Raw genomic sequence first — 57,671 nt, forward strand, 5'->3', positions numbered from 1 at the left:
ATCTAATAAATGTTAGGACGTCATAACATTATTTTTATAACAGAATTTCATTATAACTATTGTTAGATGTCTAGTAGTATATCGGCCTAACAACATGAAAGATTTAATAGGTCCATATAAACCCATGATTTTTAATGGATTTATAATAGTAGTTACCATCCCAACTCTGGTGTACAAAATAGGGTATCTCTGAAAAGCAAAACCTCTTATTCATGTTTTCTTATTTTACAACCACTATATCAATGTAATAGTATATTAAAAATGACAATTATTTAATTTAAGTCTAATTCAATATAAGAGGTGTATACTTTGTCCGGAGAAGTGTATAAATATAAACGACCAGGTACCAAAAAACATTTTCACTTAAAAGAAGCAGACGTTTTTATGTTAACAGTTTTATATTACAAAAGAGCTCTTACAACACGACAAATCACAATGTTATATAGTGCATTTGAGGGAAGAGAATGTTCTGAAGCTAGCATATTTACAAAACTTGACCGATACTCACAATACGGGGCTATGCTAACTAAAAAAATAGATAAAAGGGATGACAGCATTACGAAACGTGCCTTATTTTCCTTAAAAGAAAAAGCAATTGAATTTTTAATGGGGATAGGGAGAATTCCCATTAAAAGTTCCAAAAGAAGGTACTCACGAGCAACTTCTTTTCACACAGTATGTTCACGCGAAGTCATTATGCGTACTCTTCTAGCGACTACAAAGAAAACTCAAACCAATGAATTATTATATAAAATGGATATTCGTTCTTTTTACCAGAAACAAAATATGAAAATTGAGGATGACCAGTTGCCTTTGATTCCAGATGAACATATTTCATATCAAGGTAAAAATATCTATATCGAGATGGATATGTGTAAAGAAACAAATGCTACCTTAGTTGAAAAAGTAGGTAAGTACATAGAATTCTCACAAAAAACGACTGAGAATATAACCGTTGTTTTTGTTATGTACGACAAAACTATGTTTCTTGCAGAAGATGCTGAACCACCATACGTGCGGATGAAAAATCTATTATTTTCTATGCGGAAATATCATGAAATTTTAATGAATCAAACCAATCTACATCTACACGTCTGCTCACTTAAAAATGCTGGAGATGTTATTTCAGATATCATCCTTGGAAAAGATGATAATCAAAACTTCGAACAAGATATTCTTTTATCTTTATCTCAACGTACAGTAGGAGATGCCGATTGGCGTTACGCATTTGTTGAAAAGGTTCAAACGTTCAAAGAATCAATAGATGGAGGACTTCGACGAACGTATAGGAGAGATAAAGATGTGATCCAAGATTTCTTTTTTATTTTCGGAAATGAAAATGATTACAGGATGATTGCTAGACTAGACGATGTCGTATTTTCAAGAAAAGAAGGGGACGAAGGCGTTCCACTTGTTGTTATTTATCCGAAACGTGAGAAACCTAGAGATATTCTTTTAATGAACACTTATAACAACGTACTACTACTATCCTTACAAAATGAGAGTGTCACTATGGACGCGAATGAACAGATCATGGCACGTACTGCAAATAACATTCATCCAAAAAGACGTAAACTTGTAGAATTATATTAATCTATTGTTTTTTATATACTTATATACAATTTTATTGATTTCTATTTTTTAAGGTGTTAGAATAGCGATTGAACATATAATAAAAACTACAATCAAATCAGAACATATGAAATTAAGGCAAGCGACACACGCTGTTTTTACAGTGGGTGTCGCTTGTCTTTTTTTATATGGAGAAAGGTGGAAAATGATAATGAATTTACAATTTGTATCAACAACGAATGGAGGAGTGCTCTCTGCAAGAGAAGCATTTAAGAATCCAGAACTTGTCCTAAAACATATGACAGAAGAGGGGGCAACGTTTAGTGTTTCTCTACAAGATATCCAAATCCCAGGAAAACCGAATTACTTTTGGTATGATGTAATAATTGAAACGGCAACGAATAAAAAAATAGAAGTAAATATTGCGGTACTTTCACAAGAAGAATACGAGCAACTATGCGAAAGAAATAGCATTGATTTATATTTAAAACAAACCGAAGATGCAGCGAAATTCTTTTTAGAAAAATCAAAAGAACAATTTAAACAAGAATTCAATAATCGATTTACACTCCATCATAAAGCTCAATTATATCTGTAAAAGGTAGGTGAGCCTATATGGAGACATTTAAACAACGATTATCTCTATTTACTACAATTGGTTTAATTAGCGGGTTTATTCTTTCATTTGGATTCGGTTTAGTAAACTACATAAAACTACTTTACTATGCATTTGAACCACCGTCTTCTCCTATAGAAATCACATATGTACCGCTCATTTTAATGTTCTTTTCTTTACTATTAGGAGAGTTCAGCTTTAGGTTTTACAGCCGTATTCCTGCTTTGCATGTAAAAAATGGGAAATTAATAATTTTGATTGCTTCTCATATTGCAGTTGATATTCAATTTTTATGGTTTGCAACTGCTCCGATCCATGCAAAGGTTATTCCATATCTTACGGATAAATCAAATCATTTAAATTTTGGTGAATATGAGGCCTTAGGTCATGTTTTAACAGGGAATTTTCACACACTCACTATGATTTTTGTGTTTTTACCTTCAGTATTTATGATTTTATTTACACTTTGGTATAGTGGCCATATTGTTCGTTACCGAGTGGAGATATTAAAGTGGGTACAAAAATACGAATATAAAAATCACAAGTTACAAAAATGGTTTAATAGCCAAGAAGAACAAATATATCCTGATGTAGAAATTGGGCCTCATATTGAGCATAAAGAAATGGTTCGGATTAAGGGGAAAGATAGAACGCTAAATGCAATTATTATTGGTCCAATTGGTTCTGGTAAAACATCAAGTTTAATTATTCCTATGATAAATCAAGATTTACACTGGATGGTACGTTTCATAAATAAGTTTGAAACAGCGTATAAAAAGAATGATTATGATACAGAAGAAGTAAAATGAAGCATTAATCATTATTAAATGAGAATGTTAATACTACTTCTTTTAAAAAGAATATCCAAAAACAATTACCACAAAGTAGCGTAATAGATGTTCAGGATAAAGAACTAGAGAGACAAAAAGATTTACGGATGTTGTTACCATTTCTTCAACTTTTCAGTGTATTAGTCCTTGGAAGTGCTGCTATCACTACTTCTAACACAATGAAAGTCATTATTGCTTCACGTACACATGATATCGCTGTTATGAAGTCAGTAGGAATGAAAACTAAATATATTATTCAATATTTTCTATTAGAAGCATTTTGGTTAGCAATTCTCGGAACTGTTGGTGGGATTGTACTTGGCTTATTAGCTAGCATTTGGCTAACTTCATATCTAGCAGACGTGCTTTCACTACCCCTACATTGGGGAATTTCATGGTCTGTAATTTTCACAACCATTATTGTGGGATTAATTGTAACCTTCGTAGCTTCTTGGATACCTGTAAAAAGTGGCATGCGTGTATCACCACTTCAAATGTTACGTGATACTGAGAATACAAGTGTGAATTATACTTTACCATTTAAAAAGAAATTTCAACTCTTTATATTTATTTGTGGCATTGTTTCTATTTATGTTTATAATATAGCTTTTACAACAAATACAAATGGCAACGCCATCTTTAAGTGGTTTCTTGCTTTTTTACTTACAAATGCAGTTCTATTATTTATTTTTGCTTTTATCCGTTTTATAGGATTTATATATTCTTTATTATTTAAATTAATTGGTGCTATGAAAAACATAATGCCACAAACTCAATTCCTTGCTTTACACAACATGGCTACTACAAGTAAACGAAGTGGTTTATTGGCAGTTACTTTAACTATTGGTGTTGTTTCTGTTGTCTCTAGCCATGTATTTGCAGACAATTTAATTGAATCAGTTCAAGGCCAATTGGAAAAAGAAGCAATGGGAAATCTTCTTATTACTAGTTTCATTCATGATGAAGAGAAAGTTGAAAAACAACTAAACTCTATTAAAGACATAAAAGGATGGAAAAAAGGGTATCAATTAGATGGAAGACTCCAAAATATTAACGGGGTAGAAGCGGCATCTATATTCATGAAGAATATAAAAGATGATAAATTTTTTAGCTCAACTAAAATTTCGATAGAAGGGGTAGATACATCCCTTAATTCGAGAGCCTATACGATAGCTGAAGGGCGTGACTTAGCTTTATCGGATGCAAAAGGGAAAAAGGCAGTGCTTTTGGACAGCTATAAGAAATTAGGTATGAAAATTGGCGATACAGTTGACATTCAAATTGGAAATGAATCAGTAAACTGCAAAATTATAGGTTTCTTTAAATCTGGTGTAGTTAAAACCGTTGGCATACGTATCCCAACTGAAACATTAGCTACATATGGGAAACCAAGCCGAATTACTTATTCCTTAGATAGTGATCCTCAAAAAACCAATGCTATATTAAAAAAATTAAATGAAAAACTTCCTAGTTCAGCAATGGCATATTCAATTGCTGCTACAGCAATCGATAGTCTTCAGTATATTATTCAAATGTAAAGTGCTTTCTTCTCAATTGTAGCGCTGTTCGCATTTTTAACGGCTGTTCTCACAATTGGAAATCCAGTTGTCATTCGCTTAATGCAACAGACACGAGATGTTGCTATTCTGAAAACAGTTGGTATGTCTTCTAGTAATTTGATGAAATCCATTTTATTAGAAGATACAATTATCTCCCTATCAGCTGGATTAGTTGGTGCTGGAATTGCATTAGCCTTTTCAGGTATCATTTTGCGCTTCTTGTTCCAAATGCCCATGAAAATAGATATGACTTGGTCTATTTTAGGCATACTTTTATCTGTTATAACAACAATCATTGTGGTTTGGATAGCAGCAAAACAATCATTATCAGCTAGACCTATACACCTTTTACAAAATAAATAAATAAAAAAGCGTATTTTGATCCTTAGTCAAAATACGCTTTTTTTCCATTCCTAACATATTAAAAATCATAATTATCTCAATCAACTTAGATTCCTTAATTACAACTTTTTAAATATAAAAAATAATAAATAGTAATATTTTTTGTAAATAAGTTTTAAAAATCAGAAAATACCTTACTACAATAATCTCAATTATGGAATATATGGAGATATTTTTATTTTATTTGATTCCGTTTATTCCCACACCTCTTGCATTGTGGTTAAGTTATAGAAGCCCTTTTTGTGTTAGTTTGGATGTATTATATAATTAAACGTCTATTTAATTCCATTATCCGAGGGAGGGATTTGAATTAACGAAGAAGTACAAAGTAAACTGAACCTATTATTACAAAAAATTCGTGAAACCGTGTCTGCTGTCGCTAGAAAATCGTAATTAGGCGTTGCATCACTATAAAGTTTTTAATAAATTTAAGTTATTTGATAATTACCATTATATAGTTCCACTGCAGGGCATATTTTTAAGAAGAAGTGGTACAATAGATGTGATAATATGTTCGGAGATTTATACGCTTAGTAACTAATAAGGAGGACGTATGGAAATATTAAATACATCTAAATCGGATTTAGAAGAAGTATCACAACTTACCGGTCAAGCTTTAAATGAAGGGTCTGTAAACAGTTATACTGTTGATAATGTAAAAGCAACCAGCCTAATGGAAAAAGTATTAGCAAATAACGGTAAGCTCTTAGTAGTAAAAGAGTCGGAACAACTGGCGGGATGGGTGCTATTTGGCTCTCAAAAAGATAGTATCACTGATGAAGAAATTGGATTTATTTATGAGATTTATATTTTGAAGAATTATAGGAAAAAGGGCTTCGCTAAAAGATTACTTGAAAAATGTATTACTGACCTAAAAACACAAGGTCTAAAAAATGTTCGTCTTGTTGTATATAAAGGGAATAAAGCAATTCAAATTTATGAGGAATTTGGGTTTATTGAGAATCGAATTGTCATGAATAAGGAGATTTAAGATGAGTGTCCTTGTTGTACTGACGGAGGGCATTATGGAATAACTCATAGAATTAAATGATCTTATTGTTATATTTTTAAGTTTAGTGAAATATTTTACATCGAAAACTTAATAACTTTTAACCTCATTAACCAAATTTAAAATCCTTGCTACACTTCATAGGCAGCAAGGATTTATTTTTCCACATCAAAATTAAGCAAATTTGTTATTTCTCTATACGACGAGAATATTGTAATTTCATAGTTTCCCCCTAAAAATGTAATTATTTAAACATCAGAATAATTACTTTTATTTTCGGTTGTATAGCTTTTAGAGTTCACCCTAAAGTCAATGATAATAGCGGAAACTAGAGTAAGGGTACATATACCTAACAAAACCATTAAACTACTATACCCTATTTGATCTAGCAAAAACCCAATTAACACTAAACATAATTGCATAATTGTTCGATCTAACATTGTTTTAAATGAAAAAAATCTTCCATGAATACTTGAAGGGACTTTTTGTTGCGCATATGTATATAAAAGAGGATTAAACATGCCGTATGCCAAACCAAATACACTAAAAGCGAAAATAGTTAGATAAAGGTTTGTCAATGATAATAAAATTTGAGCTATCCCCATCAAACAGCAAGCAAATAAAAGGATATTCACTTGTTTATGATATCGTTTTATTACTCTTTTGATGAGTAGGCCTGCAATTAATATACTTGTCCCTTCTATAAAATAGAGTATCCCCATGATTGAACTGGGTTGTCCCTTTCCAATCTCAATAACAAATAAATTAAAGCCAGAAATAAAGATTAGAGGGATAATGGATAATGTAAGAACTACTTTTATAGGATGATTATTTATAATAATGGGAAAAATATCCTTAAAATTAGTCTTTAGTTTTTTAGGAAGCAATTGTATATCGTTTGGAATAACTAATAAAAAATTAATAAAGTATAAAATTGCATAGGCGATGAGAGCAATGATAAATAATGTATATAAAGGAGCGACGGTTAATAAAAGGCCAGCTAATACAGCTCCAAAAATTCTTGACAAAGTGATTATATTTATATTAATAGCATTAACCGTAATCAAGTCATCTTCTTTAACTAAAGTTGGCAATATTGTTTGTATAGTAGGGTTAAAAAATGAAGCAGAACAGCCAATTCCTATGCTATAGATAACCATCCAATAAATTGACCCCGTATATATAGCAACTAACATTGATAAAACAGATGCAATTCTCATCAATCCAACTAATTGTAATACCTTTAATTTAGAAGTAGAATCTATATAACGCCCTGCATAAGGGCCTATTATAACCCCAAGGACACCACCAATAACAAGAAAAAAAGCCTGAAGAACATGAGATTTTATATGTATTTGTAAAAATTGCAAATTCCCAATTGTGCCAAACCATATACCTAATTGAAAGACTAGTTGACTTCCTAATACAATACATAAATTTTTGTTATGAATGATGGCTTTAAAGGATTTCATTTCAAGTCCTCACCTCTAAACCTAAAATCTCTCCCATAATTTTTAGCTCCATCACTAATATGTCCTATTCCAGATAGTCCGCAAACAATTTCTTTTTCCTTATCTATAAATAGTCTTTCTTCTACTAATTCGTCTTTAAGATGGCCAGTGAAAAAGGCTCCTAATTTTAACCATGAAGCAACTAAATAGAAAGTCTGACTTAGATGACCTACATCCATCATAATAATACGATATATCCTTGGACTCTTGTATTTCCACATAGGTCGTTCTAAACATGCTGTATAAAAAAAGAGGACCGATGCATTTTTTACATATTCTTGACCTGCGGCCATATCTATAATATCTGTAATTTTTTCTTTTTTAATCACATTCAATGAATGATTTTGAACATTGTAGTGATATAACCCTTCTTTTATCCCTGTTACATTAGTTATATAAGGATATACCTCAATAGGATGTCTAGCACCCCCAGAAGGACTTGTTTTAAAAAGATTGGCACCCACTCCAAAATCCCTTTTACAAGACTGTGCCCCCCAAACAAAATAAAGAATTGTAGATAATTCAATTAGGGTAATAGGTTTTTCTGAGAAAGAACGTATAGTTTGTCTTTCTAAGAGAGTCTCTAGGAATTTTCCTTCTTTTTTAAAATCAGGAGTAGGTAATGGTATTTCTTCTACATTGTCATATATTTTATATATAGATGGTGCTTTTATATTTTGTTTCTTATTAACCAATCTTTCATAGTCTTGATTTACATCTAAATAATTATCTTTATGGAGTAACCTTGTATTAAAATGAAAATATTTAGCTGGAGTTCCCCATTCTCTCCAATTTTCAAGCTTCATATCTTCTAGATTTTCTTTTTCTATTAATATATGAACTTCTTGAAGGCTTTTAATTATTTCCATCATTTCGTTTCTTGTTAAAGATGAAGCTCGATCTTTCTGTAGCTGTAGATACGCACTATCAGGATCATTCCATTCTTTAAATAATCCTAAAATAGGGAAAACCGAAAGCTCTAAGCTATATTGTTCGTGTCTAATAAAATCATCTATCATAAGATGACCATTTTTCCAAAAATAAATCATATTTTCGGATATTTTTAACTGCATATCAATGTCTCCTAACTTAAAAAATATGTATCTCTTTTTTTAACGATAAATGACTGCCCCTAGTAGGACAGTCATTTAAGCATTTTTAATTATTTTGATGGAGAAGTCTCACCATGTTCTAAATCAACGCGATTTGTGTACTCATTTTCACAAGGTTTAAAAATTTTCATTTCTCTCAACTCCTTTCTATAATTAGAAGATTATTACAATGTATATTTTTCCATAAAAGATTACTTTTGTCAATTAATAGTCTGAAAGTATTTTTTCTTCTGAATATTTAAACCGTAAAAAAACAACTAGGTTATTAGAAAATATGATTTACGAGCCTTGGGGAAAGAGGGTTAAATAGCATAAAGAGATACTTATTCAACTGTTCATTCAATCTATGAAGAATAATCACATGTTTAAAAAAGAAGAACCAATTTTATCAACGTTAGTATAGCTCTTTTATTAAACAAACATCTAGTTGCTCACATTTGACAAGTAATCTTAAATTTAATCAACTTTTTTCACAATAGGTGAGTTTTTTCTATTAAGTACTTCTAGCAAACTGTATATGGCTCATATTAAGCGATACAAGCTCTTTCAAAGATAAAGCATAGTTTACTATTAAATTGATTATACAAGCGTTTCTATCCATAATTGGAGCTCGATATTTAGCCTGTCTTTCAGTTAACCTCTTTGTCTTCATTCAAATAAGCAGAAAAGGCTTCTAAGATTTTCTCTAAACTAATTGTCACTTTCATTATAATCACCTAGTTTCTTTAGGTGTATTATAACAGAAAGTAGGGTGAAGACCTGCTATCGTCTTTTGCTGCGCATAGTTGCTGACATATTAAAAAGCAAACGGACAAACAAGTTTTTGCTTTTTGATATGTTGATTATTATTTACAGAGCCAAATGAATAAGGCTATCATCATACTCCAAAAAGGAACTACAAAGACTATTCCCCAAAATATCCCTTTGAAAAATCTAATCTCGTTATGCGTATTCATTTCTATATAAGTTGTATCTTTTAGTACAGCCATATTTAATCCTCCCAATAAGAATTGTTTACTACAATAAAAAAAGGACAAACCTGGCCCTGATAGGGATACGTAGGTTTGTCCTTTTGTATGTGGGTAATGATATGTTTAATTACCCTTATTATAACGGAATTTACAAATATTTTCAATTAGGTCAGACATCTTATTAACAAGCATACTAGTAATAATAAAATCTATTATAAATATATATCTTATATATTAAAAAGAAATAAAGATAAAACTATTATAGGTCATCAAAAATAGAGGAAAGATCTACTCCCACAAGAGAAAATTTGATGTTAGAACCTAAAAAATCATAAATAGTAAAAAATGTATCCGTAGATTCAATGATTATCAGACTTTCAATTCTACAAAAAAGCAGAAAGAAAATCATATGTTTCTACATGAAATCGGAAAGAAATAAATACAAATCACTTTATATTTATTCAACTATGGGAATAAGCTTTATTTTCTTTAGTTTGGTAAATAAGGCAGTATCTAACGTTCAATTATCCACATTTTTTTCAGAAAATGTGGATAATTGTTAACATAACTCAGTATTTACACATAACTCACATTATTATTGATGATTTTTATTAGATGAAATAAACGACACTAGTATTATCAAGGATATTGAGAAAATATTATTCACATTTAATCATAATTGTCCTCATATCCACTGTTTTTATAAATATCCTTCTGATTTTTTGTAGGTATAATAGGATAGGTTTTATTACAGAAGAAGAATACCCATTAGTATTATGTGGAGAGTTATAGACAGAAAGAAGAGAACTTGTATAGAAATGCATAAAAAAAGACTCCATTTTACATGAAGTCTTTTTGATTTGATATGTATTAATAGAGAAGTGGAAAAGAGGTATTAATGAAACAAACACGAATAGCCCCCCACTTTTGATTTTTTCAAAAATAGAGAGCTTGTAGCTTTTTATTTTATTTCCATTGCGGTTAGCACCTGATCCGGATCTGTTATTGTTACACCAGAACGTACTAAACGTTCGAAGGTACGCATAAACTCTAGTAAATTAAACTGCTTTGGTAGCTCAATAACACGAAGTTTTTCTTGTGGCAGCTTATCAATAGCTTCGATAAACCATTCACGCACATCACTTGGAATCGTACGTTCTTTATGACCACGAACTTTTAGTTTTTCACGCATTTCAATTTCTAAAGCGATATATGCATGGAGATTTACTCCCTGATCATATGCATATTTTCTAAATAACGTTTCTTCCTGGTATTTTAGATAATTACGGTGATAAGATTCTTCCGTCACTGGTACCGCAAACTTCTGCTTCAGTAGTGCATGTACATTTTTAAACATCTTCTTAATGTTATGAAGAGAGTACATAGAATAATGTAGACCAAAATTAAAGACAGCTTGTTCACGGTCACTATTTCTCTCTTTAGGTATATGCTGGGCAATAAGAGGGTAGATGCCTTCTTTAGCCGCTGTATCAAGAATTTGATATTGAGATGTTTGATGCAATAGTTTTTTCAATGTATATACAATTTTCGTTGGATATCCTTCTTTTCGATCAACCATGTCACGAAGACCACGAATGACACTGCGAATTTGACGATGACAAGTATGCTTTAAAACATGAATGAATTTATTCATATCTGCAGACAGTTCACTAATGTTCATTTCTTGTAGGACTGACTCGATGAACTTCGCTTTACGAGCATAAGTAGCTTTGGGTGTAAATGGATCCCTATGTTGTTCTTCTCCAGCTTCTTTCGAACATAAGAAATCTGAATGGATAGACAGATATAATGTCGTATATCGTTTTGTATGCTTTACACCTTTTTGCATTTTACAAATTTTGAATAGGGGATTCCCCGTACATGGTAATGCAGTTGTTAATTCCTCGATAACCGCGCGGATCTGATGCGGATATTTTTTATGTAAGAAACGATACATCCCACCGAAATGAGTTTTGTTGCCTCTTTCATCCCGCTTGTCTAAAGAACGTTTTAAAGTTGTTTCTGTATGTTGTTGCATTGAGATGTCTAAGAATAGTTTCTTAGCCGCTACAGATAGCTTAAAGAAATCCTTTGTAAATATAACAGGACTAATATATACGTACGGATTTGCTTTTTCTGTTTCCTCATTCATAAAATGAGTGAGTTTGATTGTATAACGGCCATCTACTCCATTTTCTATGGAGATAATGTTATGTAAGTTTAATTTCTTTAATGCAATATAGAATTGAGAGTGTTGGATATAAGCAAATTCTTCTTTATATTGCTTGTAATCTTCCCACATCATATGTATTGTTACATTTGGAATGACACCATTAGTAAAGCATTTCTTATGTAGATATAAGAAAACTTCGAGATCAGCATTCGTAATGCCGTATAATTTATGCTTTCTGCCCGTTTTTTCTGCAATTGCAGACATTGCGCGACGTGAAAAAGATGGCTTGGCTTTTTCGACAAAGCCTTCTACGTCAGCAATACGTTCTTCGTATGTCATGTGCTGCAGAATATCTTCTAAATATGTATCTTTATAGCTGTAGTACTTCTCCTCAAATGTTTCCACAAATTTTTGCCAAGATTTTAGTGTGACTAAAACTGCGTTTGTTTTTTCTCCATTTAAGCTACGTTGATTTTGAATAATAAATGATTTCCCCATCTTTTTCACCTCCGTTCTGCAAAATTCGAAATGAATGCCAGAATACTATAAAATATACCAATTTTGATTATAGCAAATCGAAAATTGACGAAAGGTGCTCCTTTAAGAAGAAAAATATCAACTTGCAACAGCCTCTAAAGCCAAGTGTGTCAAGGGATTGGAGAATTTCATTTATTTTTTTTGTGTTAAGGATACCGCAAACGTGTTGCAAGTTGTGTGATATGTATAAAAGTAAGTGGAAAAGTACCTAAACCCTTGGTATATAAAGGGTTAGAGTGAAAATGGTAGGAAAATTAGGGAAAGGATACCGCAAACGTGTTGCAAGTTGGTGAACGCAATTATTAAAAATGGATTACAATGATTAACCTTGATATAAAAGGATTTGTTCGCACTTATAGATTAAAAGTAGGTAGAGGATACCGCAAACAGTGTTGCATCTTGTGAGAAAAATAAGGGTATGCATACCGCAAACGTGTTGCAAGTTGTGTGATATGTATAAAAGTAAGTGGAAAAGCACCTAAACCCTTGGTATGTAAAGGATTAGAGGGAAAATGGTAGGAAAGTTAGGGAAAGGATACCGCAAACATGTTGCATTTTATGTATGTAACTTATTCAAAATATGAGAAAAATAGCTTAATAACCTTAAAATCACATGATTTTTTTAAAATTACTTGGTTGAGAAATAAATTATACTGTTGCAAGTTGAAAGAAATAGGGAAAGGATACCGCAAACGTGTTGCAAGTTGAGTAGAAATAAGGAAGAGAAAGAGCAAATGTGTTGCAAGTTAAAGAGTTAGGGAAAGCAAAGCGCAAAAAGTGTGCAAGTTGAAAGAAATAGGGAAGAGAAAGAGCAAACGTGTTGCAAGTTAAAGAGTTAAGGAAAGCAAAGTGCAAAAAGTGTGCAAGTTGAAAGAGATAGGAAAAAGAAAGAGCAAATGTGTTGCAAGTTAAAGAGTTAAGGAAAGCAAAGCGCAAAAAGTGTGCAAGTTGAAAGAAATAGGAAAAAGAAAGAGCAAACGTGTTGCAAGATGAGGAGTTAAGGAAAGCAAAGCGCAAAAGGAATGCAAGTAAAGAAGAATAGGAAAAAGAAAGAGCAAATGTGTTGCAAGTTAAAGAGTTAAGGAAAGCAAAGTGCAAAAAGTGTGCAAGTTGAAAGAGATAGGAAAAAGAAAGAGCAAATGTGTTGCAAGTTAAAGAGTTAAGGAAAGCAAAGCGTAAAAAGTGTGCAAGTTGAAAGAAATAGGAAAAAGAAAGAGCAAACGTGTTGCAAGTTGAAGAGTAAAGGAAAGCAAAGCGCAAAAGGAATGCAAGTAAAGAAGAGTAGGAAAAAGAAAGAACAAACATGTTGCAAAATGAGGAGTTATGGAAAGAAAGACGCAAAATCTTATAAATATCTGTTACAATGTATTAAATAAAATAGTAGTAAAGAATTTATGTTAAAAACTACTTTGTTGTGATCCATGGTTTAGGGAGGAATATAAAGTGGATAACTTATTACAAATGTTTCGAGATGCCTTGCTAATCTCTGAGCCAATTTATAAAACGAATGAGCTAGTATGGAATAAGTGGAATGCATACTTTAAAGATGTTGAAAACAATAATAATAAAGTATTAACCTCACCTCATGCTTCCCCATCATTTACTGCATTAGTGTCTTGGCTAGAAAAAAAGGAAGAATCCGGTACTACATTAGTACAAATTTATGCCAAAATTGATTCCTATAAGGAAGAAATATATAAAGAAATTGAAGGATTTATAGACAAAGAATTTCAAAATGTAGCATCTTCAAGTTCCATAATATTAGAAAGAGATCAAAATATAGAAGAGACCAACATAGTAAACCACGAGGATTATTATGAGGTAAATAACTCTGCTGTTTATTATAAATTAAGAGACGGAATTGCAAAGAATCAATTTGAAGAGGATGACAATACCAAAGTTTTACAATATCCTATTGAAACGAAGTCTTCTAATGGGATGGCTCAACTTTCTTCACATAAAGACGAGGATTTAAGACTTACAAATATTGAAGAAGCTGCCCGATGGAATACCCTTGTTGATGATGTAATGAGTAATATGGATGATTTAACGGCAGATTGTTTAGATGCAATTACAATACAGTGGATCAACGAAGCAAAATCTCCAGATGAGTTTATTGATTTTTCATATGAACAAGTTTTAGAAATGTGCAACATTCCAAAGACAGTCGTTAAAAATAAAGAATATTATCGAGCTGAAGATAAAATTAAAATAGCAAAGAGAATTGCTGCTTTAGCGAGTATTTTTATCTATTTAAATGATGAAAATGAGGTTGTAGTATTAAATGACCGCGATGATGAAGGAGAACGACTAGAATTAAAGCGTGAGGTTGTTAAGAGATTATTCGTATTAGATTCGGTTGTATTGTGGAGACATAGTGTTACAAATGAGTATATGGGTATTGAGTCTTGTCGTATTAAGCCAGGCAGCTTTTTAACTAATTACTTATATGGATCAAATAATACAACGGCGTTATTGTCTAAAAAAGCACTTGAATATAATAGTTATAGACATAAATATCATAAAAGGTTAATTCGATATTTAACGTGGCAATGGAGAATTAGGCAAATGTATTCATCATTGAAAAAGCCTTATTCTATAGGAGGGGACAAGGGATTACTAGCAGTAATGGATATTCCAAAAGATTGGAAGCCAAATCGTATTAAGGAACAGCTAGAAAATGTTCTAATGGATTTGGAAAATGAGAAAGTAATCTCTCATTGGGAGTATAGTGATCCGCTGGATGAACAACAAATTGGGAAACGTAACTGGTTTAAAAATTATTACGCTAACTTAGGAATAACTATTTTACCTCCTGAGGAAATGCTGCAATCAATGGATAGGGTAATTGGAAAGAAGAGCATAGAAGAACCTCAAGAACAATTACCTGAAGTAACAGTTGTTAAAGAGATAAAGAAGACTGTAGAATCGGTCGAGCAAATAGAGAAAAAGATTCGTGACCAAATACTGAAAGTACACAATGAAAAAAAGGTAAGCATTCGTGAAATAGCAGATGAAATTAGTATTTCACCGTCTACATTATCGAGATTTTGTAATCATAAAACAAAACGTTTATCTAAAAAAGCATTAGAAAAGCTAACAAAATGGTGTGAAAGACAAGAAATATTAGAAAAGATGTAATATAGACTAAGTATTTATCTTAATAATAGTCAAATTAAAAATACACATACATTATGTATGTGTATTTTACTTATTACCAATTATAATAGTCAGAATTTTCTTTATAAGTAGTGATTTTGGAGGGTAAAGGTCCTACTTGTAACTCGATATAGTTATGCTGTTTAATCCACTACAATTAAATTTCTTGTCTTTTCGATATGGTTCAGTAACATACGATACTCTTCTTCATACATAGTTAAACGTTGTAGAAGGGATTGATTCTCTGCCTCTAAATCTTCAATTTGATTTTGTAAATTTGTCAATTCATTCACATTTTTATAATTTTGTAGAAAGAGAATAATGTCATCTAATGTAATAGACAAAGAGTTTGTTTCTTTTTCTGGTGGGGAGAGGGGAATGTTGGTTCCCACTTTTCGCTCTTGTTTTGCTTGTTGTATTTCTTTTTCGTATTTTTTTCGCACGTATGAATTCCAACGGAATCCGCAAGCAGAAGGTGTTCTAGCTAGTAGTTTTGCGACTTCTTTGAATGCAGCTAATTGTGTTCCCCCGTTATGAATATACTGAAGTACTGTTGATGCGAGAAGTAAATCGTTATCATCAGTCCATGAATCTTGTCTTGAGATTACCACGTTTTAACCCCCTTATATGTTTTATATTACATATATGCAATTACTCAAAATGATAGAATCTCAACTTTTCTTGAAATAATTAGGAGTAAGTTGATAGAAGTATGTATGGTTTTAAATGCAAAATTGCATTTAAGGTTGACTATTTCGTAAAGGTGTAACTATAATGGTTACAGTCATGCGACTTAATTAATAAAATTGTCGGTATGAATTAGTTGTATTAACAAGTATTAAATAATGAATGGAGTTGAAAATATAATCCGATATATAAGAAGTTTGCATAAAAAAGAAGTTAAATAATCTATAGGTTTTATTATTATATATTAATTAAAAGAGGTGCACGTTTTGAAAATTTTTAAGGGAATTCTAGTTTCTTCAATTGCATTAACAGCATTTAATGGAATAGGCGGTATACTTCCAAGTGAAAAATCAGAAGTTGCCTACGCAGCTACTTACAATTATTCAAATAAGCAATTGAATTCTACTGTACATAAGCAAGTTACTAAACAATTAATTTTGAAATTTAAAAATGAAGCGAATTTACCATATCAGGATGGAGTAGAAAAATTCATTACAGAAGAAAAGCAAGATCCTGAATTAATTAGAATTTTAGCTGAATACCCAAATGTAACTATAAATCGACTTTTTAGTTCTTTAAATCCTAAAGAAATTAAAAATCTAGGTAAAGAAATAAAAGATTCCGATCAAATTTCTTCTAATTTGCTAAACTATTATATTGTAGACACTCAAGATAATATAGATGTACAAGCATTACTTACAAAAATTGAAAAATCATCTCTTGTTGAAACGGCGTATTTACAGGAAGAAGAGGCGCCACCAGAAGATCGTTTACCAAATTTATCTGTAAATCCATATGATGAGCCTAGACTTACAAGACAAGGTTACCTTGAACCAGCCCCATTAGGAATTAATGCACCTTATGCCTGGAGCATAAAAGGTGGAGATGGAAAAGGAACTACTTTCGTAGACATGGAGTATGGCTGGTTATTTAGTCATGAGGATTTAGTGAATCAAAAGATTGAATTGATATCCGGACAGAATAAGAGTGAACACCATGATCATGGTACCTCAGTCTTAGGGATTGTTTCGGCAGAAGATAATAACATAGGTGGAATTGGGATTGCACCAAAAGCTAAGGTAAAGGTTGTATCTCAGATTAGAGATAATGGTAGATACAATACAGCTGATGCTATCTTAAGTGCAGTTAACAATATGCAAGCTGGAGATATCCTTTTATTAGAAGCCCAAGCTACTTATGATGGATATGGAGATAAGAACTATCTTCCTGTAGAAGTAAAACCGGATATATTTGATGCAATTCGTATAGGAACAAATAAGGGAATTATTATTATTGAAGCAGGTTCAAACGGTGGAAATGATTTAGATCAATTTAGGGACCGTAATGGTAAACAAGTCTTAAATCGTAATAGTCCTGATTTTAAAGATTCAGGGGCAATTATGGTTGGGGCAGCTTCTGCAAGAGTTCCTCATAAGCGTTCATATTTCTCTAATTATGGTAGTAGAGTAGATGTGTATGGATGGGGTAATGCAGTAGATACAACAGATGCTAAACCAAGTGAATTTACAACAAATCTATATACTTCTAGCTTTAGTGGAACATCTAGCGCATCACCTATTATTGCTGGTGCTGCTGCATCAATTCAAGGAATTGCAAAAAATAATCAGGGAAAAGTATATACACCAAGCCAGCTTAGGGATATTTTAAGTGATTCTAGTACCGGAACGAAATCTAATGATCCAATTAATGATAAAATTGGTGTTTTACCTGACTTAAAAGCCATATTATCTAAACTTGGTTTTTCACCAAACTTAGGTAATGATTCTTCCATTGTATTTCCTGAGGAGCAAGAAATAAATAAAGGGAATCAAGGTTCTACTATTACGTTCCCGAAAGAGGATTCCGATAACAGTGAAGGAAACTCTAACTTCATTTTCCCAGAATAATAGAAATATCTCCTATTTAAAATGAGGCAAAATAGTTTACTCAATAAGAACAAAGGATATGAATTCAATAGAAATATAAATTCATATCCTTTTAATTATGCTATTTTTACTACCTTACAAAAACGTAATGTTAGCGTAATGGAAATGAATTTTGGCAACCAATAGATTAGGATATAATTTTTGTGAGAAAAGATATGAGGTGAATAATATGAAACGAATAGTGCTTATGTGTAGTGTTTTTGTGATGTTTACTGTGTTGTTATCGGGGTGTAATTTAAATCGTCTTGGTACAGATACATATTATGTGCAAATTACCAAGGATGGTGAAAAATTAAAAGAGAAAAATGTAAATGGGGATACGACTTACGAATATAAATTACCTGGATTTGATAAGGATGGTAAAGAGAAAGAAATGGAGTTTACAGCGTTAAAAAACCTTCGTAAAGAAGCGTTTTTACGTATATATTACTCTGAGAAAAAAGGTGTGAAATCTTGGGAAGAGGTTAAGAAAGACGAACTCCCTACAAAGGTGAAAGAAAAATTAAAAGTGGATTAATATATATAAGTCTTTGTTAGAGCAATATATCCTCAAATTATTAGAATGTATATTGAAATAGGCTAAAGTTCTTTAGAGTTGCAAAAGCAAGAGGCTGACAGTTATTGTCAGTCTTTTGCTTTTGTAGGACGAAAATATAAAAGGCATTTAACAGGCGAAGTGTTGGATTATTAACAATTATTTAAGAACCAAAGCTACAATATACCTATTCCTGAATTATAATAATTTTAGGTCAGAAATAAGCTTCTAATTTAGTTTAAGTATTTGTAGTCGTTTAAAGGATTTATGATTGGTTATGATATAATAAAATTCAAGTATAATAAGGGGGATTAATTAGATGATTTTTCAAAGCATGATAACAGCTATTATAGAAAAATTACAAGAGACGGTGAATCCCTATTGGATAATTGTGTTTGGATCAACGGCTGAGAACAGAGAACGAGAAGATAGTGATATTGATATAGCTTATTTAAGTGACACAACTTTAGGGAACTATGAACGTTTTTTATTAGCACAGGAGTTAGCTAACATTGTTCATAGAGATGTTGATTTAGTTGATTTATCCGAAGCTTCTACAGTTTTTCAAGCTCAGATTATACATACAGGAAAGACAATATTTTGTTCGGATGAAAAACGTAAAGTTATTTTTGAAATGAAAACCTTAAAAATGTATTCAAAATTGAATGAAGAACGACAGATAGTATTTGATGATATAAAGAAAAGAGGTTCTATATATGAAGAATGAGGTTATTTTAAATAAAATTTCTACAGTAGAGCGTTGTATAAAAAGAATCCAAGATGTGTATGGAAATGACCCTGAAAATTTAGAGGATTTTACAAAACAAGATTCAATAATATTGAACATACAAAGAGCTTGTGAAGCAAGTATTGATTTAGCAATGCATATTGTTGCAGGAAAAAAATTAGGACTACCCCAATCTAGTCGAGAGGCCTTTGATTTATTGGTTACAGCAGGATTACTTAGCGCGGATTTAGCAAATAAGTTAAAGGCAATGGTTGGATTTCGTAATATTGCTGTTCATGATTATCAAAGTGTAAATTTAGATATTGTTCGTCAAATTATTGAAAAACATTTAACTGATTTTAAACTATTTACGAAAGAAGTAATGGGGATATTGGAATTTTAGGCAAAATAACATAATAATAAGGCTGAGAAAGAAAGTAATTCTATGATTCCCAAACCAGCTATTGAAACAATCACTTAATTTCGTAAGAAGAAACGCGGTCATAAGATGAATTTCTTTATGTTGTAGTGAAGTTTTGCATGAGATGCGTGTAGATAATATTAGGAATAATATCCATGTACAATTTTATCAACAAATAAGTAAATATTTTCAAAATTAATTTTTATACATATAATTTATACCTAAAATAAAAAGTTTCCTTATGGAAACTTTTTTGTTTTTGGGTAAATTTATAAAGGTTAATTAATATACAGTTTTTGGGAATAATGATGAATTATGTCAAATCATCTTCATTTACACGAACATGGACGTAGTATAAAAATGAAGCATATCCAAAATAATTAAAGGGGCTGAAAAAATGATTAAAAAACTTATTATTGGTTCTATTGCTTTAGGCGCAACAATAGGAGTGAGTATACCTACATTTGCTGCTACAATGCATTCTCCATCACAGTTTAAAGAAACTCAAAATTTCTATGTGCAATCCCTACATTCTCCATGGCAGTATCTAGGACAAACTTCAAGGGAACTTCAAATTAAAAGTAAGGATCCAAAAGTACTAGCTTTTGAACTAGCGAAAGAAGCGCCATTTTACGAGGAAGAGTTAGTTGACATATGTTCTGTAATTTTAGATGCAAATGTAGATGTTGTATATTGGACAAGTAAGGAATGGGTTAGATTTGAAGAAGGAAATTATGAGTTTAAACATGAAATTAAAATTTTTAGAGATAAAGAACGTAAGCAATTAATTACTGCACTAGAATCTTAGATCTTTTACAAAAAGAAGCTATACTCCCCTTATAGTAGATAGGATAAAGAAAACACATTAACCTATTTACTATGGAGGGGAGTTTTCTATGAGTAAAATTAGCACCACTGATGAAGTAGAATTTAAGAAAAAAGCAGTCGATTTATATTAAAAGAAGGAATGACATATAAATAATTGAGTCTTTTTTTGTTTAACATGTGTACGTTTATTACTGATGAAAATCGTACTACAATTACATCCATGGCTTATATTTTAGGAGTATGTCCTTTAGTATTTATTAATACATAAGTTTCGTAATAAGAATTTACTGATTGTGCTATTTCAGATGACTTTAAGATAATTGAAGAAATATATTGGATTAGGCTAAAAGGGTTTAGGCTAACTTTGTACAAGTAGATAGTGAACTACTCACCACTTAGCAAAGCTTGAAGTGGGAGCTTCTCAGTTCCGTGACGAAAGTAACCTTTCGTCTCCCTGAGCGTTACTTCGGGGTGTTCCACCCCTAGATGTCCAACGCATGGACGTTCTTTTGGTACGGTTGATATTTTACGCAGGAACCGAATGGCTTGGTTTTCGCACTCTATTTTCTTCCTGCAACCTTTTATATCAAGTTATCAAAGAACTTCATATAGCTAGTTTATCAAAAGTTTTTGGCTATGCCAAACCGAAATTCATCTCCCACCTATCGTTGGGCTACGCCCTTCACACGCTTGAGGAAGGAGAATTCTTTCGGGGAATACGTTAAAATGTTATGGAAAAATAAGGAAAGTAGTTATAAAATAGGAAACTGGAAGGAACTTTCCAGTTTATTTTTGTTGTGCGAGATAAAGATGGCCAAAGATGAGAGCTTAAGAATTCTTTTCTTTGTCTAAAACTAACACTTAACATAATGGATCTAGAAGGTATCAGTACAAATGGAGAAGGTGAAGTAATAGAAGGTAAACGTCTTCCTACTAATAGATTTCCAAAATCAGCTGGATATATAAAAGATGAGATTGCAAATGGGAAAACTGATATTTGTACAATAGATCAGAATTGGCTTCGAAAAATAGAAATTAATCTTTAGCATTATTATTCAAAAGTGTTATAACTATTATTTCTTTAGTGCTGCTATATAAAAGAGTGTTAAAAATTAGCTGCATTTTAATGCTGATTACAATGGTATCATGCTTTGGTATTTGTATACACAAATGCTTAGATTCGTTAAATTATTGCTTTAATTATAGTGAAACTATCAGTATAAAAGGAAAAAAACTCTATCAAACAAAAAAATTGGAACGTTTGATTAAATGACTAGTATGCTATTTTCATGTTTAAGTTAATAACAGAAATAGAACCTTTTAATAAGTTACTACTTTGTTTTTGTATTGTTGAAAATAAGAAAGGTGAAATTAATGAAAAAATATTGGCATAAGTTATCGTTGCTTCAGAAAAATGTATTACTAACGGTATTAGTAATTCTGACGCTTGTGGGAAGTATGGGGGCGTTAAGTTTTAACATGTTTCAAAATAGTATGATGTTTATATTTGAAAGGCAGTCTTTTGAAACAGGAGATACAATAATAAATCAATTAGATCTAGAAATAGTAAGAGATGTAGCAAAAGAACCCACAGCACAAAGAGTGAAGAAAGAAAAATTGACAGATCAATTAGATAAAGCCATAAAAGATATGAAAAGTGTCGGACAAACATATGTTACAGGAGCCAAGCTAAATGATAAAGCTCAATTACAATTAGTAGCCTTGGATACAGAATTAGCAGATACGGTTTCTGTAAAACTAGGTTCTGTAAAAACAGGTGACTATTATGAGCATCCTACTCATTGGAAGAAGACATACGACCAAGTAATGAAAACGAAACAGGCACAAATGACAGAAGTGTATGAAGATGTACTAGGTACATGGGTAACAATTTTAGAGCCAATTAAAGATGAAGATAATAATATAATTGCAATTGTTGCAGCAGATTTGGACGCATCTATTATTCCTCTTACAAAGAAAGAATTTATAGTGCACGGTTTACTATTTATAATCATTTCATTAACAATCGCAATTACAATTCAAATATTCATTTCACGAAACTCTCTATCGCCTTTAAAGGATTTACAAGAAGGGTTACGTAAAGTTGGTGAAGGGGATTTAAGTATTAAATTGAATGAAAGGTCTGATGATATAGGGATAACTAATATCTATTTTAATAACACTATTAAAAGGTTTAATAGGATTATAGATAAAGTAAGGCAAACTGCTGAACAGGTTTCGATATCTTCACAGGAATTGTCGGTAAGTATAAAAGAGAATAGCATAGCCTTTAAAGGAATTGCAAGTGCTATTACAGGATTAAATTTAGGAGCACATTCTCATGAATATGTAGTGCAAAAATGTTTAGGAATTGTTCAAGAAATGGAAAGTAAGCTGAAAGAAATTACAAGAGCTGCAGAACAAGTTAGGAATACTTCGGAAGACATGGAACAGCATTCTGGAGAAGGAAAAGATTTGATTAAGCAAATTGTGAATCAAATGAAAAGAAACCAAGATACAGTTCAAGATGTATCTTCTAGTATGTATGCATTAGAAGCACGATCTAAGGAAATTAGTGAAATTCTTACTGTAATTACAACTATGTCAAATCAAACAAGTTTATTAGCTGTAAAGGCCTCTACTGAAGCCTCATGTGCTAGAGAGGTGGGGAAAGGATTTTCAGTTGTTGCGGATGAGGTACGTATATTAGCGGAAAGAACCGAGGCATCTGCAAGGGATATAGCTAAATTAATTGATGAAACCCAAGCTGAAGCAGATGAGGCTGTAAGATCCATACAGAAGAGTTCAAAGGAAGTAGAATCAGGAATAACACTTGTTCAAAGTAGTGGTGCTTTCTTTGAAAAGATTTCAGAATCTGCACAATCTGTTACAAATCAAATTAAAGAGACTTCGAATAATTCAAGTGACATTTTAAAAGATAATCAAACTATTGTTCAGATTGTAAATGAATTATCATACATTACAAATACATATGTGAATAGCAGTAATGTAGAGATAATTATGAAAGAGCAAGAACTGTATGTACAAGATATTGCAGAGTTGGCAAATTCTTTAAAATGGCTTTCCCAAGAGTTACAGGAGTTAATAGGGGAATTCAAAAGTAAGTAGGATAGGAGAAAGTGTAGGTATAGGTATGACCTATACCTTTATTTATTCCCACCTAAGGGATGAAAGCTTAGGTATATATGAAAAATGGCTAAACGAATAATTTTTTATGCATATTTTGTTGGAAATAGAGCATGATATTACCAAATTCAACGGAGGTGTGTAAAAAATGCAAATTCACGAAAATAATAATTCAAACGAAATCTTAATAGCAGCTGCAGCAAGTGCAATTGAACAAATGAAATATGAAATTGCACAGGAGTTTGGTGTTACTCTTGGACCGGATTCAACAGCAAGAGCAAATGGTTCAGTAGGTGGAGAAATTACAAAACGTTTAGTTCGTATGGCGCAAGAGCAGTTATCTGGTCAATATAAAATTCACTAAAGTTAAAGGTATATCCCATAGAAGGGATATACCTTTTTAATTTGCCTTTAAATGAGGATAGTGAAAATTTTTATTGCTAGTTAAATTTAGACACTGCAAATTTGGCTGTGAAATTCATCTTCTTCATGTAAGAAGAATTTACTCCTGCTTGAAATTGAACAGAAATATTACCGTCTTTTTGTGCTTTGAATACGCGACCGTATGGTGAATTAGCATTGTATGTGCCAATTACTTGATCATCCGCATCAAAGACTGTATAAGAAATTGGGAACCCGGAATTTTGTACAAAGACCGTAAGTTCTTCCCCTTTATTAAGATTAAATGATTCTTTTTGAGAAACTTCATAGGAACTCATAGAGTAATATTTTGTCACTTCTTGAATTTCTAAATTCGTAGTTGCCGCACTCGCTTTTGGTGCCTCTATTCCTGGTAAGTTCATACCTGATAGTACTGCAATTCCTAATGCCCCTGCTAAAATAACTTTTTTCATAATGCTAATGCCTCCTTTAATATATTGTGAGATTTGAAAACGAAGTGAAAATATCACTTCTTGAAACCATTATAGTTACAATGAGAATGATTTTCAATGAGATTTGATATGTAATTCTGCATACATAAGATGTCGATATAAGGTAATCTATCCGAAGTTTAAAGTATTTTTAAAGAAGGAGAGAACAACTTTTCAAAACTATGAATGGTATGGTAGCTGATTTTTACATACGTTGGTTCTATAAGTGAATATTTTGTTGTTTTTTATTGTGCATTGCATGTAAACAAACACTCAAATATTGATAAAGTTGTATAAAATGGAATTATTAATTAAAAACAAAGGATTACATGCTATAATAAAGATGCAATAAGGTTCAGCATCATAATCTTATTGTGTATATTTAGCCTATGTATGTCGTTTGTATTAAAAATAAGAAGTCTCTCAAAAAGAGGCTTCTTATTTTTTGTATGGAGGGGGATTACAGATGATTGATTATTATCAAATTTTTTATTTACTATCAACATATCTTTTACATACATGTTCAGGGGAATTCCGAAAGTAGAACAGAGATTATTAATGTATAAGGGAAATATTTAATTAAATATCGATATATAACAATTAATGTATTTTATGTTAATATTAATATGCTAGGAAATGAATTATATAAGACAAATGAAATTATTTGTAATAATAAGTTATAGAAATAAGGGGATTACAGTATGAAACTAACAAAAATGCTTTTAATAGGAGCTACACTTGCTACGACGACATTAACATCGTTAACGAATGTACAAGCAGACACAACGTTTAAAGATGTTCCTGCAAATCACTGGTCTTATGATGCAATTATGCATCTAAAAGATAAAAAAATGATAGCTGGCTATGGAAATGGAATGTTTGGATTAGGCGATAATATTACGCGAGGACAAGCAGCTCGTCTGCTATATGTGTATCTACAGCCATTACTTGTAGGTGATAGGTTTGAAGATCAATTTAAAGATGTAAAAGGTACTATGTTTGAAAAAGAAATTTATGCTGTTGTCAGTTCGGGTCTTATGAATGGATATGGGGATAATGAATTTGGACCAAATGATGTATTAACTCGTGAACAATTAGCGGCAATTTTACAAAAAACATTTAATTTAAAGCAACAATCTATAACTACTTTTAATGATGTGGAAAAAAATTATTGGGCTACTGAGGCGATTAGTGCCCTACAAGAGAACAAAATTGCTGTGGGCACAGGTGACAATTTATTTGAGCCTAAAAAAGTAGTAACTCGTGAGCAATATGCACAGTTTCTATATAATGCAATGCGTAAGTTAGAGAAGCCAGGGCAACCTGAAGTAATGCCTTTGGGGATACCGAAATCCATGGTGACAGATGATTTCACTTTTGATAAATCGTTAGTGGATATTGTTCCTGTGTATAGTAAATCTATATCTAAAGAGGCGCAGAATCTCATTAAAGAGATAAATGAGAAGTATAATCTAGATATAAAGTATTGGGAAACAAGTGCTGTAATATATTTAGCTTCATCTAAAATGGCAAAAGAAAATAAAGATTGGTATGGACCATTGAGTATTAATGAAAAGGGCGGTAATAATTTTACTATTAGCTTCGAAAATCATAACCCATCTATTGAGTTGACGAAAAGATGGGTTACTATGATATACCCTGATTTAAATCTAGATAAAGAGATTGATAGATTGGTCAAAAATGTAAATGTGGAATATGCATTTGATAAAGGCAGACATAAAATAAAAATGGGACAAATGGCTAATTATAAGAGCTGGTACATTTATATTGGTGAATAATTAAGATTTTCCAAGGGCTTACACTGATAAAAGAAGTTATTATTTTGATTGAAGAGGCAAGTAATTGGATTGAAACAAATATTCACTATGTAGCGTAGATTTTTAATAAATTATGAAAAAACGTAGAGTTGATTCATATAACACTGTTGTGAATTAGTACTGTATGAAAAATGTAACGTCTAGGAGCTAATTTGAGTAGGGCTAATAGAAATGATGAAGTTTATAAAAGAAAATAGAGAAGAGCAATTTCGTAAATTAATTGCTAATAACGAGCGAGAAATTGCAAAAAAGAAGAGTTAATCAAAAATTAACTCTTCTTTTTATTTAAAAATAAACTTTATTTCTATACCCGTCATACCACAGTTTATTAATTAGATTGTGCATAAGATCAATTTTTACTATAAAAGAGATTTAAATGGGGATAAATTAGCATTCGTGAGCCAAATTTGATAGAAAAATAATCCCTCTTATAAGAGGGGTTTCTAATAATTATTTTGAGATTATACATTTAAAATTAGGTGATAAGATAATTGGGATAAGTAAAAGTGATAAAACGTATTTTAATCGTTCGAATTATTTTGGTTCTGGATAATGATGGTAGTATGAGGTTCTAATAAATTTTTAATAGACATTTGTTAATTTAGCAACTCTAAATGGATGAGTGTAAAAGAGATTTAATACATTAAAAGAGGAATACATATTATTGAGATTAACTAAAAAATTTAAAAGGCCTTGTCATTAGAGACAGGGCCTTTCAAAAAGGGAAACAATTGACAACTGAAGGTAACTTTATATTACCATTATTGGGATTCTAGTTCCAATTATTTATATTGAGAAATAAAATTACTATTTTGTAGAGTGTGAGATGGAGTGATGCAGCTTATAGATTTTGCAAGAATGGAAGGTAAAAGCAGAATGTTTTATTTGCTTTAAACAAAGGATAGGAGAAGTAATTTTGCTTAGCAAAGCGTGTTAATCATAGTTCGAAGTTATGTAAAAAACTGTTTTCAGGATAGGAGCCCTTTTGTTTTAAGAAGAGAATATATTTTCTCAACAGGACAAATGGTTATTATCTATAAGTACTATTTATAAGGATAATAAGAAAAGTAGAAATTAATAATAAAGGAGAATGCGAAATGAAAACAGTAGTATCTGATAGAGATTTAGCTGAAATCCGCGAAGAAGACGTAGATGTTTTAAAAGTAATGGCACATCCGGTGCGATTACAAATTGTAAATGAATTAATGCACCATAAAATGTGTAATGTTACGCAGTTAACGGAAATACTAAGACTCCCACAATCTACTGTTTCACAGCATCTATCAAAATTAAGGGGAACTGTACTTCGTGCAGAAAGAAAGGGATTAGAGATGCATTATTATATAGATAATGCTAAGGCTCGTCAGATTGTTGGAATTTTGGGCTTGTAGGTTAATAAAAAGCAAAAAAGTTACCTGTTATTAAGCAGGGAACTTTATATATATAATAATTTTATTTTGTGAGGATTACTGTGTAAATAAGAAAATATTGTTCATAGAATTTCTGTACCTTTCAAAGGAGTGTAATGAAATAAGATCTACTAATTTGTTTTCAATAGAGCTTATAATTATGTTTATGTTATTAAATATTTTTTTGGTTACCTATATTGATGGAATTTAGCTAATTCATAGGAAGATGTGGAGTAGGTTTACTATTTTCTTTATAAATAATAAACCTACTGTATTAACTGAGTTTTCTTATAAGAATTATAACAAATTATTTTAGTAATAAACAGACTTGAAGTCACTTCCTAATAAATCGTAAAATTTACATGTAAGGTAAATACAGGAATATTTGGAGGTTGTTATGAAAAGGTTATTAGCAAAATCATTATTAGGTATTTCAGCATTTTCTCTATTAACTACATCATTTACTATGAGTACGCAAGCAGCGACTCATGAATTAGATAATGTACCGGTTATTAGTGTAGAAACAGTAGAAGATAGTAAAATTGAAGTGGCAGAATTTAATCAAGTAGAACGATTTGCATTCCCATTAGCCATTCCTGTGATTATTTGGGGTGCTAGAGGCGCACAAGTAGTTCATAAGGTATGGAAAGCAGGTAAATTAGTTACAATTGGATCTGCTGTTGGTATTTCTGGAATGAAAGCACAAGATGTCATTGGTAAATATAAAAAAGGTGCTATTAATAAGGAATTTCCAGGATCGATGAAAAATAAAACTGTGAAGGAGATTGAAGATTTAGCTAAAAAAGGAAATAAAGATGCGAAAAAGGCAAAAAAATTACTAACAGATAAGAGGTTTAACAAGGGTGATAATAGAAAATGAGTATAATTACTAAAAGTGATATTTTAAATACAGTAGATTCATTTTTTTCTTATGAAAGACCTACGGATAAATCATCAGTAAAAATTTTGAAGCCAAATGAGAGGTTACTTTCTTTAAAGCAAAATAGTCAAGAAGATAATATAGATAAAATTTGGTATACCGAGTTTCAAAAATTATACTCTAATAATGCAGTTGTTAATTGGACGGATTTACCTAATAGCCAGTGTTTAGAGTATAAGGTTTTAGCTCACAGTAATCAGAAAATTTTAGATGATGATATTGAGTTAATTAAATTATTAGGCGGAAAAAGAGTGGATTTAAGGATATTTATTAGTTTACTGGGAAATTATTATTACTGTATGTTAGAGGAAACTAGCTATATTAAAGAAACAGACGAATGGAATTTCAATAATATAAGTGATAGTGGACAATACGTTAAACTTCTAGAAGAGGCTAAAATTTTCATGGATAAAAAAGGGTTTAGTTATATCTCTAAAGAGTTATTAAATACTACATTAGAAGGTATAGAAACAGAATATATTTCTTGTAATAAGGTTACTTTATTTAATTGCTTATTCTCTGAATTTGAATCTATAGATTAATAATAGGATGATAGCTTTCATTTTGATTAATAAGCTATGAGGAACTTTCTTAAAACAATATTAATTATTAGGTTACTGTCAAATAGATATATAGACTAAAAAACCTTCCTTAATGGAAGGTTTTTTAGTGCTTAATTTAAGTAGGATGGGAATAATATGTAAAAACCTGATAGTATAATATGTAATTTTAGGAGAGTAAAAAATATAGGAGAGACCAATTGAGTTATCCATTAAAGGAGATTGCTACATGTATAATTATAATCAATGTGGAACAGAAATAATTACGCAACTGCAAGATAGATATAGAGAATATTGCCCGAAATGTGAAATGCCTAGGCCGAGTAGCTTATTGTATTATAATTTATATGAGCTGCTAGAATATATGGAAGTTAATGAATACTTGAGTAAGGAAAGTATGCTACATAACTTTCTAAAATGGGAATTTGAGTTAACGAAAGGAAATATATTCAAGATGTATTTAGATGTAGAAAGATATGATCAAGTCGGGGATGAGAATTTTACAAAACAATTAAAAACATATATGAAAGGGCTCCGCTCAAAATTAAATGTCAAATATGAGGATGATTATATCTGGGTTAAGGTTAATTAGTAGGGAATCTACCTATAGTGTGTTCTAGTTTGAAAAGATAGTAAGAAATAGAGAGGAGATTAATAGTAATGGAAGATTTAAAGAAGGAAGTAATAAAATTTCGAGATGAGAGAAATTGGGGACAATTTCATAATGCAAAGGATTTAGCCATTTCATTGAATTTAGAAGCTGCGGAATTGCTTGAGACTTTTCAATGGAAGTCCAGTCAAGAAGCAACGGAAACTAAAATGCAGGAAATGAAAGAAGAAATAGCTGATGTAATGATTTACTTGCTTCTGCTAAGTGACCAGTTAAATATAGATTTAGAAGAGGCAGTACAATCTAAACTTATAAAAAATGCTGAGAAATATCCAGTAGATAAAGCATTTGGAACGAATAAAAAATATAACGAACTGTAGAAGGAATAATTATAGTGTTATATTTTCAAAAAATATCTTGATATAAACATGTGTCTTTTATAATATATAGGTATATTGTTAGTTTATTTGATTCCGTTTATTCCCACACCTGATGTGTAGTGGTTGAGTTGTAGAAGTAAGTTTTGTTCTTACTTTAATTTTGAAAGGGCTTCTTTGAGCCGATTAGTGTAAATAGCTTATTTTGCTATACACAATTAATCGACTTGAGGAAGCCCTTTTTGTTTTGGGTGAAACAAGTATGAAAAAGTATTTCTGTATACAATAACAGATTAAAAAAGGAAGTTTATATAGGAGGAGAACAATTACGAGTAATTGTTTTGTAGGGGTATGTAGTTTTTTAAATTTAATGTATGAATAGTTAATTGTTCAGTTTTAGTAACTAAATAATAATGAAAAATAGGTGGGGATGAGTATGAAATTTAAAACAGAGGAAGAACTAGTAGCATTTACGGAAGGAATTATTGGGAAGAGTTTTAAAGAAATTGATACAAAAGGAATTTTACAAGGAAATAGTAACGATAAAGGAATATTGGGTAAGGTTGTTGAGACAGGATTTTACGAGTATGAATTAAATAATTGTCCTGAGGCAGACTTTGGAGAATTAGGAATTGAGTTGAAGGTGTCTGGTTTTAATAAACTTCGAAATGGATCATGGTCGGCAAAGGAAAGAATTTCTTTAAGCTTGATTAACTATAAAAATATTATTCATGAAGAATATGAGTTTAGCAAAGTTGTTTCTAAGAACAAAAAGTTGCTAATTATTTGGTACGAATATATGAAAGGTGTTCCGTATGGAGATTTTATAATTCGAGATTTTCAACTCTATGATATGTCGCAAGATGAAGCAATAATCAGAAATGATTTTTATACAATAAAGCAAAAAGTGCTAGAAGGATTTGCTCATAAATTGTCCTAGGGTGATACTGTTATTTTAGGGGCAGCCACAAAAGGACAGAAAGGACAAAAAGCCAAACAGCCTAATTCGGAAATCTCTGCACCTACAAGAGCATTTTCCTTAAAAAACTCTTTCTTTCGTGGTGTTTTGAGAAGTCATGTAGAAAGAACGGATAGAGGTGAAAAATCTAATGTATTTGTCACACCTGAAGGATACATTTGGAATCAACTAAAACCGTATAAGGGGATGAATCAATTAGATATATTAAATCTTTTTGAGAAGCGTGATCCAGCTAAAAAAATACCTAACAGTATTAGTAAAATGGTATCTAATAGGATAATAGGTACAGATAAGGAATTACCAGAGAAGCATGAGGTATTCAGTAAATCTAATTTTCTAATTAAAAATATACCAATTCGAGAGGATAACAGTCCTATAGAAAAAGCAACGTTCAGAACCTTGCAACTTGCAGATTTTGAAACTTCTTGGGAAGAGTCTTCCTGGAAAACATTCTTTGAAGAAGTAACTTTCATATATGTAGATTATCTAGGAGAGAAAGATGGTAAGAAGCTAGGTAATGGCCAAAGGATTCTGGATAAAATTTTTAAGGTTACATTTACTCCTGAAGAAGTAGATGAGTTTGAGAAAACTTATAACATGATAAAGGAGACAATTGAAACAGGGGACATTCGTATACTTCCAAAAGTTTCACATGATTTAGGAAAGGAACTTAAATTGGTTGTTTCAACAAAAGGAAGTGGTACAGGGGGCGATGAGAGATTTTTTGATGATACAAGAGAAACATGCTTTATGTTAAATAAAGATTGTATTCATCAGAAGTTTAATGAAGCTGTGATTCTAAAGTAGATACGTAATTAATTTACGAATTAAATTACAGCAAAACAATCATATAGAAGTTTCGTAGATGACATAAAGGCTCTGATTATAAGAGGAGAGAATGGAAGTCTACTGTTAATCAACAAAAAACGTATCAATTGATACGTTTTTTGTTGTTGTTCAGGTAAATATGAGGTATGATTTGAAAGGGGAAAGAACTTTAATGCGCATTAGCTTACAAAATAAGGAGACAAAAAAGCACACTAATTTTACAATTGGTGAGATTGAGCAGTACATAACTGAGCTTAAAAAATTAATTAAAAATAATTGATTTACGATTTCTCGAAGTGAAAAAAGGAAAGAGAATATTGAATTTTTAGAGGCTTATAAGATTAATGTGAGTAAAGTGAAAGAGATTCTTCTTAATATAGGAGTACATGATTTTTGTTATGCAGTTGATAATAAAAATCCAAATTTTTCTTATGAAAAATTGTATATCTTTAGTCCACAATATGAGCTAGATAATTGGGGACAAAATAAGTCGGTAGACATATATGTTAAGACGAATCTAATTGAAAATAAGGACAAGAACAAATACATGATTGTTGTTTCTTTTCATAAAAGGAATAAACCAGTCACTTATCTTTTTAGATAAAGATAAGTGACTTATGGTTCTATAATGAGGGAGGATTTTTATGTTAGTTTTATGTGAGTGTTGTCGAGTTATGGTGAAGTATTCTACTAAAGATGTTCCAAAAATGACAGTCATTAGAGGGAAGCAATATCATTACGTGGGTAAAGAAGCAAAATGCGAAGAGTGTAAATCTGAAATATTTGTTCCTGACATTCATGATTATAATTTAGAACAATTAGATCATACATATAGGCAACAGGAGCAGTTAGTTACTATCTCTGAGATAAGAGGGATTTTAGAAAAATATAAGATTGGAAAACGTCCATTATCTTTACTCTTAGGTTGGGGTGAAGTTACCTTAACAAGGTATGTAAATGGGGATATTCCGACAAAGCAGTACTCGGATATATTGAAAAGATTAAGTAGGGATCAAACTTTTATGCTAGATATTCTGGATAGAAATAAGGATTTAATTACTCAAAAAGCATATAGGGTTTCTAAAGAGGCAATTGTAAAGCTGCAGGAAAATGAAGAATTTACTTCTACACAGACTACAAAAATTGAGACAGTTACTAATTATTTGCTATATAAAAATGATGATATTACTCCTTTAGCCCTTCAAAAACTTTTATACTACGCGCAAGGATTTTGTAGGGTGTTTACTGGAACATATTTATTTGAAAATGATTGTGAAGTAGGAAGTAACGGCCCGGTATATCGAGTTATTTTGGATAAATACAAAGGATATCAGTACGACAATCTTGAAGTTAATGATGATAGTGCAAATCAGTTAACTCAAATAGAAAAGGAACTATTAGATTGTGTAGTTAACACTTTAGGGTGTTATAGTGGGAAGAGTTTAGAGAAAATGATTCTATTTGACTTACCATGGGCAGTAGCTGATCTAGAATTAGAAGATAATAATTTGTGTAAACCTATTTTAGAAAAAGAGGAGATAGATAATTGTTTTAATACAATGAAACAGGCATATAATTTAGTTACTATTTCTGATATTAAACAATATAGTATAAGGGTATTTGAAAATATAAACAATTAATTGTTGTAATTATATTATTTTTAATATGATTGATATATCGATTTTTTTACTGTTAACCAAACCCCTGTAAAGGTATTAAAAGATAGTAATAATTACAAAGGATAAGGAGTGCAGAATATAAACACTTTTAACATGATGTAAATATGCATATTAAATAAAATGTAAAGTGAATTCATACATTATATGGTAAAATGATATATGTGAATACGTCTTATGAAGTGAATTTTATGCTTTGGACCTTTAGCTCAGCTGGTTAGAGCAAACGGCTCATAACCGTTCGGTCGTAGGTTCGAGTCCTACAAGGTCCATTTATAAACAAGGAGAAAGCACTCAAATGAGTGCTTTCTCCTTGTTTATAATAAATAAAGGGGTTTGTGACATGAAAATAATTGATTTAGAGACAGAAAGAAAAAAGAAGGAAAAATTAATGGTAACTATTCCAATTATAGAACTAATGTATGGAGAAAAAGGGGAAATTGAATTTAAAGTAGTAGGAAAAAAAGTTGTTCCACAATCCATGTTTGAGAATTAAACTACTTTTATTTCTTATAGGCTGTAGGGTCGTTATGTGGGAGATTTCTAAGTATGGAATCCTCTTGGGTACCAATAAAAGGAAAAACTAAAAGTTATGTTCGAAATGGAGGTGAATTTATAGTGATAATGGTAGATTTCTTGTAAAATACACAAAAAGACCGTCACAGTATTGTGACGGAAAATAGAAAAATTCTGATGACTTACTACTATTATTGTTTATTTGGAGTTTTTAAAGCATCTAACACTATTTTGGTTGCTTCTGCAATAAGTTTATCATCGTATTTAGCATCCTCTTTGTCATGATTAGAAAGTATTGCAAGAACAATTGGCTTTTTATTTGGTGGCCAAATAATTGCAATATCATTTCGGGTTCCATAAGATCCTGAGCCAGTCTTATCAGCTACTTCCCATTCTCCTGGAACTCCAGCACGAATTAAGTTGTCTCCCGTAGTATTCCTTTTCATCCAATCTTTTAATAAATCCCGTTTCTCAGTTGAAAGTACATCTCCTAGCGCGAAAGCCTGAAGACTAGTAGCTAATGCCTTTGGGGTACTAGTATCATGAGTCTCTCCTGGATGCACTTCGTTTAATTCTGGTTCAAAACGTTCAGGGTTTGTAACAGTATCTCCTATTTCTATCAGTGATTTTTTGAATTCACTTGGCCCACCTAATTGTTTAAGAATAAGATTTTGTGCAGTATTATCACTATATCGAAGGGAAGCATCTGCAAGCTCTTTCAGAGTCATACCTTTATCAACATACTTTTCCGTAATTGGATTGTAATTAACAAGATCTTCACGAGTATACAGAATTCTTTGATTTAGATCTTCCATTGATTTCTTTTTTAAAAGTACTCCCACAGCTAGAGCTTTGTGGGTAGATGCGTATGCAAACCGTTCATCTGATTGATAAGTAACGGTTTGATTTGTATCAGTGTCCAAGGCATAAATACCGAGTTTAGCATCAAATTCTTTTTCAAGCTTAGCAAAAGAATGATTAACTGTATTTTCTTGTTTGGCTTGTTTAGGTGGTTCAGATTGAGTATTAATATTGGAACAGCCTATAAGCGTTGCGCATGAAAGAAATAATACAGGTACAATCTTTTTGTAAGGTAACATGTTAAAAAACTTGTTTAAGACTATCATAAATTTTCAACCTCTTTCAAAATTAAATGGTTTTTGTCTAGGTGTTCTAAATATCAATACAATTAAAGAGTGTATAGGGTAACACTCTTCTTGCATCACTCTTATCATAAACACCTGTTTTATACGTATAATTAATAGACAATCTAAGTAGCAAGTTTGTTCCATTTAAAGAGAAATAAGAAGATGTTTTTAGAATTCATTATCTTAAACAATAGACATTTAGGGTAAAGGAGATTTATTTTAATCCCATAATTGTGGAAACGTTAAAGTAGAAATTTAATATTTTTTGTAAAAAAGAATTGACTTTCGATTATGTTGTAACTAATATGGTTACATGATATGTAACTTATTTAGTTACAAAAAAGTCCTGTTTTAAGAAAAAAGATTTATATATGTAATTGAGGATAGCGGTCTATACGTTGTCGTCCAGTACAGGAAGTTACTACTATATTAACAACTATGCATATTCTAATCGGTAGTGTTTTCTGCTTTAGAGCCATAACGTGCAGAGTTATCTTTTATGAATAAATTTAGTTGATTTTTTTTTTGGAAAGATTAGTTTTTGGGGAAAATAATAAGGTTTCTAAAAAAGATACAATTTTACAAACCAAAAAGCTAGCTAGGAATTTTTAAGTGATAGCTGGACTAGCTAATAAAAATAAAGGTAGGAGATTTAAATGGAGAAAAAACAAGATAACCTTATATACGTGTGGGACGCATATTGTGGATGGTGCTATGGTTTTTCAGAAAGTATTAAAGGATTTTACAAAGAACACACTGAAATGCCGTTAACAGTTTTATGTGGAGGATTATTTTTAGATGATCTACCAATAAAAAATTTCTCATATATAGAAGAGGGAAATAAAAGAATTAATCAACTTACAGGTGCAGAATTTGGTCCTTCCTATCAAAAATTGGTGGAAGAAGGGACTTTTAAAATGAATTCGAAAGATGCTGCAATTGGCTTTTCAGCTTTACGTTCATTAGCGCCAGACCGTTTGTTAGAATTCACGTCGGCTATGCAAAAAGCGTTTTATTATGATGGACAAAGCCTAAGTGATCCTGAGACATATCGTAAGATTGCAATTGAGCATGGTTTGGACCCTGAACAAGTATTAGAGCGTTTAAATGCGCAAGAAACCATTGTAGATGTCCAAAATGATTTCAATAAGGTTCGACAGCTTGGTGTTAATAGTTATCCTTCTTTACTTTTACAAAAGGATAATCAAATTATTCCTATTGGTGGTGGAGTAATGACGCCAGATAAAATTGAAGCACGTTTTAAAAATTTATATTAAGAAAAAGTAGGCTATAGTAGCAAACATGTTAGTTGATGCCAACCGAAATACATCTCCCGAATATATGCTGGTGCTATTACACTTTTAGGTGAATTGAAGAGGGAGCTTCTATCGGAACAAGATAAAAATATGTTAACTAGTTAATAACTTTAACAAAAGGAGAATAATATTCTATGTTTAAAACAATCGATATAAATCAAAAAGATGTAAAATTGACGGTGTTTAGTTCAGACGAAAACAGTTTTATGGTCACTGCAACTTTGGTTGAGAAAGCAGGACATGCATTTTTAATAAACTCAAAATTTACTCAATCTGATTCGAAAGAAATTGTGGGTTATTTGAAAAACAATAACTTATCTCTAGATAAAATCTTTATTATCCATGGGGATCCTGATTACTATTTTGGGTTAGAAAGTATTAAAGCTGCTTACCCAGATGCCATAGCGTATGCTACAGAGTCTACGGTTGAACATATTGTTCATTCTGTATTAGGGAAATTGAAAGTTTGGAAAGATGCGCTTGGAGAAAATGCACCAAGTAATGTGGTATTACCTCAAGTCTTTAAGGAAAAATCCATTGATTTTCAGGGACTAACATTTGAACTAGTAGGCTTAGACGATTACAGAACTAGCTTATTTAACAGAGAACTAAAATTATTAATTGGGGGAATAGATGTATTTAACGAAATCCATCTATTCTTAGCAGATACTAGTTCAAAAGCAGCAATGGAGGCATGGATTGAGAACTTGAAAGTGTTGCAGGCTTTAAATGCTGACGTAATTGTACCGAGCCATGGATCAATTGAAAAATCCTTAGATAATCATGCGATTACTGCAACTATGGCTTATTTAAGAACTGCAATTCAAGCTTCTGAGGAAAGTAAAACTTCAAAAGATTTTGTAGCAAAACTTGAAACAGCATATCCAGGCTATGCTAATAAAGGTGTATTAGAATTAAGTGCAAAAGTTGTAACAAAAGAAATGCCTTGGGGTTAATGCTATGATTGAACTACCCCCACTTTCACTTCGTTTAGAAGTGGGAGATTCCTAAGTAAAGAGTTCTATCGAACTCTAATTGATTAGGCTAACCCCGCAGTCCTTGCGGTTAGAAGCCTTATTGCTTCATTCTTTATATTGATACTTGCGTTAATATCCCTATCATGGTGTGTACGACAAGAAGGACAGTCCCATTTACGTAGGTTTAGATTTTTAACGTCTTTGTTTTGATATCTACAACAGGAACATAATTGGCTGGAAGCAAATGTTTTCGATACGACAATGACTTGTTTGCCATACCATTTTGCTTTATATTCCAACATGGTTCGAAACTGTGACCAAGATACTTCACTAATTGCTTTTGCTAACTTACGATTTTTTAACATATTCGATACTTGCAAATCCTCTATACCGATAACATCGTGGCTTTTGATGATTTCAGTTGAGATTTTGTCTAAGTAATCTTTTCTAGCATTTGATATGTATTCATGAATTCTAGCTACTTTTACCCGTTGTTTATTCCAACGAGAAGATCCTTTCATTCTTCTAGAAAGAACACGCTGTGCTTTCGCCAACTTATCTTCTAATGATTGGAAAAACTTCGGATTTTCATAGGATTTCCCATCTGACAAAATAGCGAAATCTTTGAGTCCTACATCTATCCCAATGTAAGAATGTGTTTTCGGAAGTTCTTGTACTTCTGTTTCAACTAATAGTGACACAAAATATCTACCAGAAGGGTTTCGACTAACTGTAGCATTTACAATACGTCCCGTTATTTCACGACTTTTGGCAAATCGAACAAGACCTAGTTTCGGCAACTTTATCCTGTTTCCTACAACAGCAATGTTTTCATTTGTTTGTTTTGTGATATAAGATTGTACGTTATTCTTCTTGGATTTAAAACGCGGGGCACTATTTTGTTTTTTGAAAAATCGTGTATAAGCATCCGCAAGGTTGCGAACAGACGACTGAATCGCAATACTATCCACTTCTTTGAGCCAAACAAACTCTTTCTTCATGGCAGGAAGTTTGGCAGAGCATGTACCATATGTTAAACCTTTTCCAGTTTCTTTGTATGCGTGATCCCATAGGGATAGGAAATGATTGAATACAAAGCGAGAACAACCTATCGTTTTGTTAATTAGAATTGCTTGTGCTTGATTTGGATAGATACGAAACTTATAGGCTTTATTAATTATCATTTGATTCACCTCCATTTCGGTATATGACTATTATATACCAAACGTATATTCGGTGAATAGTGAAGTAACACTTTATGTATGTCGAACAATTAAGATGGTTTCCTGCCATCTCTTGTTCGAAGCCAATTTATCTCCCACCTACTCACTTCGCGTTCCTTGAGGAAGGAGTATTGTTGGCTAAAATGATAAAATTAGAAGAGGTAGGTTTATATGAAATTAGAGAAAAATTTAATAGTAATAATTATTTCTGTGTTTATTTTAGGAATTGTGTCGACTTTGATATTTCAAGCTTCAACTGGTAATACCAAAGGTCATTCAACAAAGAGCGAGAATGTTGCAACAGTATCGAAAGATAATGTGACAGAAAAAGAAAAAAATAAAAAGATGGTAGTTGATTTCTATAATGAAGTTTTTAACAAACATAATATCGATATTATCCCTAAATATGTAAGTGAAGATTATAAGCAACATAATCCTTTTGTTGCTGATGGACGAAAAGCCTTCATGGATTTCTTTAAGGAGGACTTTGTAAAAAATCCAAATTCCTCTGCAGAGATTAAACGTGTAGTAGATGAAGGAGATACAGTTGCCCTTCATGTACATTCTCGTACTAATTCTCAAGATAAGGGAGTTGCTATAGTGGATATTTTTCGTATAAAGGATGGAAAGATTGTCGAACACTGGGATGTAATTCAAGAGATTCCAAATGAGGCAGCTAATAATAATACGATGTTTTAGGTAGAAGATATCTCTAACAATTGTTAGAGATGAATAGAATCTTGAAATTTAGACAAGTTAATTTTAAGCTGAGTAAAAATGAAGGGATGCCCTAGATATGGTACTAGGACATCTCTTTTTGTTTTAACGAGATTTAATTTATTATGATTTGTAGGGTGCTTATTGCATGTATATACTTATTACTTAATCCTAACCAACATCGTTTTAAAAATATGTTACCGTATTAATTTGTAAGAAAGGATGAACGTGGTCCGGCAAGACATGCATCTATACGATCTACTTGACCTTTTGTAAACATTACCATAGTATCATCATCAACATAATCCATATAGTTCATATACATATCACCATGAGGCACGTCATTACATGAAGTGTGAGGGAATGTAATCTTGGGATTATGTTGTGTAGCTTTATGTGAACTTCCGAAGTTTGGCACCCCTTGATTAGGCGTATCATCAACTCTATCTGAACCACTACAAACGTCAGGTAAACGTTCATCGTCACCCCAAATATGGCGTAAGTTGAACCAATGTCCAATTTCATGTGTGGCTGTACGTCCTAAATGGTAGGGTTCTGTCGCAGTACCTATAGTACCAAAAAATTTGTATGCTATTACAACACCATCTGTTTCAGATGGACCACCAGGAAATTGTGCATATCCTAAGACACTGTTACCTTCTTCATCTAAAATATTTGGACATACCCACAGATTTAAATATTTGTCAGCTGGCCATGCATCTACTCCACCTGTACTTTGTGATTTGACAGAATTATCATCCGCTAAAAATGATTGTTCATTTGTATGGGTACGAGTGATACCATTTATTTGATTTCCGTCAGGATCTTTTGTAGCAAGAAAGAACTCTACTCTAGCATCACTTACAGAATCTTTAAATGCAGAAGGTACATTTGCTATATCAGGGTTCGTTGCTCGAAAATCACGATTTAAAACATCAATTTGACTATGGACTTGTTCATCTGAGATGTTTTGTTCCTCAGTATTCCATACAACATGGACTACTACAGGGATTTTGACAACTGGTCTTTCTGATTCTATACGCGCACTATTCAGAAATTCGTTTGTGACACGTTCAATTTCTGCACGTGCATTTTTATATTGCTCAGACTCTTCTAGTAATTTTTGATGAAGCTCAATAGTTGCACATCTACGCAAAGTAGGTGTATTTGTTCTTTCTGATGAGTTAGTTTGATTTGGCATTTTAATTTCTCCTTTTAGCTGATATCCTGTAAGTTTCATTCAATATTTCAAATAATGTTTGATTCGAAAACTATTGTAAAAATGTTTATTGTTTTTTATTCTTGATAAATTCTTCAGTCATTTTTTCAATTTTTTCTTGTTCTTTTCTGTATTCTTCAGATTCCTTTAATAATTTTTCATGCATACTCATAGTTCCACAATTACGTCTGGTAGGGGGCGGGTCTTTAGAATTGTCTGTTGAGTTATGGAAACTTCCTTCATGAGTAAAGTTGTTCATGAAAATTCCCTCTTTCATTCTAAGTTTGTAACTTGAGAAGCAATATAAGATATATTCATTCGTAAAATATCGAGAGCAAGTGGATAATGGATATGCTCAAGAGTATCGTTAGCGGTATGGTCATTAGGATTCAAAGAGTCTTCGCCCTCTATTGTTAAAACAGCAGGTATTCCCTTATTAAGAAAAGATACATGATCACTATCAAATGGATTAAGAGATACTTTAACATCGATATCTGTATATAAAGATGATGCATTTTTTAATCCATTAATGAGCTCTTCAGATAAAGGTGAACCTTCAATTAATACTGCTGGTGTCGAAGTGTTTAATTTTCCTATCATGTCCATATTAATAACTGCTCGAATGCGATTTTTATCTGGAGTAGTTAGGTTCTCAACATATTGTTTACTACCTAATAATCCTTGTTCTTCTCCTCCAAAAAGGATAAAGCGCAGATCATGTTGTACGGGAATGTCTTTAAATACACGAGCGATTTCCAAAACTCCTGCACTACCACTGGCATTATCATCGGCTCCAGGGGCATTAGATGAAGGCCCTCCACTATGGTTAACAGAATCGAGATGGGCAGTAATAATAATTAAGTGTTTCTCTTCATCACGATTTGTACCCATTTTATTTGCGATAACATTTTGGCTATCTTCATTATTTACACATATTGTTTCGCTACTAGTTGTATATCCCATTTCATTTAATATCTCACGAGTCCACGTTGCGGCTTCTTCATAAAAAGAGCTAGTAGAAAACCTTGTTGGATATGAAACTAAATGTGTTAAATATGATTGGAACTGATTTTCGCTTATTTGATTAACTAGTGATTGTATAGAATTTACAAGTGTAGACTGATTATGAAAACTGCCGGAAATAAGTAATTCGTTTTCAGTATCATTAGTACCACCAGGGAAAATAGGTTCTCTCATTCTTATAATTTCACCACCTTAATTATATTTTTGCTTAGAAAGCAGTATTTCAAATATAACTTGTGAACGAACTCATACGTTTATACAAGCATTAACTGGTAAATTTACATTTATCATAGTTAATTATTTTTTAATATATATATGAAATTAAACGACATTTTTGGATGTAAATACCATTTGTAAGTATTGTTTAAATCTTAGATAATCCTCAAAAGTTTCAGGGTTAGAGAAATATAAATATCTTATTTTAAAAAATGTATTAGACTAAAAAATGAATATTAGATTTTTATAATGTAAAGAACGTGATTTTGAAAAACTTCTTTGAATAAAATGAGTGGCTATAGATTGTTGTTCATGGGTTTTAAAGAAAAAAATTAATATTCTTCATGATGTATATAAGGAGAAAATGAAGTTATATTTTCGATAAGTAAAAAATAAAGTTTTATGCTGCATTTTATATTAATCACATTCAAATCAAACAATAGCATCCGATGGTCTTTATTTAAATCTAATGGGGTGAAGTTAATGAGTCATAGAAATTCATCTGTGAATAGACAAAATGCAATATCTTTAATTCCATTCAAAGTATTAGAAATGACTTCAAGTGTAGCTGAAATACCTAGTGGAGTAAAACTGATACATGCTCCTTCAGTATGGGAGAAAAGTGAGAAAGGAAAGGACATAGTTATTGCGGTTTTAGATAAAGGTTGCGCTACTGAACATATTGATTTAAAAGATCGTATTATTGGGGGATACAACTTTACAACGGATTATGAAAGTGATCCCAATAATTTTTTAGACAACCACGGGCATGGTACACATGTAGCTGGAATAATTGCGGATTCTGAGAACAATACGGGAGTTATTGGGGTAGCCCCATTAGCTAAATTACTAATTTTAAAAGTGTTTGATGGAAAGGGAAAATCATCAAATGAATGGATTACAGCTGGAATCATTAATGCAATAAACTGGAGAGGCTCTAAGGGAGAGAAGGTTAGAATCATTTCTATGTCCCTAAGTGGAAAAAAAGATGCCTATTGCTTACATGAAGCGATAAAGTTAGCAGTAAAATAACATACTTGTTGTATGCTCGGCTGGAAATGATGGGGACTGTAGAGAAGAAACAAATGAACTGAGCTATCCAGGGGCCTATCAAGAAATAGTAGAGGTTGGTTCAGTAGATATAAATAAAAAATTGCGTGTAAAAGTAATTCTAATAATCATTTAGATTTAGTGGCACCAGGTGAAGAGATTTGGTCAACTGATAGAGATGGCGGATATGCTAAATTGAGTGGTACTTCAATGGCAACCCCACATGTTTCAAGAGCAGCTGCATTAATTATTAAACAAAGTGAAAAAGAATTTAAAAGAATATTATCAGAAAGTGAAATTTATGCCCAATTGATAAAAAGAACTACTAATATTGGATATTCTCTATTTTTGGTAGTAAATGGAATGATGGACTTATCAAGAGAGTGTTAAGTGAAATGTAACAGTGAAATCGTAGTAAAAACTCTACTATAGGCAAGAAGAGTTTTTTAGTGAGTCTATAGCGTTCTGGGGGATTAGTATTTTTATCATTAATAACAATAAATAATTATATATAAATATAATGTATTTATGTTATTATATTTATATTGGAAAATAAAGTATATTTTAGTTCGCAAAAATAATTAGGATAAGAAGGGGAAATAGCATGAAAATGAAAAAAATGATTTTAACAGGTGCAGTACTTGCAGCAACAACTTTAACAACTTTAACAAATGTACAGGCAGATACAACATTTAAAGATGTTCCTACTGATCATTGGTCATATAAAGCAATTATGGATCTAAAAGAGAAAAATATCGTAGCTGGTTATGGAAATGGCATTTTTGGTTTCGGCGATAGTATTACACGTGGTCAAGTTGCTAGATTGCTTTATGTATACTTGAAACCAGTAGATGTAGATGCTAAATTTCAAAACCCATTTACGGATATAAAAGGTTCTATGTTCGAAAAAGAAATCTTAGCAATCACAAAAGCAGGGATTATGAGTGGATATGGTAATGGAAAGTTTGGACCAAATGAGGTCTTAACTCGTGAACAATTAGCAGCTGTTCTAACACAAGCATTTGATTTAAAAGGAACAACTGTCACCACTTTTAAAGATGTTGACAAGAATTATTGGGCTACGAAGGCAATTAGTGCAGTGCAGGAGAGTAAAATTGCTGCTGGTACAGGAAGTAACTTATTCGAGCCAAAAAGAGTTGTAACACGTGAGCAATATGCACAGTTTCTATACAATGGAATTAAAAGTGTGAACAAACCAGAGACAAAACCAGAGACAAAACCAGGAGTAACGCCAATAGGTATTCCCAATGCGTTAGTGACAGATGATTTTTTCTTTGATAGATATTCAATTGAAATTTCACCTGTAAGAGAGCAATCTATTTCTAAGCAAGGTCAAAATCTTGTTACTGAAGTAAATAAGAAATATAATGCGAATTTAAGATATAGATACGTAGCATCAGAAATTGATCTATATACTCCTAATTTGCCAAGAATTATTGATTCTCATGGTTCATTTTCGTTTGTTGGGAAGGATGCAGATAATTTCTATTTCGTGTTTGTCGTTGACAAATCAACTGTTGAGCTAGCGAAAAACTGGATGCATATGATAAATCCGAATTTCACACTTGATAAAGAAATTGATAAATTAGTAAATCCAAATCCAGAATTTAAAAAAGAAATTGATAGTTTTGTAAAAAATAATAAGGATTATATCAATCGTTTTGAAAAAGATAATCATAGCGTAGAAATAGCTATAAGTCCTCTACATTCAATAAGCCCTGGAGAGTCTGTAGTTACTCTAAATCCAGATTACTCTATATTACACGTTTCTGTACAAGCAAAATAATATTTAAGTAATGTCTCGATTTTCGAACAGGGAAGTATGGACAATATTAGAGGTTAAAGATTTTTCGAAAAAGACCGACTGTTATTGAAATGCACCCCAATTGTTAGACACATAATTAACAATTGGGGTGCATTTTTATATTCGATTTAACTGTATAGATTCTTTTAACAATAAATACCATTTCATTTCTTTTGCTTTAACGATGGAGCATTCTCTTTTTCTCGTCAGCGTTTGAACCAATAATTAAAATGTCTTAATTGCTTTAGCAAGGCTTGTAAAATTCCAACAGTTCAACTGGTATATTATTTTTGTATGCTATACATGCTTTTGTATCACCAGGTTGAATGGTCTTTTTGTCAATTAACAAAAGCGCAGCAAACGTGTTTGCTTCTATCTCTAATTTATCAACGGAAAAGAATGTATTCTTACGCAGAAAAGGTGTATTTGCATGAGTATGTAGAACCGCATGTCCTAATTCATGAGCACAAACAGTTCTCTGCATAGATGGAGATAAATTAGTATTAATAACAATGAAACGATTTCTTTTTTCATATTTATAAAAACCATTTATTTCTTCATGTAAATCCCATGTTAGTACATGTATTTTTAAGTAATCTGCAAGCTCATAGGGGTTTGTCGTGTTGTATTTGTTGCTAAGTTGTTGGACTAGATCTCTAATGACGAATTTCAATGTATTCCCTCCTAAGCTCGCATCAGTTATCGTCTGGTTTACGATATTTCTTAGGCACGTATTTTTTATTGATTACTTTCGTTTGTTTTACAATATACTCCATTGCATCTAATAGTGATTCTACAGCTTCTTGACTCATAGGTTCACCAGAGAACATTAAGCCATCTTCTCCTTGAAGGTCTTTTTTTATTTCTTCCATTCTTTTTGCTATGTCTTTCTCATCTTTTGGCGTTAATTGCTTCTTAGTTTCGTCCGTAACAGCTCGTCCTAGTAAATAGTCAGCTGAAACTGAAAAACAATCCGCTAATTTAGTTAGAACATCATGTGGAGGGAATCTTTCTTCTGATTCGTAGTAGCCTATCATTCTTTGGGATACTCCAATTTTTTCAGCCAATTGTTTTTGTGTTAAATTTTCTTTTTTTCGTAAGGATTTTATTCTAACTCCTATCACATTGTTCACCTCTCTAATTGAACTAATTGTTCTCTTTGGATTTATTTTAGCACAAAAAGTTCCTTTTTGCATTGACAATGAACAATTAGTTCTTTAATCTATATTTAGAACTGATTGTTCTTACGGAGGTGGATTAATGGGTAACAAAATGTATGAACCGGAAAAGAAGTTATATAAAGAACTTGCTGGTTATTGTGGGGTTACGGAACGATATATTCGAATGATTGATCAAAAAGAAAGAATCCCTTCAATGAGAATTGCTAAAAAGATTGCACAGTTTTTTGATATGAGTGTAGACGATATTTTTTTAATAATAAATCGAACTTTAAGTTCTTTTTAACCTCGTGTAGGTGTGAAAAGGGTGGAAAATAAATTTCGTAATGAGAAAGTGAATAGTAGTGAGTACCGAACTTTGAAAGTAGATAATTGTTCTTAATAATAATGGAGAGGTAGATATTATGGGAATTCTTCGAGTTAAAAAGGATCATAATTATTCCGTCATCAATAATACAGGGTTAAAAGATAAAAGGCTTTCTTGGAAGGCGAAGGGGATATTAGCATACATACTTACACTTCCAGATGATTGGGTGTTTTATAGAGAGGAATTATCTCAACATGCAAAAGATGGTATTAATAGCTTAAGAGCTGGAATGAAGGAATTAAAAGAGTATGGATACATTAAAAGATTTCCGATTAGAGATGAAAAAAATAAAATTGTAAGATGGGAGACAATTATTTACGAAATCCCAGTGGTTGATTTTCCACCAGTGGAAAACCTACCTGCTGAAAATCCTGTTGATGGGAATCTACTGGTGGAAAATCGCAAGCTACTAAATACTGATTTAAAAAGTACTAAAAAACTAAACACTGATACACAAAATAAGGATCATCATCATGATAATAAGGAAAAATCACTCCCACAAATATTGATAAATGAAGATTTCAAAATAAGTTATAAATTTTTTCTGAAGAATGGAATATTGTTAAGTGAAATAGCTATTGCAGAGCTGGGTGAATTTTGCGAAGCATTAGGTAGTGAACTAATTTTGGAAGCAGTAAAGAGATCAATTGATGAGAATATACCAAAGTGGAGGTATGTACGTGGAATTCTTAAAAATTGGGAAAGTCAAAAAGTAAAAACAATTAATGATGTAGTTGTGTTAGATGCACAGTTTGATCTTTGTAAGAATAAGAAGCAATCTAGGTCAGGATATACCAAACGAAAAGAACTGGTACCAGAATGGCTACGTGAAAAAGAAGAAGTTCCAGAAGAGCAGCCTATACAAAATAATGAGTTAACTATTGAAGAAGAGCGTGAGAGATTAAAAGCTTTATTAAGAAAATATAAATCATAATTAATATTCGTGAATTCGATTAAAAGGATAATAAAGGTTATTTTACCTTTGGTGATATTAATAAGAAACAGAATTTAATTAAAGAAAAGTAGGGGGATTATTAGATGCTTGACTGGATGAAAGATTATCAGAAACTAGAAGAAGAAATTACGTATATAGAATTTAACTTAGACAAATCAAAAGCAGAGTTAAAGCGATGGACTAGTGGTGACTTGCAACATGTACGATTAACTACTGAATCAGAAGGTGCTAAGGTAGAAGGTCGTGTTGAAGCTATTGAATATGAATTAGGACATAAGATGAATGAAATGTTCGATTTAAAGATTTTAATTAATAAGTTTACTGGATTAGATCATCAAATACTTAAAATGAAGTATGTTGATGGAATGACTTTAGAACAAATAGCGTTTGACTTGCATTATAGTACAGGCTATATCCGACGAAAACATGCTGAAATAAGAAAGATTGTCAAGTTTTTAGAGGGGTTTTAATGTTTCCTTTTTGTAGGCTACATGCAGTGTACAGAAAGTATTGAAAAAGTGATTTATAGTAGTAATATAAGATTTCGACGAAAGAGCAACTATTTTATGGTTGCTCTTTTTGTTGTGAAGGAAGGTGAGCTACATGAAGTAATTTTATAGATTAATTGGTATTTGGCTAATAGTCATATTTAGTAAAGTAGTAGTATTTTAGACAAAAATAATAGGAAAATAAGGAGATGTTTAGTAATGAGTATATTAGCTGCTTCAGCTACAACAAAGAATCTACCACAACAAGTATTACGTTGGCAACCAATGGTAGAAAGTGAATGTTCTGCACAAGGAGTAACTGAGTTAATTCCTTACGTACTTGGAATCATTATGGTGGAAAGTGACGGGAATTCTGAAAAAACACCTGATATTATGCAATCAAGTGAATCCCAAGGAAGACCTGCGAATTCAATTAATAATCCGAAGGAATCCATTCACTATGGAGTAATGCACCTAAAAGGAGCTTTTGCAGATGCAAAGAATAACGGTATTACTGATTTAAGTGCTATTGTGCAATCGTATAATTTTGGACGTGCGTACATTCGGTGGTTAGCTTCTAATAATAAACAGCATTCATTATCTGTGGCAGACCTGTATTCTAAAACCGTTGTTGCACCATCTCTTGGTAATACAAATGGTACAATGGTTCGATATAGTCATCCTATCGCAGTGGCGTACAATGGCGGTTATCGATATAAAAATGGCGGGAATTTTTTCTACGCTGAAATTGTAAAACAATATGTAGATTTTAATGCAGGCGGTGTTCCGCAACCAGAGGGGATTGGGATGGCAAGATCAATATACTGGGAAGGATACGGCATTAACTACTACGATGGACCACATGGTAATTATATTGCGGACTTTACGACAGCAGCAGAAGTATTATACTGGGATGCGTACTGGGGAGAAGATAATGATGTTTGGTTAGATTTAGGTAGAAGCCGTTGGGTAAAAGCAGAGCATTATTATTGGAGACCTTTTAAAGCCATATCAAAATTTCCAGAAGGATATGAAGTAAGCTATTGTGATGGAATTGACGGAGCATACAAAGGAAGTATTAATTCAAAAGAACCTCTTACAGTATTCTTCCGTAAAGAAGGCTGGATTGATATTGGTGGGAATCGTTGGACACCAGAGAAACACTTTGACATTGTAGATATTCGATAAAAACAACTCTGTTAAGAGTTGTTTTTATCTTTAAACGGTGTTTTAGGTAAGAAGAGTTAGCTATATAGAATAATAGCTTTCGATATTTTTGGCTAATTTCAGTGACATTTAACTTATGGTTACAAGATGGATATTTTAATAGTAGATAACAATAGGGAAATGTTCTGTTTTGTTCATTTTGAGGTTGGAAAACCTACAATATATTTAAAAATAATAAATATAGACAATATAGAAATAGAAAGGAAGATTTATATGGCAACATTTATTTATCCAACAGATACAACGAGAGTAACAAGTGGTTTTAGGGGTGACAGACCAGATCATCATGGGATAGACCTTGCACAAGCAGGTTATCATCCAATTTATGCAGCAGCTGGCGGGCAAGTTAGTCGTTCTTATTTTTCAACTAGTTACGGCGAGTGTATTATGATTGTCCATAATATTAATGGAGTTACATGGGAAACCGTATATGCTCATATGCGAAGTGGCTCCCGTACAGTTAAACAAGGTGATTATGTTACACAAGGACAAACAATCGGGGTTATGGGAGAAACAGGAGAAGCCTATGGTCAGCATTTACATTTTGAAATGCATAAAGGCAGCTGGAATATGAATAAGAGTAATGCTGTGAATCCGTTAGACTACTTGGGAAAAGGTGGTGTTGTTGGTACACCGCAACCAGAGGGGATTGGGATGGCAAGATCAATATACTGGGAAGGATACGGCATTAATTACTACGATGGACCACACGGTAAATATATTGCGGACTTTACGACAGCAGCAGAAGTATTATACTGGGATGCGTACTGGGGAGAAGATAATGATGTTTGGTTAGATTTAGGTAGAAGCCGTTGGGTAAAAGCAGAGCATTATTATTGGAGACCTTTTAAAGCCATATCAAAATTTCCAGAAGGATATGAAGTAAGCTATTGTGATGGAATTGACGGCGCGTACAAAGGCAGTATTAATTCAAAAGAACCTCTTACAGTATTCTTCCGTAAAGAAGGCTGGATTGATATTGGTGGGAATCGTTGGACACCAGAGAAACACTTTGACATTGTAGATATTCGATAAAAACAACTCTGTTAAGAGTTGTTTTTTTATTCTTAAATTTTTATAGGAGAAAGAAGGCGAATGGAAATGAAAAAAATTGCAGATTTATCTCATCACAATAATTCAATAAATTGGGCTGCAGCTAGTAAGGAGCTAGACCTTGCTATTATACGTGTACAATATGGATCTAGGACAATTGATAAACGTTATAAAGAGTATGTGCAAGGCTGTAAAGACTATGGTGTCCCATTTGGGCACTATGCTTATGGATGTTATGTAAGTATTCAGGATGCTATTGTAGAAGCAAATGATTTTATGGCGCGCGCTGATAAAGAAGCAAAGTTTTTAGTATTAGATGTAGAAGATGACACATTAGCAAGTTGTGGAGCGGCTAACTTAGCAAAAGCTTCGCAGGCATTTATTGATACATGCCGTGCAGCAGGTTGGAAAGTAGGTCTATATGTATCACACCACATGTATACAAGCTATGGACTTAATACTGTGAATGCGGATTTCCTTTGGATTCCACGTTATGGAAATAAACCAGCGTATAGTTGTGATTTATGGCAGTATACAGAAACAGGTAGTCTTGCAGGCGTAACTGGTAATGTAGATTTAAATTATTTAAACAGTGAAAAATCTCTTGAATGGTTTACAGGTAAGGGTGGCGTTGTTGGTACACCGCAACCAGAGGGGATTGGGTTCGCAAAATCAATATATTGGGAAGGATATGGTATTAACTATTACGATGGACCACACGGTAACTATCTTGGGGACTTTACGACAGCAGCAGAAGTATTATACTGGGATGCGTACTGGGGAGAAGATAATGATGTTTGGTTAGATCTAGGTAGAGGCCGTTGGGTAAAAGCAGAGCATTATTATTGGAGACCCTTTAAGGCAATATCAAAATTTCCAGAAGGATATGAAGTAAGCTATTGTGATGGAATTAACGGCGCATACAAAGGCAGTATTAACTCAAAAGAACCTCTTACGGTATTCTTCCGTAAAGAAGGCTGGATTGATATTGGTGGGAATCGTTGGGCACCAGAGAAACACTTTGACATTATAGATATTCGATAAAAGGTTTAGGTCTACTCGTTTGAGTGGCTATTCGTTTTGGGTTCTGGCTAAGACCGGGAATAAAAAATGGTACTGTTGTCCTGAACTAAGTTGTTCTCATGCCTTGATTCAAGAAGGAATTGAGTAGATCAGTAATCAGTTTGTTTAAAGACTGCATAGATATTGAAACTATTCTTTATAAAGACATTAAAAAGCACGTATTTAAGTTAACAAAGAGCAAATCATTGGAGATTTTGGAGTAGTAATTTATATCTAGCTTAGACAATGGTGTATGGTTCAAGTGAAAAATCAATAAAAAAGATAGTGTAATCACAAATAAATTAAACACATTAGAAGATATTTTTAAACGTATTAATAGAAGATCTCTAAGTAAAATTAAAAACTGAAGAATTAACAAAAATACAACTGAAAAGAAAACAAAAACGGAGCAGCTATAAGCTGCTCTATTTTTGTTTTTTAGGGGGAGAGAACAAGATGACAAATCCTATCCAAAATAAACATCCAGAGGACAATCAATTACAGAGCCAAATTATCAATCAAATCATTCCTATCTTAGAGAAGTTAGTTATGCAATTCATTCAAAATCCAACTCCGAATGAGGATATGATGCCAGGTAATGATAATAAGTTTATGGAAATTGATGATGTTGTAGACAATTTAGTGAATGCTGGGATTATTACCGCTAGTAATTTTAATGTTAACGTAGAGCTATTTAGAGGTAGTCCAATTACGGTTTCCATTGTTAAAGCAGGGGATCCAGTAGTAGAAGTTCCTGCAGAAGTTGATGTTGGGGGTTCTATCGAGGGACATATAGATGAGAAAGATAAAAAAGGAACTAAATAATGAAACATAAAGCCAAGCATATTGTAGTGTAGGATTTTTTATTTTAAAGCAAATAAGAAGTGGGAAAGAGGTGGAAATATGGATGGTTTACAAGAGGTGAAAGGGGATGTTCACGAAATAAGGCAAGATATTAAAGACATACGATTAGAGATTAGAAGTTTAGAAATGCGGACAACAGGTAATGAAAAAGACATTATTAATATTAATAAGCAATTAGATAAGATTAGTGCTAATACAACATGGATCTTACGTCTTATTATTGGTGGAATAATTGGAGCGGCTCTGACTTTCTTCTTGAAAGGTGGCGGTATGTAATGATTGAAATTACGGCAATGATTGGGGTTGTTGTAGGATTATCACAAATTGCAAAAACAAATGGATTGCAAACGAAATATATCCCGATATTAAATTTGACGCTTGGCATTGTGCTAGGTGTTTTATTTTTGTCTCAAGATATCAAAATGAATATACTTCAAGGAATGATTATCGGATTGTCAGCAAGTGGATTGTTTGACCATACAAAAATTATGAAAAAGGATGACAATGGGAAATGAAAAAGAAATACAAACATATAATTCTAATAGGAAGACATTTTATATACTGCTAGTGAGAAGTATATGAGTGTGAAGTAATAGTAAAACCGACTCATAAGGAGCCGGTTTTTTAATTTATTTTTTTGATGCCCTATAACCGGCAGATTTTGCGTCGGCTTCTGAACAAAACATCTCTTCAGCTTTCGTTTTATCATAGAACTGTTGACCAGGCATATGATAAATTTTCTCGCCCCTACTATTTTTATTGCCTTTGATAGTACAAGTACCATTTTGTTCTATTACTTGATTTGTTTTGGGTTGAGTAGCAGATTCTTGTTTCTTTTGTTGCTCTTGTTGTTTCTTCAATTCTTGTTGTTTTTGCTGCTCGTCACGTTGTTTCTGAAGTTCCTGCTGTTTTTTTTGTTCAGCTTCTTGTTTTTTAAGTTCTTCTTGTTTCTTTTGTTCCTCTTGTTGCTTCTGAAGATCTTGTTGTTTTTTCTCGTCTTCCTTTGATTCCTCAGATTTCTTTGTTTCTTCTTGTTTAATAGTAGTAGCGGCTTTGTCGGATTTATCGTTATCCGAGTCTTTAGCGCACGAGCCAATTAAAATAATTAATAAAATAATAATACCTAGGCACCCAAAACATCCGCACCCTCTGCGCTTTTTTTCTTCTTTTTCATTAATTGCTTTTGCCATCCTAATCCCCCCCTTAAGTATTCTAAATTTCAATATACAGTATAACAGATGTTATAGGGGTATTTTACAAAAATAATGGATATTCGATTGGTCGTAAGAAAAGAGCTAATCCTTGTATAGAATTAGCTCTTTAATATTTATCATTTTAGCCAAGAAGACTCCTTCCTCAAGGAACGCGAAGTGAGTAGGTGGGAGATGAATGATGAATTGGCTTCGAACAAGGGATGGCAGGAAGCCATCTTAATTGTTCGACATACAGAAAGTGTTACTTTAACTATCTGCCGAATATATGTTTGGTTTATAATAGTTATATACCAAAATGGAGGTGAATGAAATGATGATCAATAAAGCCTATAAGTTCCGTATCTATCCAAATCAAGCACAAGCAACTCTAATCAACAAAACGATTGGTTGTTCCCGCTTTGTATTTAATCATTTCCTATCCTTATGGGATCACACATACAAAGAGACAGGAAAAGGCTTGACCTATGGTACATGCTCTTCCAAACTTCCTGCCATGAAAAAAGAGTTTGTTTGGCTAAAGGAAGTGGATAGTATTGCGATTCAGTCGTCTGTTCGCAACCTTGCGGATGCGTATACACGATTTTTCAAAAAACAAAATAGTGCCCCGCGTTTCAAATCCAAGAAAAATAACGTACAATCTTATACCACAAAACAAACAAATGAAAACATTGCCGTTGTAGGAAACAAAATAAAATTGCCAAAACTAGGTCTTGTTCGATTTGCCAAAAGTCGTGAAATAACAGGACGTATTGTAAATGCTACAGTTAGACGAAACCCTTCTGGTAGATATTTTGTATCACTATTAGTTGAAACAGAAGTACAAGAACTTCCGAAAACACATTCTTACATAGGAATAGATGTAGGACTAAAAGATTTCGCTATTTTGTCAGCTGGAAAACCCTATGAAAATCCGAAGTTTTTCCGATCATCAGAAGATAAGTTGGCGAAAGCACAACGTGTCCTTTCTAGAAGAATGAAAGGATCTTCTCGTTGGAATAAACAACGAGTAAAAGTAGCTAGAATTCATGAATACATATCAAATGCTAGAAAAGATTACTTAGACAAAATCTCAACTGAAATCATCAAAAACCACGATGTTATCGGTATAGAGGATTTGTAAGTATCGAATATGTTAAAAAATCGTAAGTTAGCAAAAGCAATTAGTGAAGTATCTTGGTCACATTTTCGAACCATGTTGGAATATAAAGCAAAATGGTATGGCAAACAAGTCATTGTCGTATCGAAAACATTTGCTTCCAGCCAATTATGCTCTTGTTGTGGATATCAAAACAAAGACGTTAAAAATCTAAACCTACGTAAATGGGACTGTCCTTCTTGTCGTACACACCATGATAGGGATATTAACGCAAGTATCAATATAAAGAATGAAGCAATAAGACTTCTAACCGCAGGGACTGCGGGGTTAGCCTAATCAATTAGAGTTCGATAGAACTCTTTACTTAGGAATCCCTCACTTCTAAACGAAGTGAAAGTGGGGGTAGTTCAATCACTGCATAATACGCGCGTTGAAGTGGACTTGGATTTCGTATTGTCTTTTGTAAGTATAGTATCCTACAGGAGCATCCTAGCGCATGATATGCGGAATATGAGTTGGAAAATTCAATAAAATAGTGATTTGAATAAAAGAAACCCCGCTTATCTACGGGGCTTCTAAGGGTAAGTGTCAAGCAATGACGTACTCGACTAATTAACCATATCATGAATTTTTTGGTAAAAATAGTGGAAAATGTGTCCAAATTAGTGGGAGCATTATTTTAAACAAAAACGTTATTTTGTAGAAAAAATTTAAAAGAACCCACATTTGAGGGGGTGGGTCCTTTTATAAAAACTAAGCATAATAGGGATTTCCTATATTTTACCAAAAATGGAGTTGGTATTCTACACGATAGTTGTTGAGAAAAGTTTTTCGCACAAAACAGAGCACTATACACAAGTGCTCTTAAAAAGGAAACCCTATTAGTGAAAGAAAACTATGTTAATAATATATATGCTCGTTTAATTAAATGGTGACAAGTTAAAAAATCATTTTGCACTGGATACAGATATATGTTGTAACAAAAAGTTACAACTATAGTTTAAACAACTATCGAAATATTATGCAGGAAAGAAAACTAAATTAAAAATTCATTCAGCACAACAATGCAATTAGCTAACTGCTTGTTGTACAAAAAATTTATGCTTATACGTAAAAAAGGCAGATAATTGACTAAGTTACCTGCCATGCACCAAACGAAACGGAGTAAAGAGCACCGATTTGAAAGAGAGTGGCTCTGGGAAGCTGACTTGCAGATAGTATGTGTAAAGTAAAAAAGATTATTCGTAAATGAGAATGAAAAATTATTTTATAAGGACGGGCATTCTTTTAGTTTCAAGTCTTTCAAAGTCTACAGGACAATATGCAAACGTTATGATAGGTTCTAAAGTTTCATTTGTTAAAAAAGTGTGGTTAATTACTTGGCCGGAAGAAGAATAGAATGTAATTTGGGTTTTTGAAATAGGAGGAAGGGTTATAACTAGCGGTTGACTTGACATATTTATCAACTCCTAAATTATTTGATGCTTTAAGAATTTAAAATGTATTCAATAAATATATATGAACTCATTTTATAAAGTTAGTACTTTGTGAATTGAGAAATTCAAAAAAATAGTTAATTTAATAAAAAAAGCAGTCAGCTTGCGCTAGGCTGCTTTGCTCCTTAATGGAGTTCTCGTTATGTAATTTAGATGAAAATACTACTTACTAGGAATAAAGCTCCTAGCAAAATTAGAGAATCAACTAAAATCAAGAACTGGTTTTTTTGTGGTTTTCGAAATTCTTTTATCAAGCTTAAAACTGCAATCATTATGAAACATATATATAACAAAATCATAATTGTTTCTGTCATAACTAACACTCCTAATATATTGATAATTTAATTATATAACGAAAAGTATATCTATGTAAGTTTTTAACAAAATCATTATTTGAATAAAGAAGGGTACCGTTAGAGCGTATGGCGCTCTTTGACCAAGAACTATATTGCATATTTGTTATAGTCCGTATAAGTATATGAAAATTGAAAATAAGGCGTGAATTAAATTTTAATAAAATCGTTATTTGGTTACAGCGTATATAAACAAGGAAGAGCCTGATATGGCTCTCAGGCTCTTCCCTCAATAGCAAAGAGTAAGTCTTTTAATTACTCTTTGTTCATATAGTAAAGGATTGTTAACGAAAATCCAAGGCTCTTTATATTGAGAAATAAAGAAGAATTATTATGAAGAACCTCATCTTTTTTCGTAAATAAAAGAGCAGCAAGCAAAAGTTAACTGCTCAATACAAGGAGATACAAAGAAAACTACTTCAAATGAGTTATGGTATACAGCCCATATACAGTATTGACGGGAAATTTATTTTAAATCCAATTTACTTAAAGTAAATATCCCTATAGATATAATGGCTGCGCCTACTGCAGAACCTATCCAGTCTCTCAAGCTTAATGTATTTAAAGGGGTATCTGTTAGATCCATAATTAAAAGGATAGCAAAAATTAATATACCGAATGCTAAGCCTCCCCAAAATGTTTGTAACGATTTAATAATCTTCTTTCGGAATTTGTTCATAAAAATCATCCTTACTAATACTTTGTATTTTTATAAATAAATTATTGCATGTGTAAAAATTGAAAGTACGAAATATGCATTATTGCATATTAGAACTCAAAAAAATAATTCATTCATAGGTAAATAGATTGAACGGAGGAATTCGTATCGTATGAATCAATTGTCATTTTTTGTAGACATTGATGGAATGGAAACGCATGTTTTTTTTCTTTGTTATATAGCAATTACAAATTAAACGTGAATCTGAACAAAATGGGCATTTGAATAGATAATTTCCCTTAAAACAACCTTAATTAAAACATTAATTTTCTAGATACCCTAAATCAAGTTTATTTACCGTTACGTTCATAGGAATCCTGAGTGGTTCAATGGAAATTGTGATGTGAATGAATACAATAATAAGCAGTCAAGGCCGGACGCAGATGATGCATGGCATGAAAATGTGTTCAAAAATGAATATCCAAAGCAATATAAAGATTTTGAAGGTTGAAGCGAATAAAAGTAGCGAATCAGCTGCTTTTTTATTTAATAAAAAAGCATTTTAAACATTTCTTATAGAATCGAATACTTATGTAAAT

The 57,671-nt window shown here is 32.1% G+C and carries 50 protein-coding genes, 1 tRNA gene and 6 pseudogenes; 41 read left to right on the plus strand and 16 right to left on the minus strand.

Annotated features, from left to right (window positions below; translation table 11 throughout):
- Positions 1-309 precede the first annotated feature (309 nt).
- The 5 genes and pseudogenes from NHG49_RS27700 (at position 310) to NHG49_RS27725 (ending at position 5,970) form a co-directional block, all read left to right on the plus strand.
- A complete protein-coding gene (locus NHG49_RS27700; RefSeq protein WP_222661412.1) occupies positions 310-1,593 on the plus strand; it encodes a replication-relaxation family protein in 1,284 nt (427 codons plus the stop codon).
- A 190-nt stretch (positions 1,594-1,783) separates the two neighbouring features.
- Positions 1,784-2,170: a hypothetical protein gene (locus NHG49_RS27705; RefSeq protein WP_258126921.1), complete on the plus strand. Its 387-nt coding sequence runs from the start codon at positions 1,784-1,786 to the stop codon at positions 2,168-2,170.
- Between the two features lie 17 nt (positions 2,171-2,187).
- Positions 2,188-2,994: pseudogene (locus NHG49_RS27710) on the plus strand (hypothetical protein); the annotation flags it as partial.
- Between the two features lie 14 nt (positions 2,995-3,008).
- Positions 3,009-4,940, plus strand: a pseudogene (locus NHG49_RS27715) (ABC transporter permease); the annotation flags it as partial.
- Between the two features lie 592 nt (positions 4,941-5,532).
- Positions 5,533-5,970: a GNAT family N-acetyltransferase gene (locus NHG49_RS27725; protein WP_258126923.1), complete on the plus strand. Its 438-nt coding sequence runs from the start codon at positions 5,533-5,535 to the stop codon at positions 5,968-5,970.
- A gap of 266 nt (positions 5,971-6,236) precedes the next feature.
- On the opposite strand, the gene NHG49_RS27730 is transcribed toward NHG49_RS27725, so the two are convergent.
- The 4 genes from NHG49_RS27730 to NHG49_RS27745 all read right to left on the minus strand — a co-directional run bounded on the left by NHG49_RS27730 (position 6,237) and on the right by NHG49_RS27745 (position 12,253).
- Entirely contained in the window at positions 6,237-7,460 is a 1,224-nt protein-coding gene (locus tag NHG49_RS27730) for an MFS transporter (protein ID WP_229135896.1), read from the minus strand.
- Positions 7,457-8,572, minus strand: a complete 1,116-nt coding sequence (locus tag NHG49_RS27735; RefSeq protein ID WP_258126924.1) for a SagB/ThcOx family dehydrogenase — start codon at positions 8,570-8,572, stop codon at positions 7,457-7,459. Before NHG49_RS27735 ends, NHG49_RS27730 begins: the two co-directional genes overlap by 4 nt.
- An 884-nt stretch (positions 8,573-9,456) precedes the next feature.
- Complete coding sequence (locus tag NHG49_RS27740) at positions 9,457-9,600, minus strand: hypothetical protein (protein WP_165915447.1); 144 nt, start codon at positions 9,598-9,600, stop codon at positions 9,457-9,459.
- 943 nt (positions 9,601-10,543) lie between these two features.
- Complete coding sequence (locus NHG49_RS27745; RefSeq protein WP_258126925.1) at positions 10,544-12,253, minus strand: hypothetical protein; 1,710 nt, start codon at positions 12,251-12,253, stop codon at positions 10,544-10,546.
- A gap of 1,482 nt (positions 12,254-13,735) precedes the next feature.
- Here NHG49_RS27745 and NHG49_RS27750 point away from each other — a divergent pair.
- Entirely contained in the window at positions 13,736-15,433 is a 1,698-nt protein-coding gene (locus NHG49_RS27750; RefSeq protein ID WP_222661406.1) for a helix-turn-helix domain-containing protein, read from the plus strand.
- Between the two features lie 161 nt (positions 15,434-15,594).
- On the opposite strand, the gene NHG49_RS27755 is transcribed toward NHG49_RS27750, so the two are convergent.
- The gene (locus NHG49_RS27755; RefSeq protein ID WP_064474261.1) at positions 15,595-16,062 is read right to left on the minus strand and encodes an RsfA family transcriptional regulator; all 468 of its coding nucleotides are present in this window, start codon (positions 16,060-16,062) and stop codon (positions 15,595-15,597) included.
- Between the two features lie 342 nt (positions 16,063-16,404).
- Here NHG49_RS27755 and NHG49_RS27760 point away from each other — a divergent pair, with 342 nt between their 5' ends.
- The 8 genes from NHG49_RS27760 (at position 16,405) to NHG49_RS27795 (ending at position 24,106) form a co-directional block, all read left to right on the plus strand.
- The gene (locus tag NHG49_RS27760; RefSeq protein ID WP_258126926.1) at positions 16,405-18,045 is read left to right on the plus strand and encodes a S8 family peptidase; all 1,641 of its coding nucleotides are present in this window, start codon (positions 16,405-16,407) and stop codon (positions 18,043-18,045) included.
- A gap of 208 nt (positions 18,046-18,253) precedes the next feature.
- A complete protein-coding gene (locus NHG49_RS27765; RefSeq protein ID WP_000822914.1) occupies positions 18,254-18,601 on the plus strand; it encodes a YxeA family protein in 348 nt (115 codons plus the stop codon).
- 337 nt (positions 18,602-18,938) lie between these two features.
- Entirely contained in the window at positions 18,939-19,346 is a 408-nt protein-coding gene (gene mntA, locus NHG49_RS27770) for a type VII toxin-antitoxin system MntA family adenylyltransferase antitoxin (protein WP_000577223.1), read from the plus strand.
- Positions 19,336-19,749 (plus strand): type VII toxin-antitoxin system HepT family RNase toxin, encoded by a 414-nt coding sequence (gene hepT, locus NHG49_RS27775; protein WP_046956013.1) that lies wholly within the window; start codon positions 19,336-19,338, stop codon positions 19,747-19,749. The genes mntA and hepT overlap by 11 nt, the downstream gene beginning before the upstream one ends.
- Positions 19,750-20,164: 415 nt before the next feature.
- A complete protein-coding gene (locus NHG49_RS27780; RefSeq protein WP_088047569.1) occupies positions 20,165-20,575 on the plus strand; it encodes a hypothetical protein in 411 nt (136 codons plus the stop codon).
- A gap of 889 nt (positions 20,576-21,464) precedes the next feature.
- On the plus strand, positions 21,465-21,641 hold the full coding sequence (locus NHG49_RS27785; RefSeq protein ID WP_222661399.1) for a hypothetical protein: 177 nt from the start codon (positions 21,465-21,467) through the stop codon (positions 21,639-21,641).
- Positions 21,642-21,969: 328 nt separating this feature from the next.
- On the plus strand, positions 21,970-23,724 hold the full coding sequence (locus tag NHG49_RS27790) for a methyl-accepting chemotaxis protein (RefSeq protein ID WP_222661397.1): 1,755 nt from the start codon (positions 21,970-21,972) through the stop codon (positions 23,722-23,724).
- A gap of 166 nt (positions 23,725-23,890) precedes the next feature.
- Positions 23,891-24,106 carry an alpha/beta-type small acid-soluble spore protein gene (locus NHG49_RS27795; RefSeq protein ID WP_061667306.1) on the plus strand — a complete coding sequence of 72 codons (216 nt, stop codon included), beginning with the start codon at positions 23,891-23,893 and terminating at the stop codon, positions 24,104-24,106.
- A gap of 76 nt (positions 24,107-24,182) precedes the next feature.
- Here the strand turns inward: NHG49_RS27795 and NHG49_RS27800 are convergent, their stop codons facing one another.
- Positions 24,183-24,596, minus strand: coding sequence for a hypothetical protein (locus NHG49_RS27800; RefSeq protein ID WP_064474265.1), 414 nt, complete (start codon positions 24,594-24,596; stop codon positions 24,183-24,185).
- A 719-nt stretch (positions 24,597-25,315) separates the two neighbouring features.
- Between NHG49_RS27800 and NHG49_RS27805 the strand changes: the two genes are divergently transcribed.
- The 12 genes and pseudogenes from NHG49_RS27805 (at position 25,316) to NHG49_RS27855 (ending at position 34,327) form a co-directional block, all read left to right on the plus strand.
- Positions 25,316-26,413, plus strand: a complete 1,098-nt coding sequence (locus NHG49_RS27805; protein ID WP_064474266.1) for an S-layer homology domain-containing protein — start codon at positions 25,316-25,318, stop codon at positions 26,411-26,413.
- A gap of 1,136 nt (positions 26,414-27,549) precedes the next feature.
- Positions 27,550-27,843, plus strand: a complete 294-nt coding sequence (locus NHG49_RS27810) for an ArsR/SmtB family transcription factor (protein ID WP_064474267.1) — start codon at positions 27,550-27,552, stop codon at positions 27,841-27,843.
- Between the two features lie 415 nt (positions 27,844-28,258).
- On the plus strand, positions 28,259-28,741 hold the full coding sequence (locus tag NHG49_RS27815) for a hypothetical protein (RefSeq protein WP_222661395.1): 483 nt from the start codon (positions 28,259-28,261) through the stop codon (positions 28,739-28,741).
- Positions 28,738-29,343 (plus strand): hypothetical protein, encoded by a 606-nt coding sequence (locus NHG49_RS27820; RefSeq protein ID WP_255299861.1) that lies wholly within the window; start codon positions 28,738-28,740, stop codon positions 29,341-29,343. Before NHG49_RS27815 ends, NHG49_RS27820 begins: the two co-directional genes overlap by 4 nt.
- Positions 29,344-29,590: 247 nt before the next feature.
- The gene (locus NHG49_RS27825; RefSeq protein ID WP_222661393.1) at positions 29,591-29,953 is read left to right on the plus strand and encodes a hypothetical protein; all 363 of its coding nucleotides are present in this window, start codon (positions 29,591-29,593) and stop codon (positions 29,951-29,953) included.
- Between the two features lie 68 nt (positions 29,954-30,021).
- Entirely contained in the window at positions 30,022-30,351 is a 330-nt protein-coding gene (locus NHG49_RS27830; protein WP_258126927.1) for a nucleotide pyrophosphohydrolase, read from the plus strand.
- 433 nt (positions 30,352-30,784) lie between these two features.
- Entirely contained in the window at positions 30,785-31,288 is a 504-nt protein-coding gene (locus NHG49_RS27835; RefSeq protein WP_258126928.1) for a MutH/Sau3AI family endonuclease, read from the plus strand.
- Positions 31,289-31,513: 225 nt separating this feature from the next.
- Positions 31,514-32,134, plus strand: coding sequence for a PDDEXK family nuclease (locus NHG49_RS27840; protein WP_258126929.1), 621 nt, complete (start codon positions 31,514-31,516; stop codon positions 32,132-32,134).
- Positions 32,135-32,327: 193 nt separating this feature from the next.
- Positions 32,328-32,759: pseudogene (locus tag NHG49_RS31535) on the plus strand (hypothetical protein).
- A 40-nt stretch (positions 32,760-32,799) separates the two neighbouring features.
- Positions 32,800-33,795, plus strand: a complete 996-nt coding sequence (locus NHG49_RS27845) for a type II toxin-antitoxin system antitoxin SocA domain-containing protein (protein ID WP_222661388.1) — start codon at positions 32,800-32,802, stop codon at positions 33,793-33,795.
- 234 nt (positions 33,796-34,029) lie between these two features.
- A tRNA-Ile gene (locus NHG49_RS27850) sits at positions 34,030-34,103 on the plus strand.
- A gap of 71 nt (positions 34,104-34,174) precedes the next feature.
- Entirely contained in the window at positions 34,175-34,327 is a 153-nt protein-coding gene (locus NHG49_RS27855; protein ID WP_154401050.1) for a hypothetical protein, read from the plus strand.
- 211 nt (positions 34,328-34,538) lie between these two features.
- Here NHG49_RS27855 and bla read toward each other — a convergent pair whose 3' ends face one another.
- Positions 34,539-35,474, minus strand: coding sequence for a class A beta-lactamase (gene bla, locus NHG49_RS27860; RefSeq protein WP_222661386.1), 936 nt, complete (start codon positions 35,472-35,474; stop codon positions 34,539-34,541).
- A gap of 677 nt (positions 35,475-36,151) precedes the next feature.
- Between bla and NHG49_RS27865 the strand changes: the two genes are divergently transcribed.
- A complete protein-coding gene (locus NHG49_RS27865) occupies positions 36,152-36,772 on the plus strand; it encodes a DsbA family protein (protein ID WP_064474270.1) in 621 nt (206 codons plus the stop codon).
- 173 nt (positions 36,773-36,945) lie between these two features.
- The gene (locus NHG49_RS27870; RefSeq protein WP_064474271.1) at positions 36,946-37,767 is read left to right on the plus strand and encodes an MBL fold metallo-hydrolase; all 822 of its coding nucleotides are present in this window, start codon (positions 36,946-36,948) and stop codon (positions 37,765-37,767) included.
- A gap of 83 nt (positions 37,768-37,850) precedes the next feature.
- Here NHG49_RS27870 and tnpB (NHG49_RS27875) read toward each other — a convergent pair whose 3' ends face one another.
- Positions 37,851-38,972, minus strand: a complete 1,122-nt coding sequence (gene tnpB / locus NHG49_RS27875; RefSeq protein ID WP_258126930.1) for an IS200/IS605 family element RNA-guided endonuclease TnpB — start codon at positions 38,970-38,972, stop codon at positions 37,851-37,853.
- A 210-nt stretch (positions 38,973-39,182) separates the two neighbouring features.
- Between tnpB (NHG49_RS27875) and NHG49_RS27880 the strand changes: the two genes are divergently transcribed.
- The gene (locus NHG49_RS27880) at positions 39,183-39,710 is read left to right on the plus strand and encodes a nuclear transport factor 2 family protein (protein WP_222661382.1); all 528 of its coding nucleotides are present in this window, start codon (positions 39,183-39,185) and stop codon (positions 39,708-39,710) included.
- 223 nt (positions 39,711-39,933) lie between these two features.
- Here NHG49_RS27880 and NHG49_RS27885 read toward each other — a convergent pair whose 3' ends face one another.
- The 3 genes from NHG49_RS27885 to NHG49_RS27895 form a co-directional block, all read right to left on the minus strand.
- Entirely contained in the window at positions 39,934-40,929 is a 996-nt protein-coding gene (locus tag NHG49_RS27885) for a zinc metalloprotease (RefSeq protein WP_064475109.1), read from the minus strand.
- 85 nt (positions 40,930-41,014) lie between these two features.
- A complete protein-coding gene (locus NHG49_RS27890; protein ID WP_064475110.1) occupies positions 41,015-41,206 on the minus strand; it encodes a hypothetical protein in 192 nt (63 codons plus the stop codon).
- 14 nt (positions 41,207-41,220) lie between these two features.
- Positions 41,221-42,144 (minus strand): M28 family metallopeptidase, encoded by a 924-nt coding sequence (locus tag NHG49_RS27895; protein ID WP_258126931.1) that lies wholly within the window; start codon positions 42,142-42,144, stop codon positions 41,221-41,223.
- Positions 42,145-42,669: 525 nt separating this feature from the next.
- On the opposite strand from NHG49_RS27895, the pseudogene NHG49_RS27900 reads away from it, so the two are divergent.
- Positions 42,670-43,626 (plus strand): annotated as a pseudogene (locus NHG49_RS27900) (S8 family peptidase).
- A 214-nt stretch (positions 43,627-43,840) separates the two neighbouring features.
- Positions 43,841-45,043: an S-layer homology domain-containing protein gene (locus NHG49_RS27905; protein WP_258126932.1), complete on the plus strand. Its 1,203-nt coding sequence runs from the start codon at positions 43,841-43,843 to the stop codon at positions 45,041-45,043.
- Positions 45,044-45,305: 262 nt separating this feature from the next.
- Here NHG49_RS27905 and NHG49_RS27910 read toward each other — a convergent pair whose 3' ends face one another.
- On the minus strand, positions 45,306-45,734 hold the full coding sequence (locus tag NHG49_RS27910; protein ID WP_222661375.1) for an ImmA/IrrE family metallo-endopeptidase: 429 nt from the start codon (positions 45,732-45,734) through the stop codon (positions 45,306-45,308).
- A gap of 22 nt (positions 45,735-45,756) precedes the next feature.
- Positions 45,757-46,185 carry a helix-turn-helix domain-containing protein gene (locus tag NHG49_RS27915; RefSeq protein WP_048543952.1) on the minus strand — a complete coding sequence of 143 codons (429 nt, stop codon included), beginning with the start codon at positions 46,183-46,185 and terminating at the stop codon, positions 45,757-45,759.
- Between the two features lie 136 nt (positions 46,186-46,321).
- Here NHG49_RS27915 and NHG49_RS27920 point away from each other — a divergent pair.
- The 9 genes and pseudogenes from NHG49_RS27920 (at position 46,322) to NHG49_RS27960 (ending at position 52,770) form a co-directional block, all read left to right on the plus strand.
- A pseudogene (locus NHG49_RS27920) lies at positions 46,322-46,557 on the plus strand (helix-turn-helix transcriptional regulator).
- Positions 46,558-46,643: 86 nt separating this feature from the next.
- The gene (locus NHG49_RS27925) at positions 46,644-47,540 is read left to right on the plus strand and encodes a DnaD domain-containing protein (protein WP_222661373.1); all 897 of its coding nucleotides are present in this window, start codon (positions 46,644-46,646) and stop codon (positions 47,538-47,540) included.
- 104 nt (positions 47,541-47,644) lie between these two features.
- Entirely contained in the window at positions 47,645-48,031 is a 387-nt protein-coding gene (locus NHG49_RS27930) for a hypothetical protein (protein WP_097864234.1), read from the plus strand.
- Between the two features lie 237 nt (positions 48,032-48,268).
- A complete protein-coding gene (locus NHG49_RS27935; RefSeq protein ID WP_258126933.1) occupies positions 48,269-49,237 on the plus strand; it encodes a lysozyme family protein in 969 nt (322 codons plus the stop codon).
- A gap of 252 nt (positions 49,238-49,489) precedes the next feature.
- A complete protein-coding gene (locus NHG49_RS27940; protein WP_046955425.1) occupies positions 49,490-50,311 on the plus strand; it encodes a M23 family metallopeptidase in 822 nt (273 codons plus the stop codon).
- 66 nt (positions 50,312-50,377) lie between these two features.
- Entirely contained in the window at positions 50,378-51,373 is a 996-nt protein-coding gene (locus NHG49_RS27945; RefSeq protein ID WP_222661736.1) for a GH25 family lysozyme, read from the plus strand.
- A gap of 474 nt (positions 51,374-51,847) precedes the next feature.
- Positions 51,848-52,216: a hypothetical protein gene (locus tag NHG49_RS27950; protein WP_097818966.1), complete on the plus strand. Its 369-nt coding sequence runs from the start codon at positions 51,848-51,850 to the stop codon at positions 52,214-52,216.
- A gap of 78 nt (positions 52,217-52,294) precedes the next feature.
- Positions 52,295-52,531, plus strand: coding sequence for a hemolysin XhlA family protein (locus NHG49_RS27955; protein ID WP_016089870.1), 237 nt, complete (start codon positions 52,295-52,297; stop codon positions 52,529-52,531).
- Complete coding sequence (locus NHG49_RS27960; RefSeq protein WP_064475120.1) at positions 52,531-52,770, plus strand: hypothetical protein; 240 nt, start codon at positions 52,531-52,533, stop codon at positions 52,768-52,770. Before NHG49_RS27955 ends, NHG49_RS27960 begins: the two co-directional genes overlap by 1 nt.
- Positions 52,771-52,884: 114 nt before the next feature.
- On the opposite strand, the gene NHG49_RS27965 is transcribed toward NHG49_RS27960, so the two are convergent.
- The gene (locus tag NHG49_RS27965; protein WP_258126935.1) at positions 52,885-53,445 is read right to left on the minus strand and encodes a sunset domain-containing protein; all 561 of its coding nucleotides are present in this window, start codon (positions 53,443-53,445) and stop codon (positions 52,885-52,887) included.
- 334 nt (positions 53,446-53,779) lie between these two features.
- Here NHG49_RS27965 and tnpB (NHG49_RS27970) point away from each other — a divergent pair.
- Positions 53,780-54,901, plus strand: a pseudogene (gene tnpB, locus NHG49_RS27970) (IS200/IS605 family element RNA-guided endonuclease TnpB).
- A gap of 926 nt (positions 54,902-55,827) precedes the next feature.
- On the opposite strand, the gene NHG49_RS27975 reads toward tnpB (NHG49_RS27970), so the two are convergent.
- Positions 55,828-56,022 (minus strand): hypothetical protein, encoded by a 195-nt coding sequence (locus tag NHG49_RS27975; RefSeq protein ID WP_222661670.1) that lies wholly within the window; start codon positions 56,020-56,022, stop codon positions 55,828-55,830.
- An 858-nt stretch (positions 56,023-56,880) separates the two neighbouring features.
- Entirely contained in the window at positions 56,881-57,093 is a 213-nt protein-coding gene (locus NHG49_RS27980) for a hypothetical protein (RefSeq protein WP_098538146.1), read from the minus strand.
- Positions 57,094-57,671: the final 578 nt, after the last annotated feature.

Source organism: Bacillus sp. IBL03825 (assembly GCF_024712505.1).
Classification (GTDB): Bacteria; Bacillota; Bacilli; order Bacillales; family Bacillaceae_G; genus Bacillus_A; species Bacillus_A wiedmannii.

Bases quoted from the DNA above. Each gene is read 5' to 3' on its own strand.
- NHG49_RS27705 (WP_258126921.1), top strand. From the start codon at position 1,784: ATGAATTTACAATTTGTATCAACAACGAATGGAGGAGTGCTCTCTGCA.
- NHG49_RS27725 (WP_258126923.1), top strand. From the start codon at position 5,533: ATGGAAATATTAAATACATCTAAATCGGATTTAGAAGAAGTATCACAA.
- NHG49_RS27730 (WP_229135896.1), bottom strand. From the start codon at position 7,460: ATGAAATCCTTTAAAGCCATCATTCATAACAAAAATTTATGTATTGTA.
- NHG49_RS27735 (WP_258126924.1), bottom strand. From the start codon at position 8,572: ATGCAGTTAAAAATATCCGAAAATATGATTTATTTTTGGAAAAATGGT.
- NHG49_RS27740 (WP_165915447.1), bottom strand. From the start codon at position 9,600: ATGGCTGTACTAAAAGATACAACTTATATAGAAATGAATACGCATAAC.
- NHG49_RS27745 (WP_258126925.1), bottom strand. From the start codon at position 12,253: ATGGGGAAATCATTTATTATTCAAAATCAACGTAGCTTAAATGGAGAA.
- NHG49_RS27765 (WP_000822914.1), top strand. From the start codon at position 18,254: ATGAAACGAATAGTGCTTATGTGTAGTGTTTTTGTGATGTTTACTGTG.
- mntA (WP_000577223.1), top strand. From the start codon at position 18,939: ATGATTTTTCAAAGCATGATAACAGCTATTATAGAAAAATTACAAGAG.
- hepT (WP_046956013.1), top strand. From the start codon at position 19,336: ATGAAGAATGAGGTTATTTTAAATAAAATTTCTACAGTAGAGCGTTGT.
- NHG49_RS27780 (WP_088047569.1), top strand. From the start codon at position 20,165: ATGATTAAAAAACTTATTATTGGTTCTATTGCTTTAGGCGCAACAATA.
- NHG49_RS27785 (WP_222661399.1), top strand. From the start codon at position 21,465: ATGGATCTAGAAGGTATCAGTACAAATGGAGAAGGTGAAGTAATAGAA.
- NHG49_RS27790 (WP_222661397.1), top strand. From the start codon at position 21,970: ATGAAAAAATATTGGCATAAGTTATCGTTGCTTCAGAAAAATGTATTA.
- NHG49_RS27795 (WP_061667306.1), top strand. From the start codon at position 23,891: ATGCAAATTCACGAAAATAATAATTCAAACGAAATCTTAATAGCAGCT.
- NHG49_RS27800 (WP_064474265.1), bottom strand. From the start codon at position 24,596: ATGAAAAAAGTTATTTTAGCAGGGGCATTAGGAATTGCAGTACTATCA.
- NHG49_RS27805 (WP_064474266.1), top strand. From the start codon at position 25,316: ATGAAACTAACAAAAATGCTTTTAATAGGAGCTACACTTGCTACGACG.
- NHG49_RS27810 (WP_064474267.1), top strand. From the start codon at position 27,550: ATGAAAACAGTAGTATCTGATAGAGATTTAGCTGAAATCCGCGAAGAA.
- NHG49_RS27815 (WP_222661395.1), top strand. From the start codon at position 28,259: ATGAAAAGGTTATTAGCAAAATCATTATTAGGTATTTCAGCATTTTCT.
- NHG49_RS27820 (WP_255299861.1), top strand. From the start codon at position 28,738: ATGAGTATAATTACTAAAAGTGATATTTTAAATACAGTAGATTCATTT.
- NHG49_RS27825 (WP_222661393.1), top strand. From the start codon at position 29,591: ATGTATAATTATAATCAATGTGGAACAGAAATAATTACGCAACTGCAA.
- NHG49_RS27830 (WP_258126927.1), top strand. From the start codon at position 30,022: ATGGAAGATTTAAAGAAGGAAGTAATAAAATTTCGAGATGAGAGAAAT.
- NHG49_RS27835 (WP_258126928.1), top strand. From the start codon at position 30,785: ATGAAATTTAAAACAGAGGAAGAACTAGTAGCATTTACGGAAGGAATT.
- NHG49_RS27840 (WP_258126929.1), top strand. From the start codon at position 31,514: ATGAATCAATTAGATATATTAAATCTTTTTGAGAAGCGTGATCCAGCT.
- NHG49_RS27845 (WP_222661388.1), top strand. From the start codon at position 32,800: ATGTTAGTTTTATGTGAGTGTTGTCGAGTTATGGTGAAGTATTCTACT.
- NHG49_RS27855 (WP_154401050.1), top strand. From the start codon at position 34,175: ATGAAAATAATTGATTTAGAGACAGAAAGAAAAAAGAAGGAAAAATTA.
- bla (WP_222661386.1), bottom strand. From the start codon at position 35,474: ATGATAGTCTTAAACAAGTTTTTTAACATGTTACCTTACAAAAAGATT.
- NHG49_RS27865 (WP_064474270.1), top strand. From the start codon at position 36,152: ATGGAGAAAAAACAAGATAACCTTATATACGTGTGGGACGCATATTGT.
- NHG49_RS27870 (WP_064474271.1), top strand. From the start codon at position 36,946: ATGTTTAAAACAATCGATATAAATCAAAAAGATGTAAAATTGACGGTG.
- tnpB (WP_258126930.1), bottom strand. From the start codon at position 38,972: ATGATAATTAATAAAGCCTATAAGTTTCGTATCTATCCAAATCAAGCA.
- NHG49_RS27880 (WP_222661382.1), top strand. From the start codon at position 39,183: ATGAAATTAGAGAAAAATTTAATAGTAATAATTATTTCTGTGTTTATT.
- NHG49_RS27885 (WP_064475109.1), bottom strand. From the start codon at position 40,929: ATGCCAAATCAAACTAACTCATCAGAAAGAACAAATACACCTACTTTG.
- NHG49_RS27890 (WP_064475110.1), bottom strand. From the start codon at position 41,206: ATGAACAACTTTACTCATGAAGGAAGTTTCCATAACTCAACAGACAAT.
- NHG49_RS27895 (WP_258126931.1), bottom strand. From the start codon at position 42,144: ATGAGAGAACCTATTTTCCCTGGTGGTACTAATGATACTGAAAACGAA.
- NHG49_RS27905 (WP_258126932.1), top strand. From the start codon at position 43,841: ATGAAAATGAAAAAAATGATTTTAACAGGTGCAGTACTTGCAGCAACA.
- NHG49_RS27925 (WP_222661373.1), top strand. From the start codon at position 46,644: ATGGGAATTCTTCGAGTTAAAAAGGATCATAATTATTCCGTCATCAAT.
- NHG49_RS27930 (WP_097864234.1), top strand. From the start codon at position 47,645: ATGCTTGACTGGATGAAAGATTATCAGAAACTAGAAGAAGAAATTACG.
- NHG49_RS27935 (WP_258126933.1), top strand. From the start codon at position 48,269: ATGAGTATATTAGCTGCTTCAGCTACAACAAAGAATCTACCACAACAA.
- NHG49_RS27940 (WP_046955425.1), top strand. From the start codon at position 49,490: ATGGCAACATTTATTTATCCAACAGATACAACGAGAGTAACAAGTGGT.
- NHG49_RS27945 (WP_222661736.1), top strand. From the start codon at position 50,378: ATGAAAAAAATTGCAGATTTATCTCATCACAATAATTCAATAAATTGG.
- NHG49_RS27950 (WP_097818966.1), top strand. From the start codon at position 51,848: ATGACAAATCCTATCCAAAATAAACATCCAGAGGACAATCAATTACAG.
- NHG49_RS27955 (WP_016089870.1), top strand. From the start codon at position 52,295: ATGGATGGTTTACAAGAGGTGAAAGGGGATGTTCACGAAATAAGGCAA.
- NHG49_RS27960 (WP_064475120.1), top strand. From the start codon at position 52,531: ATGATTGAAATTACGGCAATGATTGGGGTTGTTGTAGGATTATCACAA.
- NHG49_RS27965 (WP_258126935.1), bottom strand. From the start codon at position 53,445: ATGGCAAAAGCAATTAATGAAAAAGAAGAAAAAAAGCGCAGAGGGTGC.
- NHG49_RS27975 (WP_222661670.1), bottom strand. From the start codon at position 56,022: ATGTCAAGTCAACCGCTAGTTATAACCCTTCCTCCTATTTCAAAAACC.
- NHG49_RS27980 (WP_098538146.1), bottom strand. From the start codon at position 57,093: ATGAACAAATTCCGAAAGAAGATTATTAAATCGTTACAAACATTTTGG.